The 55,714-nt window shown below is 63.8% G+C and carries 54 protein-coding genes and 3 pseudogenes (2 of these 57 cut by a window edge); 17 read left to right on the top strand and 40 right to left on the bottom strand.

Annotated elements, in window-relative coordinates; translation table 11 throughout:
• Window positions 1–706: the 5' portion of an MBL fold metallo-hydrolase gene (locus tag CD04_RS0106610; RefSeq protein WP_051848994.1), read on the bottom strand. The gene continues 200 nt to the left of window position 1, outside the view; the window shows 706 of its 906 coding nt (coding positions 1–706); it begins with the start codon at window positions 704–706; its stop codon lies off the left edge, out of view.
• Window positions 707–848: 142 nt separating this feature from the next.
• On the opposite strand from CD04_RS0106610, the gene CD04_RS0106615 reads away from it, so the two are divergent.
• Together CD04_RS0106615 and CD04_RS0106620 are read left to right on the top strand one after the other, a co-directional pair.
• Window positions 849–1,289, top strand: coding sequence for a YeeE/YedE family protein (locus tag CD04_RS0106615; protein WP_031405238.1), 441 nt, complete (start codon window positions 849–851; stop codon window positions 1,287–1,289).
• A 19-nt stretch (window positions 1,290–1,308) separates the two neighbouring features.
• The gene (locus CD04_RS0106620; protein WP_031405240.1) at window positions 1,309–1,752 is read left to right on the top strand and encodes a DUF6691 family protein; all 444 of its coding nucleotides are present in this window, start codon (window positions 1,309–1,311) and stop codon (window positions 1,750–1,752) included.
• A gap of 63 nt (window positions 1,753–1,815) precedes the next feature.
• Here CD04_RS0106620 and CD04_RS0106625 read toward each other — a convergent pair whose 3' ends face one another.
• Window positions 1,816–3,450: a 3-(methylthio)propionyl-CoA ligase gene (locus CD04_RS0106625; RefSeq protein ID WP_031405242.1), complete on the bottom strand. Its 1,635-nt coding sequence runs from the start codon at window positions 3,448–3,450 to the stop codon at window positions 1,816–1,818.
• 223 nt (window positions 3,451–3,673) lie between these two features.
• Between CD04_RS0106625 and fdxA the strand changes: the two genes are divergently transcribed.
• Window positions 3,674–3,997 carry a ferredoxin FdxA gene (gene fdxA / locus CD04_RS0106630; RefSeq protein ID WP_031405244.1) on the top strand — a complete coding sequence of 108 codons (324 nt, stop codon included), beginning with the start codon at window positions 3,674–3,676 and terminating at the stop codon, window positions 3,995–3,997.
• Window positions 3,998–4,025: 28 nt separating this feature from the next.
• Window positions 4,026–5,126: an NAD(P)/FAD-dependent oxidoreductase gene (locus CD04_RS0106635; RefSeq protein ID WP_031405246.1), complete on the top strand. Its 1,101-nt coding sequence runs from the start codon at window positions 4,026–4,028 to the stop codon at window positions 5,124–5,126.
• A gap of 207 nt (window positions 5,127–5,333) precedes the next feature.
• Here the strand turns inward: CD04_RS0106635 and CD04_RS0106640 are convergent, their stop codons facing one another.
• The 3 genes from CD04_RS0106640 to CD04_RS0106650 all read right to left on the bottom strand — a co-directional run bounded on the left by CD04_RS0106640 (window position 5,334) and on the right by CD04_RS0106650 (window position 8,963).
• Window positions 5,334–6,557 (bottom strand): RNA-guided endonuclease TnpB family protein, encoded by a 1,224-nt coding sequence (locus CD04_RS0106640; protein WP_031405247.1) that lies wholly within the window; start codon window positions 6,555–6,557, stop codon window positions 5,334–5,336.
• A gap of 429 nt (window positions 6,558–6,986) precedes the next feature.
• Complete coding sequence (locus CD04_RS0106645) at window positions 6,987–7,646, bottom strand: class I SAM-dependent methyltransferase (RefSeq protein WP_031405249.1); 660 nt, start codon at window positions 7,644–7,646, stop codon at window positions 6,987–6,989.
• Window positions 7,647–7,664: 18 nt separating this feature from the next.
• Window positions 7,665–8,963, bottom strand: a complete 1,299-nt coding sequence (locus CD04_RS0106650) for an RNA-guided endonuclease TnpB family protein (protein ID WP_031405250.1) — start codon at window positions 8,961–8,963, stop codon at window positions 7,665–7,667.
• 632 nt (window positions 8,964–9,595) lie between these two features.
• On the opposite strand from CD04_RS0106650, the gene CD04_RS0106655 reads away from it, so the two are divergent.
• Entirely contained in the window at window positions 9,596–10,051 is a 456-nt protein-coding gene (locus CD04_RS0106655; RefSeq protein WP_031405252.1) for a DMT family transporter, read from the top strand.
• A gap of 86 nt (window positions 10,052–10,137) precedes the next feature.
• Here the strand turns inward: CD04_RS0106655 and CD04_RS0106660 are convergent, their stop codons facing one another.
• Both CD04_RS0106660 and CD04_RS0106665 read right to left on the bottom strand, forming a co-directional pair.
• Window positions 10,138–10,353 (bottom strand): hypothetical protein, encoded by a 216-nt coding sequence (locus tag CD04_RS0106660; RefSeq protein ID WP_031405255.1) that lies wholly within the window; start codon window positions 10,351–10,353, stop codon window positions 10,138–10,140.
• A 9-nt stretch (window positions 10,354–10,362) separates the two neighbouring features.
• Window positions 10,363–12,228, bottom strand: a complete 1,866-nt coding sequence (locus CD04_RS0106665; RefSeq protein WP_031405256.1) for a phosphoenolpyruvate carboxykinase (GTP) — start codon at window positions 12,226–12,228, stop codon at window positions 10,363–10,365.
• A 389-nt stretch (window positions 12,229–12,617) separates the two neighbouring features.
• Here CD04_RS0106665 and CD04_RS0106670 point away from each other — a divergent pair, with 389 nt between their 5' ends.
• Together CD04_RS0106670 and CD04_RS0106675 are read left to right on the top strand one after the other, a co-directional pair.
• Window positions 12,618–12,941 (top strand): YbjQ family protein, encoded by a 324-nt coding sequence (locus tag CD04_RS0106670; protein WP_031405258.1) that lies wholly within the window; start codon window positions 12,618–12,620, stop codon window positions 12,939–12,941.
• Window positions 12,942–12,944: 3 nt separating this feature from the next.
• Window positions 12,945–13,226, top strand: coding sequence for a hypothetical protein (locus CD04_RS0106675; RefSeq protein ID WP_156030140.1), 282 nt, complete (start codon window positions 12,945–12,947; stop codon window positions 13,224–13,226).
• A gap of 86 nt (window positions 13,227–13,312) precedes the next feature.
• Here the strand turns inward: CD04_RS0106675 and CD04_RS0106680 are convergent, their stop codons facing one another.
• Window positions 13,313–13,678 (bottom strand): STAS/SEC14 domain-containing protein, encoded by a 366-nt coding sequence (locus CD04_RS0106680; RefSeq protein WP_031405262.1) that lies wholly within the window; start codon window positions 13,676–13,678, stop codon window positions 13,313–13,315.
• A 244-nt stretch (window positions 13,679–13,922) separates the two neighbouring features.
• Here CD04_RS0106680 and CD04_RS24120 point away from each other — a divergent pair, with 244 nt between their 5' ends.
• Both CD04_RS24120 and CD04_RS0106690 read left to right on the top strand, forming a co-directional pair.
• The gene (locus tag CD04_RS24120) at window positions 13,923–14,468 is read left to right on the top strand and encodes a UPF0149 family protein (protein ID WP_031405264.1); all 546 of its coding nucleotides are present in this window, start codon (window positions 13,923–13,925) and stop codon (window positions 14,466–14,468) included.
• Between the two features lie 388 nt (window positions 14,469–14,856).
• On the top strand, window positions 14,857–15,180 hold the full coding sequence (locus CD04_RS0106690; protein ID WP_038168083.1) for a cupredoxin family copper-binding protein: 324 nt from the start codon (window positions 14,857–14,859) through the stop codon (window positions 15,178–15,180).
• A gap of 113 nt (window positions 15,181–15,293) precedes the next feature.
• Here CD04_RS0106690 and CD04_RS0106695 read toward each other — a convergent pair.
• The 3 genes and pseudogenes from CD04_RS0106695 to CD04_RS25200 all read right to left on the bottom strand — a co-directional run.
• A pseudogene (locus tag CD04_RS0106695) lies at window positions 15,294–15,506 on the bottom strand (TraR/DksA C4-type zinc finger protein); the annotation flags it as partial.
• Window positions 15,507–15,528: 22 nt separating this feature from the next.
• Window positions 15,529–16,815, bottom strand: coding sequence for an RNA-guided endonuclease TnpB family protein (locus tag CD04_RS0106700; RefSeq protein ID WP_031405269.1), 1,287 nt, complete (start codon window positions 16,813–16,815; stop codon window positions 15,529–15,531).
• On the bottom strand, window positions 16,754–17,164 hold the full coding sequence (locus tag CD04_RS25200) for a hypothetical protein (protein ID WP_369792779.1): 411 nt from the start codon (window positions 17,162–17,164) through the stop codon (window positions 16,754–16,756). Before CD04_RS25200 ends, CD04_RS0106700 begins: the two co-directional genes overlap by 62 nt.
• Before the next feature lie 246 nt (window positions 17,165–17,410).
• Between CD04_RS25200 and CD04_RS0106705 the strand changes: the two genes are divergently transcribed.
• Window positions 17,411–17,980: a UPF0149 family protein gene (locus CD04_RS0106705; protein WP_031405271.1), complete on the top strand. Its 570-nt coding sequence runs from the start codon at window positions 17,411–17,413 to the stop codon at window positions 17,978–17,980.
• Between the two features lie 220 nt (window positions 17,981–18,200).
• Window positions 18,201–18,608, top strand: a complete 408-nt coding sequence (locus CD04_RS0106715; protein WP_031405274.1) for a hypothetical protein — start codon at window positions 18,201–18,203, stop codon at window positions 18,606–18,608.
• Window positions 18,609–18,747: 139 nt separating this feature from the next.
• Here the strand turns inward: CD04_RS0106715 and CD04_RS25000 are convergent, their stop codons facing one another.
• The 5 genes and pseudogenes from CD04_RS25000 to CD04_RS21515 all read right to left on the bottom strand — a co-directional run bounded on the left by CD04_RS25000 (window position 18,748) and on the right by CD04_RS21515 (window position 22,782).
• Window positions 18,748–18,903 (bottom strand): transposase, encoded by a 156-nt coding sequence (locus CD04_RS25000; RefSeq protein WP_081857839.1) that lies wholly within the window; start codon window positions 18,901–18,903, stop codon window positions 18,748–18,750.
• A gap of 6 nt (window positions 18,904–18,909) precedes the next feature.
• Entirely contained in the window at window positions 18,910–19,821 is a 912-nt protein-coding gene (locus CD04_RS0106720; RefSeq protein WP_031405276.1) for a bestrophin family protein, read from the bottom strand.
• 193 nt (window positions 19,822–20,014) lie between these two features.
• Window positions 20,015–20,791: a tetratricopeptide repeat protein gene (locus CD04_RS0106725; RefSeq protein WP_031405278.1), complete on the bottom strand. Its 777-nt coding sequence runs from the start codon at window positions 20,789–20,791 to the stop codon at window positions 20,015–20,017.
• Between the two features lie 214 nt (window positions 20,792–21,005).
• Window positions 21,006–21,374, bottom strand: coding sequence for a hypothetical protein (locus tag CD04_RS0106730; RefSeq protein ID WP_156030142.1), 369 nt, complete (start codon window positions 21,372–21,374; stop codon window positions 21,006–21,008).
• A gap of 773 nt (window positions 21,375–22,147) precedes the next feature.
• Window positions 22,148–22,782, bottom strand: a pseudogene (locus tag CD04_RS21515) (FABP family protein).
• Between the two features lie 292 nt (window positions 22,783–23,074).
• On the opposite strand from CD04_RS21515, the gene CD04_RS0106740 reads away from it, so the two are divergent.
• The gene (locus tag CD04_RS0106740) at window positions 23,075–23,326 is read left to right on the top strand and encodes a hypothetical protein (RefSeq protein ID WP_156030144.1); all 252 of its coding nucleotides are present in this window, start codon (window positions 23,075–23,077) and stop codon (window positions 23,324–23,326) included.
• A 289-nt stretch (window positions 23,327–23,615) separates the two neighbouring features.
• On the opposite strand, the gene CD04_RS23650 is transcribed toward CD04_RS0106740, so the two are convergent.
• The gene (locus tag CD04_RS23650) at window positions 23,616–23,879 is read right to left on the bottom strand and encodes a hypothetical protein (RefSeq protein WP_156030146.1); all 264 of its coding nucleotides are present in this window, start codon (window positions 23,877–23,879) and stop codon (window positions 23,616–23,618) included.
• A 586-nt stretch (window positions 23,880–24,465) separates the two neighbouring features.
• Here CD04_RS23650 and CD04_RS21520 point away from each other — a divergent pair.
• Window positions 24,466–24,672, top strand: a complete 207-nt coding sequence (locus tag CD04_RS21520) for a DUF3563 family protein (protein ID WP_038167551.1) — start codon at window positions 24,466–24,468, stop codon at window positions 24,670–24,672.
• A 425-nt stretch (window positions 24,673–25,097) separates the two neighbouring features.
• On the opposite strand, the gene CD04_RS0106765 is transcribed toward CD04_RS21520, so the two are convergent.
• Window positions 25,098–26,681, bottom strand: a complete 1,584-nt coding sequence (locus CD04_RS0106765) for a S9 family peptidase (RefSeq protein WP_038167552.1) — start codon at window positions 26,679–26,681, stop codon at window positions 25,098–25,100.
• 431 nt (window positions 26,682–27,112) lie between these two features.
• Between CD04_RS0106765 and CD04_RS0106780 the strand changes: the two genes are divergently transcribed.
• A complete protein-coding gene (locus tag CD04_RS0106780; RefSeq protein ID WP_031405293.1) occupies window positions 27,113–28,726 on the top strand; it encodes an AMP-binding protein in 1,614 nt (537 codons plus the stop codon).
• A gap of 99 nt (window positions 28,727–28,825) precedes the next feature.
• Here CD04_RS0106780 and CD04_RS0106785 read toward each other — a convergent pair whose 3' ends face one another.
• The gene (locus CD04_RS0106785) at window positions 28,826–29,470 is read right to left on the bottom strand and encodes a zinc ribbon domain-containing protein (protein ID WP_031405295.1); all 645 of its coding nucleotides are present in this window, start codon (window positions 29,468–29,470) and stop codon (window positions 28,826–28,828) included.
• Between the two features lie 491 nt (window positions 29,471–29,961).
• On the opposite strand from CD04_RS0106785, the gene CD04_RS0106795 reads away from it, so the two are divergent.
• Entirely contained in the window at window positions 29,962–30,894 is a 933-nt protein-coding gene (locus tag CD04_RS0106795; protein WP_031405299.1) for a ketopantoate reductase family protein, read from the top strand.
• Window positions 30,895–31,239: 345 nt separating this feature from the next.
• Here CD04_RS0106795 and CD04_RS0106800 read toward each other — a convergent pair whose 3' ends face one another.
• The 3 genes from CD04_RS0106800 to CD04_RS0106810 all read right to left on the bottom strand — a co-directional run bounded on the left by CD04_RS0106800 (window position 31,240) and on the right by CD04_RS0106810 (window position 34,969).
• The gene (locus CD04_RS0106800; RefSeq protein ID WP_031405302.1) at window positions 31,240–32,379 is read right to left on the bottom strand and encodes an RNA-guided endonuclease TnpB family protein; all 1,140 of its coding nucleotides are present in this window, start codon (window positions 32,377–32,379) and stop codon (window positions 31,240–31,242) included.
• Window positions 32,380–32,389: 10 nt separating this feature from the next.
• Window positions 32,390–33,685: an MFS transporter gene (locus tag CD04_RS0106805; RefSeq protein WP_081857840.1), complete on the bottom strand. Its 1,296-nt coding sequence runs from the start codon at window positions 33,683–33,685 to the stop codon at window positions 32,390–32,392.
• Window positions 33,686–33,772: 87 nt separating this feature from the next.
• Entirely contained in the window at window positions 33,773–34,969 is a 1,197-nt protein-coding gene (locus CD04_RS0106810; RefSeq protein ID WP_031405306.1) for a M20 aminoacylase family protein, read from the bottom strand.
• A gap of 113 nt (window positions 34,970–35,082) precedes the next feature.
• On the opposite strand from CD04_RS0106810, the gene CD04_RS0106815 reads away from it, so the two are divergent.
• Both CD04_RS0106815 and CD04_RS0106820 read left to right on the top strand, forming a co-directional pair.
• Complete coding sequence (locus CD04_RS0106815) at window positions 35,083–35,964, top strand: LysR family transcriptional regulator (protein WP_031405309.1); 882 nt, start codon at window positions 35,083–35,085, stop codon at window positions 35,962–35,964.
• Window positions 35,965–36,015: 51 nt separating this feature from the next.
• Window positions 36,016–36,633 (top strand): trimeric intracellular cation channel family protein, encoded by a 618-nt coding sequence (locus CD04_RS0106820; RefSeq protein ID WP_031405311.1) that lies wholly within the window; start codon window positions 36,016–36,018, stop codon window positions 36,631–36,633.
• 433 nt (window positions 36,634–37,066) lie between these two features.
• Here the strand turns inward: CD04_RS0106820 and CD04_RS0106830 are convergent, their stop codons facing one another.
• The 18 genes and pseudogenes from CD04_RS0106830 to CD04_RS0106920 all read right to left on the bottom strand — a co-directional run.
• Entirely contained in the window at window positions 37,067–38,104 is a 1,038-nt protein-coding gene (locus CD04_RS0106830) for a cupin domain-containing protein (RefSeq protein WP_031405313.1), read from the bottom strand.
• 45 nt (window positions 38,105–38,149) lie between these two features.
• Entirely contained in the window at window positions 38,150–39,349 is a 1,200-nt protein-coding gene (locus tag CD04_RS0106835) for a 3-hydroxybenzoate 6-monooxygenase (RefSeq protein WP_031405315.1), read from the bottom strand.
• A 398-nt stretch (window positions 39,350–39,747) separates the two neighbouring features.
• A complete protein-coding gene (locus tag CD04_RS0106840; RefSeq protein ID WP_031405317.1) occupies window positions 39,748–40,317 on the bottom strand; it encodes a hemerythrin domain-containing protein in 570 nt (189 codons plus the stop codon).
• A 45-nt stretch (window positions 40,318–40,362) separates the two neighbouring features.
• A complete protein-coding gene (locus CD04_RS0106845; RefSeq protein ID WP_031405319.1) occupies window positions 40,363–41,070 on the bottom strand; it encodes an ABC transporter ATP-binding protein in 708 nt (235 codons plus the stop codon).
• Window positions 41,063–41,827, bottom strand: a complete 765-nt coding sequence (locus tag CD04_RS0106850; RefSeq protein ID WP_031405322.1) for an ABC transporter ATP-binding protein — start codon at window positions 41,825–41,827, stop codon at window positions 41,063–41,065. Before CD04_RS0106850 ends, CD04_RS0106845 begins: the two co-directional genes overlap by 8 nt.
• Window positions 41,824–42,819, bottom strand: coding sequence for a branched-chain amino acid ABC transporter permease (locus tag CD04_RS0106855; RefSeq protein WP_031405324.1), 996 nt, complete (start codon window positions 42,817–42,819; stop codon window positions 41,824–41,826). Before CD04_RS0106855 ends, CD04_RS0106850 begins: the two co-directional genes overlap by 4 nt.
• A gap of 8 nt (window positions 42,820–42,827) precedes the next feature.
• Window positions 42,828–43,651, bottom strand: a pseudogene (locus CD04_RS21525) (branched-chain amino acid ABC transporter permease).
• Window positions 43,652–43,757: 106 nt separating this feature from the next.
• Window positions 43,758–44,924 carry an ABC transporter substrate-binding protein gene (locus CD04_RS0106865; RefSeq protein WP_031405326.1) on the bottom strand — a complete coding sequence of 389 codons (1,167 nt, stop codon included), beginning with the start codon at window positions 44,922–44,924 and terminating at the stop codon, window positions 43,758–43,760.
• Window positions 44,925–45,040: 116 nt separating this feature from the next.
• The gene (locus CD04_RS0106870) at window positions 45,041–45,520 is read right to left on the bottom strand and encodes a MarR family winged helix-turn-helix transcriptional regulator (RefSeq protein ID WP_031405329.1); all 480 of its coding nucleotides are present in this window, start codon (window positions 45,518–45,520) and stop codon (window positions 45,041–45,043) included.
• Between the two features lie 459 nt (window positions 45,521–45,979).
• Complete coding sequence (locus CD04_RS0106880) at window positions 45,980–46,705, bottom strand: ABC transporter ATP-binding protein (RefSeq protein WP_031405331.1); 726 nt, start codon at window positions 46,703–46,705, stop codon at window positions 45,980–45,982.
• Window positions 46,702–48,507 carry an ATP-binding cassette domain-containing protein gene (locus tag CD04_RS0106885; protein WP_051848997.1) on the bottom strand — a complete coding sequence of 602 codons (1,806 nt, stop codon included), beginning with the start codon at window positions 48,505–48,507 and terminating at the stop codon, window positions 46,702–46,704. Before CD04_RS0106885 ends, CD04_RS0106880 begins: the two co-directional genes overlap by 4 nt.
• Complete coding sequence (locus tag CD04_RS0106890; protein ID WP_031405335.1) at window positions 48,507–49,547, bottom strand: branched-chain amino acid ABC transporter permease; 1,041 nt, start codon at window positions 49,545–49,547, stop codon at window positions 48,507–48,509. Before CD04_RS0106890 ends, CD04_RS0106885 begins: the two co-directional genes overlap by 1 nt.
• A gap of 78 nt (window positions 49,548–49,625) precedes the next feature.
• On the bottom strand, window positions 49,626–50,765 hold the full coding sequence (locus CD04_RS0106895; protein ID WP_031405338.1) for an ABC transporter substrate-binding protein: 1,140 nt from the start codon (window positions 50,763–50,765) through the stop codon (window positions 49,626–49,628).
• A 38-nt stretch (window positions 50,766–50,803) separates the two neighbouring features.
• On the bottom strand, window positions 50,804–52,570 hold the full coding sequence (locus CD04_RS0106900; RefSeq protein WP_031405340.1) for an acyl-CoA dehydrogenase family protein: 1,767 nt from the start codon (window positions 52,568–52,570) through the stop codon (window positions 50,804–50,806).
• 2 nt (window positions 52,571–52,572) lie between these two features.
• Complete coding sequence (locus CD04_RS0106905) at window positions 52,573–53,337, bottom strand: SDR family NAD(P)-dependent oxidoreductase (RefSeq protein WP_031405341.1); 765 nt, start codon at window positions 53,335–53,337, stop codon at window positions 52,573–52,575.
• Between the two features lie 19 nt (window positions 53,338–53,356).
• Window positions 53,357–53,791: a thioesterase family protein gene (locus CD04_RS0106910; protein WP_031405343.1), complete on the bottom strand. Its 435-nt coding sequence runs from the start codon at window positions 53,789–53,791 to the stop codon at window positions 53,357–53,359.
• Window positions 53,788–55,032 carry a thiolase family protein gene (locus tag CD04_RS0106915; protein WP_031405345.1) on the bottom strand — a complete coding sequence of 415 codons (1,245 nt, stop codon included), beginning with the start codon at window positions 55,030–55,032 and terminating at the stop codon, window positions 53,788–53,790. Before CD04_RS0106915 ends, CD04_RS0106910 begins: the two co-directional genes overlap by 4 nt.
• Window positions 55,029–55,714, bottom strand: the 3' portion of a protein-coding gene (locus CD04_RS0106920; protein WP_051849237.1) for a crotonase/enoyl-CoA hydratase family protein. Its footprint extends 127 nt past the window's final position; 686 of the gene's 813 nt are visible here — the last part of the coding sequence; the start codon falls outside the window, past its right edge; it ends in the stop codon at window positions 55,029–55,031. The genes CD04_RS0106915 and CD04_RS0106920 overlap by 4 nt, the downstream gene beginning before the upstream one ends.

A 55,714-nucleotide genomic window follows, 5' to 3' on the forward strand; every position in this document is an offset into this window, starting at 1 on the left:
GCTGCTCCTGCACCGTGCAAACCCAGCGCGGCTCGCGCCCCCCTGGCATGTAATCGTGACACATGTAGAGCTTGGTCTGAGGTGACAGCGCGAAGATCTTGTGCACCGAGCGGTACAGGATGTGCGCGTCGCCACCCGGAAAGTCGCAGCGTGCCGTGCCATAGTCGGGCATGAACAGCGTGTCACCCACGAAGGCACTGTCACCCACCACGTACACGATGCAAGCCGGCGTATGTCCTGGCGTGTGCATTGCGTAGGCCTGCAACCGACCGATGGCGAAGGTTTCTTCATCGGCGAAGAGCTTGTCAAACGGGCTGCCATCGCGCGGGATACTGGGGTCGTGGAACAGTTCGCCGAACACCTTTTGCACGTCCTTGATGTGCTCGCCGATGCCGATCTTCCCACCGGTCTGCCTTTTGATGTAAGGGGCCGCGGAAATGTGGTCCGCATGGGCATGGGTTTCCAAAAGCCAGTCCAGCGTCAGCCCCTCGGCCTTGATGTACGCGACGATGGCATCGGCGAATTCCGTATGCGTGCACGCCGCTGCGTAATCGAAGTCCAGCACGCTGTCGACCACCGCACAGTGCTTGGTGGCAGGGTCGATGATGCAGTGGCAGGCCGTATTGGACGGCTCATGAAACCAGGTGTGAACCTTGGGTCGAACCGAGCTTTCGGCCTCGCCACGGTCACTTTGCAATGTACTCATACGGGTATCTCCTCATATCTAGTACATAGTATCAATCAAGTAAACCTGATACTGTACGGGGCATATACCTAGATGTGGCTTGACCCCAGTCAACAGCCACGCATTTAAATCCTGCTTGAGATCTAGACAGAGGAGACAATTTATGCTTTTCCAAATCGACTGGCTGCAGTTCACGCCCGGTACTGCCATCGCTGGCGGCGCGCTCATCGGGCTCGCATCGGGCGCATTGGCGCTGGGCGCGGGCAAGATTGCCGGCATCAGCGGGATTCTGGGCAGCACCTTGAATGACCTGGCGCAGCGCGCCCGCCCCGCGGGGTGGCGCGTCGCATTCCTGGGAGGCATCGTCGCAGCATCGTTCATCTGGGTCCTGTTTGCGCCGGTTCCCGGGGCGCACTACGGCGAATCCTGGCCCATCATCACGATTGCGGGACTGCTCGTGGGATTCGGCACCCGCATGGGTTCCGGTTGCGCCAGCGGCCACGGCGTATGCGGCCTGTCGCGCCTTTCGGCGCGCTCGGCTGCGGCGGTGGGCACCTTCATGGCCGCGGGCATCGTGACCGCCGTGCTGAGCCGACTGTTCTGACACTGCACCGGAGTATGTCATGAGAATTTTCGCCTTCCTCTGCGGATTGGCCTTCGGGTTCGGCCTGCTGATCTCCGGCATGACCGATCCGGTCAAGGTGCTGGGTTTCCTCGACATCGCCGGCCCCTGGGATCCGAGCCTCATCCTGGTCATGGCCAGCGCCGTGCTGGTCGCATTCCCGCTGGTGCAACTCGCCTCGCGCCGGCAGACCGCGATTTTGGGCGACCCCATTGCCTTTCCCCCGCGTTTCGGGATTACAGGCAAGCTGATCGTCGGCAGCGCCATTTTCGGTGTGGGCTGGGGGTTGGACGGGTTGTGTCCGGGCCCATCCCTGGCCATGCTTGGCGCCTTTACATGGCAGGAAGGGCTGTTCTTCGTGATGATGGCCACCGGCATGCTCGGGCATGAAGTCTGGCAGCGCAGGCGTGGCCTGCCAAGCGCCAGAGCGCCAGCGGCTCAGTGAACGATTGCAAACCGCCATCTCGCTGCATGCCCATGCGGCGCGATGGCGGAAGGTTCGGATCCCCTAGGCTCCGGCCGATGCGGGCTCAATCAATTGCGCACGCAACTTGTTCTTGAGAATCTTGCCCGTGGCGCCCAGGGGAATTGCGTCGACGAAGCGCACATCATCCGGAATCCACCACTTGGCCACCTTGCCCTCGTAGAACGCGAGCAACTCGTTCGACGTGACCTGCGCGCCGGGCCTTTTGACCACGACAAGCAGCGGGCGCTCGTCCCATTTGGCATGCGGCATCGCCACACAGGCGGCCATTGCGACTGCAGGATGGGCCATGGCAATATTCTCCAGTTCGATGGAGCTGATCCACTCCCCGCCCGATTTGATGACGTCCTTGCTGCGGTCCATGATGTGCACGTAGCCATCGGGATCAATGGTGACCACGTCGCCCGTCGGAAACCAACCGTCGCGCAACGGGCTGGGCTGCCCCGACTCGTAATAGTCCGACATGATCCACGGGCCCTTGACCAGAAGCTCGCCCATGGAGGATCCATCCCAGGGCAGGTCGACGCCCTGGCCGTCCACGACTCGCACGTCGACACCGAAGATCGGGCGCCCCTGCGTCACCTGCACGGCCATGCGCTGCTCCGGGGGCAGTTCGAGATGTTTGTTCTTGAGGGCGCACGCCGTGCCAAGGGGGCTCATTTCCGTCATGCCCCACGCGTGGCGGACCTTCACGCCCCATCGATCCTGAAATGTGGCGATCATCGAGGCGGGCGCCGCCGAGCCGCCAATGACGACACGGTTCAGCGCTCGCGGCTTGCGACCCTCCTCCTGCATCTGGTTGAGAAGCCCCAGCCAGATGGTGGGCACGCCCGCGGCGAAGGTCACGCCCTCGTCATCCATCAACCGAAACAGCGACGCGCCGTCGAGCGCGGGTCCGGGCATCACCAGCTTACAGCCGACGAGGGCCGAGGAGTAGGGAATGCCCCAGGCGTTGACGTGGAACATCGGTACCACTGGAAGCACGGCATCGCGCGACGACACGTCCATCACATCCGGCAAGGCCGACGCGTACGCATGCAACACCGTCGAACGGTGGCTGTACAGCACGCCCTTGGGATTGCCCGTCGTGCCACTGGTGTAACACATGGACGACGCCAGGTTCTCGTCGAGCCTTGGCCACGCGTATTCATCGCTCTGCGCGGCCAGCATCTCCTCGTAGCTGTGCACACCGGGAACCGCCTGCCGCAGTTCGGCGGGAATCTGCTGGGCATCGCACAGCGCGACCCAATGTTCGACTTTGGGACAGCGTGCGGCGATGGCCTGGATGATGGGCGTAAAGGTCATGTCGAACGCCAGCACGCGGTCGCCTGCATGGTTGATGATCCAGGCGATCTGATCGGGATGCAGGCGCGGGTTGAGCGTGTGCAGCACCCGACCGCTGCCCGAGACGCCGTAGTACAGCTCGTAATGACGGTAGCCATTCCACGCCAAGGTGCCGACGCGATCGCCACGCTCCAGACCAAAGCCGTCCAGCGCACGCGCCAGCTGCTTGGCGCGGCTGCGCACTTGGGCGTACGTCGTGCGGTGGATATCCCCCTCCACCCGGCGCGAGACGATTTCCGTGTCGCCGTGGTAGCGCGCAGCGAACTCGATGAGGCTGGAAATCAGTAAGTCGTGCTGCTGCATCAAACCATTCATGTCTGTCTCCTGATATGTACTTTTGTCGTCCCATGCGGCGATTTTCCGCAAGGCATCCATGCGATCCAGGCTCGAATTTACATGGGCGGCTTGCACTTCGATAGATGCAGGAATTGCGACGCGGCCACATCGCGCGCACCGCCGCTTGATATGCAGCAACGAATAAGGGTAAGCCCTGCCGATAAAATAGCGCTTCATTTGACACATAGCGACAGGCTGAGCGATGACATTTGTCGTGACTGAAAACTGCATCCGGTGCAAGTTCACGGATTGCGTAGACGTATGCCCGGTGGATTGCTTCCGCGAGGGACCCAATTTCCTGGCCATCGATCCGGATGAATGCATCGACTGCGCCGTGTGCGTACCCGAGTGCCCGGCCAACGCCATCTTCGCCGAAGAGGATGTACCCGGTGACCAGCAGGCCTTTATCGCGCTGAATGCCGAACTGGCCCGCAAGTGGCCCAGCATCACAAAGCGCAAGCCCGCCCCCGCTGATGCTGAAGAGTGGAACGGCAAATCGGACAAGCTCCCCTTTCTCGAGCGCTGATCGTGGCGCTTTTTTGATCCTCGACCCCATGGAAATGCACCTCAACGCGGCGATCACGGATGCCGCCCAGTGGCAAGGCGAGCCGATTGAATGCGACGCCGTCATCATCGGGGCGGGCCCGGTGGGCCTGTTCCAGGTCTTCGAGCTTGGGCTGCTGGACATCAAGGCCCACGTCATCGACACGCTGCCGCATCTGGGTGGGCAGTGCGTGGAGCTGTACCCGGACAAGCCCATTTATGACATTCCGGCCGTGCCGGTGTGCACGGGGCAGGAGCTGACGGACAACCTGCTCAAGCAGATCGAGCCGTTCAAGCCGACGTTCCACCTGGGGCAGGATGTCACGGAGCTGCAGCAGCAGGACGACGGGCGGCTGTTCGTGCGCACCTCCAAGGACCGCACATTCCTGGCCAAGACGGTGTTCATCGCCGCCGGCGTGGGGGCCTTTCAGCCGCGCACGCTGAAGGTGGACGGCTTGGAGGCATTCGAGGGCACGCAGCTGTTTTACCGGGTGAAGAACCCGGCGGTGTTTGCCGGCAAGAACCTGGTGGTGGTGGGCGGTGGCGACTCGGCCCTGGACTGGGCCCTGCACTTTGCCCAGAGCGCCGAGCACGGTGCCGAGAGCGTGGTTCTGCTGCACCGGCGCGACGGGTTTCGCGCCGCGCCGGCGTCGGTGGCGAAGATGCACGCGCTGTGCGAGCAGCACGCCATGCAGCTCGTCATCGGCCAGATCACGGGCTTTGAGCAGCGCGACGACCGCCTGGTCGAGGTGAAGGTCACGGGCAATGACGGCATCACCCGGCGGCTGCCGCTGGACATGCTGCTGGTGTTCTTCGGCCTGAGCCCCAAGCTGGGGCCGATCGCCCACTGGGGGCTGGAGCTGGAGCGCAAACAGATCAAGGTGGACACGGAGAAGTTCGAGACCAGCGTGCCCCGCATCTTCGCCGTGGGCGACATCAACACCTATCCTGGCAAGAAAAAGCTCATCCTGTCGGGTTTTCACGAGGCTGCGCTGGCTGCGTTTGGCGCGGCGCCCTACATCTTCCCGGACAAGAAGATCCACCTGCAGTACACCACCACCAGCCCCAAGCTGCACAAGGTGCTGGGCGTGGATACCCCGGTCTTCGATTGATGGGCGTGCGCGGGGCACGGCACTGAACGACCCAGCGCCGCCGAGCACCGACAAGCAGCATCCGGGGCTGCAAGCACATGGCAACCTGTGGGATCGCGTGGCGATCCCATTCGACAGGCGTGGCTTTGGACCACGCCGCCCTTGACATCCTCCCCGCCCTTGGCTTTCGCCACCGCTTGCGCGGGAAGGACGGGGATTCCTGCGGCGCTACGCATGCGTGACCTCGTGCGCAGTCGCTTCGGTGGGTTCCTGCTTCATCGAGGGGCCCGAATGCGCCACCTCTCCACAGGCTGCAACGCGGTGTCCCCGCGCCAGAATATTCATCGCGCCGACCACGTCGGCGTGATGCGCGTAGCCACACGCCACGCACTTGAACTGCGACTGCGTGCGGCGATTCTCAGCCGCCACATGGCCGCAGTCCGGGCAGGTCTGACTGGTGTGGTGCGGCGGCACCGCCACGAGCCATCCGCCGCTCCACTGGAGTTTGTAGTCCAGTTGCCGGCGAAACTCGGCCCAGCCCTGGTCCAGGATCGACCGGTTCAGGCCGCTCTTGGCCCGGACATTCGTCCCCGGTGCCTCGGCACTACCCCTGCTCGACCTGGACATGTTCCGTACCTGCAAGTCCTCGATACACACCATCGCGTGGTTTTGGCTGATGGATGTCGTGGCCTTGTGCAGGGCGTCGCGCCGGGCATTGCCAATTCTCTGGTGGAGTTTTGTGACTTTGGCCTTCGCCTTCCTCCAGTTCTTGCTGAACTTCACCTTGCGGCTCATCGCCCGCTGGTACCGCGCAAGCCGCACCGCGTGCGCCCTGAAACTGTTGAGTGGTGCCAGGAACGTGCCATCGCTGAACGTGGCAAATCGGGCAATGCCCACGTCGATCCCGATGGCGCGGGTGGCGCTCGGAATGGGCGGTTCAACCTCACGCTCGGTCTGGATCGAGATGAACCACGTGCCGCCGCTGCTGGACACCGTGACGTTGCGCACCGCGCCGAGCACATCGCGGCTGTTGCGGTAGCGCAGCCACCCCAGCTTGGGCAAGAAGATGCGGCTGTTGGCCGCATCGAGCTTGATCTGTTTCGGATCCGGGTAGCGCAAGCTCGCGCCCTGGCCTTTCCTCTTGAAGTTCGGGAAATCGGCGCGTTTGGCGAAGAAGTTGGTGTAGGCGCGCTCCAGATCCTTGAGTGCGTGTTGCAACGGGTGGATCGGCGCATCCTTGAGCCACGGCGTCTCTGCGCCGTTGCGCCAGGCCGTCAGATGCCTGGCCATGTCGACGTAGCGGATGAATCGTCCGCCCGCCTCGTGGTTCGTCTTCTGCAACGCCAGCGCCTTGTTGAACACGAACCGGCACGAACCCGCGAAGCGTCGCATCTGGCCCTGCTGCTGGCCGTTTGGCCGAAGCTCGAACTTGAACGCCTGGAGTCGCTTCATGACTGGGTGAATGTACAGCGCATCGGGCGCCACTTCAAGACCAACAAGGATGCCTGTGGCATCCACGCTGTCCTTCCTCCCCGTGCACGGGGAGGTTTGCCGCGCATCTGATCAGGGTCACCCTGCGGCGCATGCCTGCGCTTGCGCCGTTGACCGGCCCTCACTGAGACACTTTGGCTGCAGCGAGGCTCCCCCGCTTCATCGGCCCGCGCTCGACAGCATTGCTGCCGCCCAGGCTGACCGTGGTCTTCGTGGGCGGCACTTCCGACGGGCGCGGGGCCCGACGTTTCCGGCGCATACGCATCGCGCTTGCCGTCTTTGGCTCGGCACGAAGCCGCGAGGATCACGCCAACGCCGCACCAAGCGATGATCGGGCTGGCGTGTGGCCGGCGTTGTCCCGTCTGCCAGCGCCGACCGACGAAGCCGTGCTCAGCGCTTGCGGGCCAGCGTCAAGCCATCACCAATCGTCAATAGTGCGAGGTCGATCCGCTCGTCCTGATGGAGTTGCGCATTCAGTGTCTGCAGTGCTGCGGTGTCCGCATCCTTGGCCGGGCGCGCAACGGCTCCGCCCCAAAGCGTGTTGTCGAAGGCAATGATGCCCCCGCCGCGCACAAGACGCAGACAGCGTTCGTAGTAATGCACGTAATTCGCCTTGTCCGCGTCGATGAATGCAAAGTCGTAGCGATCCGCCTCCCCTGCCGATAGGCGCGCGTCGAGCGTTTGCAGCGCCGGGGCCAGGACGAGTTCAATCTTGTGGTGCACCCCCGCCTGTTGCCAAAACGGCTGAGCGATTCGCGTGTACTCGTCACTGACGTCACAGGCCAGCACGTGGCCATCGGCGGGCAGCGCCAGGGCCACAGTCAGCGCGCTGTACCCGGTGAACGTTCCGATCTCAAGGGTCCGGCGAGCACCCAGGATTTTGATCAGGAGCGCCATGAATTGCCCCTGGTCCGGCGCGATCTGCATACCCGCGTGTGGATGGTTGCGCGTGGCCTCGCGCAACGCGGTTTGCGCTGGGTGTTCGCGCAGCGACTGGTCAAGGACGTATTGAAAAAGTTGGTCGTCGATTTGCAGCGTTCGCAAGCTCATGAATGAACTCTCCGGCCTCTAAACGGCTGTCGCGGTTGTCGTGGGGGTTTCGCAGGTCACGGACCTGGACTTACCCCGTTTCCGGGGCAGAGGTTTGGGTCTCGCCGCCACGCCCGTCCCAGGCGTGTCCTGCGTGTTGAATGCGTCGACGAACACCACCAACGCGCTGTTGCTGTTGCGGTCGCGCGGCATGACGTGCCCGCAGTGCGGGCACACATGCATGCGGTCTGCGAGCGTCTTGGGCACAAACTCCCAGCACGCCGAGCAGCGCTGCGACGGTTTGAGCTGGCGCGGATTGCTCAGGTGCATCCGCGTACCATCTTCTTCCGCTTTGTACGCGAGCATCCGATGCGCCATGCCGAACCCTGCCGAGAGGATCTCCCGGTTGAGTCCGGCCTTCTGCCGTACGCGCCGGCCCGGTGCATCCACCGTGCCGCGTGCGCTGCGGCTCATGGTCTTCGGGGCCAATTGCTCGGTCGCCAGGATGGCGCATTGCCGCACCATCCTGGTTGTTTCCTTGTGCACGAAGTCCCGGCGCCGATTGCCGATACGCTCGTGCAGCCGGGCGATGCGACGCCCGAGCCGTTTGAAGCGCAACGATCCCTTCTTCTTCTTCCTGGCGCGCTGCCGCTGCAGCGCGGCAAGGCGCGGCAGTTCCTCGCGCACCCAGCGCGGGTTATCGATGGTCCGTCCATCATCGAACGTCGCCCAGTCGGTGATCCCGAAATCCACGCCACGCCGCATGCCGGCGGTGCGCTGCCGCGCACAGGCCGACTCGGGCACGCGCAGCGTCACCGACACGAACCACCCACCACCTTTGCGCGTGAGGGTGATGTCGTTGGGTTTTGCCTGATCGCCGAAGCGGTGCAGCCCGCGCGCCCGAATGGACATCGCCGCATCGCCGCTTCCCAAGCGCAGCGTGGCACCACGGCCGCCATGCTGCATGAGCTTCCAGCCAGCCGGATCGGGATAGGTAAAACCCGAGAACCGCTTGGCGGCCTTGAACCGCGGGAATCCAGGCGTCTGTCCCGCTTTGACGCGACGGAAGAATGCGGCAAAGGCCAGATCGAGATGGCGCAGCGTCTGCTGCAAGGCGTGGCTGCCGAGTGCGTTGAGCTCGGGTCGATCGGCCTTGATCTGCGGCAATGCGTTCTGCTGCGCGTAATAGCGGATGGATTTGCCCGCCTTGCGCCAGGCGTCGATGCGCTCTTCCAGTGCCGCGTTGTACAACTCGCAGTGCAGCCGCGTCCACGCCTCCAGCCGCGCCATCTGCGCGGCATTGGGATACAGCTTGAGCGTGACTTTGCGCCGTTGCATGCTGGTATTTTATCCAGCCAAAGACCGAACAACAAGCGAAAACCGCCCGCTTGACCCCCTCCTGCCCGGTCGGCTTCGCCTGAGCGACGCTGTGCGTCGGGCCGGGCGAGGAAGGGGAATGCGTAGGCACATGTTCAACCTCGGAAATCACCGTTAGCCCATCTGCATGGATCGCCCGCCCGAAAACGCGCCGCGCGCCTGTCGCCCTGCCAGCCCAATTTTTAGAGCTTACGCCGCCCTCATCCGCGATGCATCGGAGCCCCGATGCATGTTCGGCACAGCGGGCGGTATTGCTGGGTCCAAGGCGCGTGCCAGAGCGGCGGGCGCGCTGGAGGCAAGTCGTCGATGAAGATCCGCTGCCACTGGATTGGGGCCTGACGATCCCCTTTCGACCCGCCCCCGCCACGCCATTGCATGGGGGAGAGCAAGGCATTTGCCGGTGCGTTTCGCCGTCGCTATGCTCCGTCCCATCGCCAGCGCAGCGGTGAATGCAAAGCGGCTCGTAGGCAAGCCTCGGCGGCGTGATTGTCCTCGCTTAACACGGCTTGGGCTTAGGGCAAAAGCCGGCGTCCCAAACCCAACCCATCCACCTTCCAAAAAAGATTCTGCACAGCCAGGGAATTTGACCATCCATGCAGCAACTTTTCTTCCTTCTCGGTGGATCCCTTCTCGCAGTCATGGCCGGGCTCAGCTTTGTCATGCAACAAGCCGTCAACGTCAATCTGCGCGCCAGTCTGGGGTCCGCCGCGTGGGCCGGATTCGTCAGCTATGTCGGGGGCAGCGTCTGCATGCTGGTCATCGCCTTGGCCTTGCGGGACCCGACACCGCATCTCGGCGTCATCGTCAAAAGCAACTGGTGGGCCTGGACTGGGGGTCTGTTCGGTGCGATCTACATCGGCATCGCCATCGTGCTCGTACCCAGGCTCGGCACCGCAGCCTTTGTGACGCTCTTGGTGGCGGGCCAAATGCTGGCGTCCCTCGCCTTTGACCACTACGGCCTTTTTGGCCTTGCTCGGCACCCGGTGGATCTTTACCGACTCCTGGGAGCTGCTCTCCTGGTTGCGGGAGTCGTACTCGTGCGGCTTTAGGCCTCGCTCCGGGTTTGCGCAGCCTGCCCGACGCTCCGCGCCGGATGGATTGCAAGGCCAAGGCTGCGTGTTTATTGTCTGCCCAACTAAGCGCGTCGAACCATTCGAAACCGATGTGCGCGGTCGATCGCGAAATAATCTGACGGTTCGCCGCCGAGCAGTATGGGCTGTGCTCCAGCGGAGTCATACACGTCCTCCTTGAGCAGCGCGTTGGAGATGTGGACCCCGACGACCTCGCCAAGAGTCAACCATGTCTCGACTTTCACCCCACCAGCCGTCTGAAGCTGAATTATCGGGGTCATGCCCCCGCGTCAACCCATCAGCGTGGCCTCGATGGCTTGGCGGGTTGCCTTCAGCACCGACGGCAGTCGAGGCGCGAGCAGATCAAAGAGGGCGTCATGGAGTTTCAGCTCGGCCTTCCATGACGTCGCGTCGGCGTCAATGATGCAGGCAAACTGCTCCCGACTGAAATCAAGGCCATTCCAGTCCAGGTCCTCGTAGCGCGGGCTGATGCCGAAGAAATGCCCCTCCCCTTCGGCCGTTCCCTCCAGGCGTTCAATCATCCATTTCAGAACCCGCGCGTTATCGCCGTAACCCGGCCAAATGAATTTGCCATCAGGACCCTTTCGAAACCAGTTGACGCAGAAGATCTTTGGAAGCGACGAGGCGTGCTCCTGTAGCCGGTGCTCCATGTCCAGCCAGTGCTGAAAGTAGTCGCCCATGTTGTAGCCACAGAAAGGCAACATGGCGAACGGGTCACGGCGCACAACGCCCTGCTGACCAAAGGCGGCAGCAGTCGTTTCTGAGCCCAGCGTGGCCCCCATGTAGATGCCTTCCATCCAGTTGCGCGCCTCGGTCACCAGCGGTACCGTTGTCGAACGCCGGCCGCCGAAAATAAAGGCGTCGATTGGCACACCCGCCGCGTCATCCCAGGCCGGGTCAAGCGCCGGGTTGTTCGTCGCGGACACGGTGAATCGGGCATTGGGATGCGCCGCTTTCGCGCCAGACTCCTTTGCAAGGGCTGGCGTCCAGTCCTTACCCTGCCAATCGATGGCGTGCTGCGGCGCCGGCCCCATGCCCTCCCACCAGACGTCGCCGTCGTCGGTCAGAGCAACATTGGTAAAGATCACGTCGCGCTCCAGACTGCGCATGCAGTTCGGATTGGTTTCAAAGTTGGTTCCCGGCGCCACACCGAAATAGCCGGCCTCCGGATTGATCGCGTACAGACGCCCGTCGGGGCCGGGTTTGATCCACGCGATGTCATCGCCAATCGTCGTAACCTGCCAGTCACCCAGCGAAGCTGGTGGAATGAGCATGGCGAAATTCGTTTTGCCGCATGCGCTCGGGAAAGCCGCGGCAACGTGGTACTTGCGTCCAGCCGGCGTGGTCACCCCCAGAATCAGCATGTGCTCCGCCAGCCACCCCTGGTCCCGGCCCATCGTGGAGGCGATGCGCAGCGCAAGGCATTTTTTGCCCAGCAAGGCGTTGCCCCCATAGCCTGAGCCATACGACCAGATTTCCTGCGTCTCAGGATAGTGCACGATGTACTTCACGGCGGCGTTACAAGGCCAGGCCACATCCCGCTGCCCCTCTTCCAGAGGCGCTCCCACCGTATGCATGCAAGGAACAAAATCTCCATCGGTGCCCAGGTGATCCACCACAGCCCTGCCCATGCGGGTCATGCGCTTCATGTTGACAACCACGTAGGGTGAATCCGACAACTCAACCCCGATATGCGAGATTGGCGAACCCAGTGGCCCCATGCTGAAGGGAATGACGTAAAGCGTGCGACCCTTCATGGCGCCTTTGAACAGCGCGTTCTCACCGGTCTGGAGCAGCACACGCATTTCTGCCGGATCCATCCAGTTGTTGGTCGGTCCCGCATCCTGCTTGTCCTGGCTGCAGATGAAGGTCCGGTCTTCGACTCGCGCCACATCGGAAGGGTCCGAGCAGGCCAGGAAGCTATTCGGACGTTTGACCGGGTTTAGCCGCTTGAAGGTTCCGGCATCAACCAACTGCTGGCACAGGCGGTCATATTCATCATCGCTGCCATCGCACCAGTGAATGGCCTTGGCACCTGTCAAGGCGGCCATTCGGCTCACCCAGTCGATCAGCCGGGCGTTCTTGACGTACGCGGGAGCATGGGCTCGAATTTCGGCCATGAGGGATTGAGTCATCAGAGTCTCCAATGGATCGGAATGCGGCGGTGGCCCGGCATCCGCATCCCTTTTTATGTGGTGTTCTCACAAGCTGCCCGGGCCATTCATCCTAGTGGATGCCACATTCGAGTGGTGTGGTCGCAACCCCCTGCCCCGGCAGCGCGCTCGGGGCGACGATGCGGTGCCAGGGCGTTGAGCGTGCATTGACAAGCGGGGGGCGTCGAGCCGAAATTCCGTTCGACTGGCGCGAGTCCGGATGAACGTACATAAGGGCCGGCGACAGAACACCGCTGTGCTCTCGAGAAGGCAGGACTCGCCGTCGAATTTGACAAAATGCGCGGCGGCTGCTGAACTACAGGTTCGGCCATGGGCATCGCATGGCCACAGCGACTTGGGTGCAGCGAATCATGCTCGTCACAACAACAGAAAATATTCCAGGCTACCGGGTGACGGACGTCAAGGGCCAAGTCTTCGGCGTCGTTGTTCGAAGCCGCGGCCTTGGTGGCAACATCATGGCTGGCCTGCGATCGCTCGGCGGCGGGGAGATCACCGAATACACGGAAATGCTCGAGGAGGCGAGACGACACGCCGTGGATCGGCTCGTCAAGAATGCGCTCCTCATGAACGCCAACGCCATCGTGATGATGCGTTTTGACTCCTCGGAGATTGGCCAGACCATGAGCGAAATCGTCGCCTACGGTACCGCGGTCGTCGTCGAGCCCGGGGCGTGAGCGATGTTGAGAGTCGGCACCATTGCTGTGGCACTCGTGCTTGTTGCACTGGGTGCGTCCGGCCATCTTCTGCGCCGACCAGCGTTGCAGCCGCTGCTGTGGATCGGCATCGTCGTGGCGCTCGCCGTCATCCTGGAGCGTTGGCGCTACACCCGTGCTGAGCAACCCCGGGACAATGCATGGGAGCCCACGAATGAGCGATTTGTGGACCCCGGAAGCGGCAAGGTCATGATCGTCTTGTACAACCCGAAGACCGGCGATCGAAGGTACGTTGCGGAGCCCTGATACGCGGAGTTCGCACCTTGCTTTTGCGCTGTGTGTGCACTCGGGCCCCGGCAGAAGCACGCGGAGCATGGGTAAGAGCCATGCGCTCAGTCGGCGAGGATCCAGGCGCGCGCCTCGTCCACCTGGTCGGTCGCGAACACTCGCAAGGGAGCGGGCATCACGAGCCGCCATGCGTTGACTGCAATCGTGATCAGCGGGATATCGGTTACCACGGCAACACGCTCCCAGCGTGACCAATATTTCGTGCCAACGATAAAGTCCTCCCAGGCAGCCCCGACATCCACGCCAGAAAAATCCGCGCCGAGTTCATAGTAGAAGCGGACTTTCTCGTGTCGGCCCATGGCGGCCTCAACGCCGGGAATGAGCACGTTGTCATAATCGGCTTTGGTAATGCGTCCCCTGGCGACGGCACCAACGACGTTGTCAGGGAGATCTTTCAATAACTCGATCATGGATTGGCCCTCCGTGCACGTTCGATCCCCTGCTCATTCCATCAAGCGCATGCGAATGCACTTGATGTGCAATTGCAAAAGATACACTTTTGTTTCTTACCGCAAACCGGAGCCACCTTGTTGCCGTCATCCCCGCCCTTGGGCAGCGCCTCTGGCCGACGAGCGCAGCGCCCTAGGGTCCAGCGTGCCTGACCCAGGCACGGTGTTACGCTTTTCTTACCTTCCTGCCAGCCCCAAGACTTCCATGGATCACGACGATTTGCAAGGTGCCCTCACCACCGAGGAGATGCTTGACCTGGATCAGCGGCTGGAACTCATCGACGCCATGTCGCTTGGCATGGTTGAGGGGTTTGTCACGGCCGTCTTCATCAATCCGCGGCAAGTGCCCGCTGAAGAATTCTTCCCTTGGATCTGGGATCCGGAAATCGGCGAGGCAGAGCCGTCGCTGGAAGACCAGGCGGAACTCGAAGGGACTTTTTTTCTGCTCAGCCGCTTTGTTGCCAACGTGGCACTGGACCTCAGCCAGAGCCTTCACAGTTTCGAGCCCCTGTTCCTGCGTGATCCAGGGTTGGCGAGTTCAGTGGACTGGTGCAATGGGTTCATGACAGGCACACGCTTTCATATGGAACTGTGGGAGCGTGTGGCGAAGGAAGCGCCCGAGCTCTTCGAGGCCATTGGGCGGTTGGGCGACGCTGACGACGATGCCGACCGTGAAGAACTCGAACGGCTGGTCGCGCCCAGCGTGCTGGGCATTGCCATTGAGTTGGACGCGCAGCGGGAAGGTGACTGAAGGCGGCGTAACTCGTACGCGGCACATGGTTGATGCCGCACCGAGCGGCCGAGGCTCAGCGCCGAAGGCCCTCTGGCGCCGGACCAACCCGCGCGGCAATCCACCGCAAGCGCGGCGCAGTTGAGGTCGCTGTTTTGGGCTTGGGCGACCCGCGCCGGGCGCCATGACCGGGCTGCAGGCCGATCGCCTGTGCCATGCATGCGACTTCGGACCGCTCCGGCCTTGGCGGCATCGCGCACAGGCCTATCGTATGGTTGCGCTCGTTGATTGGGTGCTGGCCGAAAAAAGTGGCGCAGCACGCCTCGAACCACCTGCCAGGGCCTCCTGTTCAACCTACACTTGGCATGGATTGCTGCAAGGCGCAGCGATTCCAGGATTGGAGGCCACCATGCAATTTGCGAGATCCCTTCGGCGCTTTACCCTATTGCTGCTTTTGGCTTGCCTGCCCGCCTTGGCTTGTGCGGCAAAGGTCCTTGTTGCCATCAAGGGCATGGACTTTCATCCCTCGACGGTCACGGTCGCCCCCGGCACCACGGTCGTCTGGACGAACGATGACAGCTTTGCGCACTCGACCACGAGCGACACGAAGGTCTGGGATTCCGGCCTGCTCGATCCAGGCAAGAGCTACAGCCATACCTTCGACAAGACCGGTACGTATCCCTATCACTGCGCCATTCACAGCTTCATGACCGGATCGGTGGTGGTGAAGTGATGCTTGCGGCTTACGCCACGCCGCCGTCCCCGCCGATTTTGGCATCGATCTGAAGCGGGCGCCCCCGCTTGCCGTGCCCCAGGGCCAACGCAGCGGCTCACCGCATCGCAGCGCTAGCGGCGCCGCATCTTTTGTGTCGACTCGCGCCGTTCCTGGGCTTCGAGCGTGAGGCTTGCCGTCGGGCGTGTCAGCAGCCGAGGAATGCCGATTGGCTCTCCGCTTTCTTCGCACCAGCCGTAGCTGCCATCGCGGATGCGCTGCAGGGCGCTATCAATGGCATGCAGATGCTTGCGCTCACGGTCTCGCACCCTGAACTCGATCAGATGATCCTCATGAACTCTCCCGCCGCTAAACGCATGGCGTTGTAGCGGGGGTTTCGCGGGTCACAGGCTTGGACTTGCCACGTTGCCGTGGCAGAGGTTTCGGTCTCGCCGCCACGCCCGTCCCAGGCGTGTCCTGCGTGTTGTGCGCGTCGATGAGAACCACCATTGCGCTGTTGCGGTCGCGCGGGGCCGTGTGCCCGCACTGCGGGCACACATGCATGCGTTGGCTCAGCGTCTTGGGAACAAGTTCCCAGCACGCCGCGCAGCGTTGCGACGGTTTGAGCTGGCGCGTATTGCTCAGATGCAGCCGCGTACCAGCTTCTTCCGCTTTGTACGCCAGCATCGGATGCACCATGCCGAACGCGGCCGAGAGAATTTCCCGGTTGAGTCCGGCCTTTTGCCGCACGCGACGGCCCGGTGCATCCACCGTGCCCTTCGCGCTGCGGCTCATGGTCTTCGGGGCCAGTTGCTCAGTCGCCAGGACGGCGCATTGCCGCACCAGCTTGGTTGTTTCCTTGTGCACGAAGTCCCGGCGCCGATTGCCGATACGCTCGTGCAGCCGGGCGATGCGACGCCCGAGCCGTTTGAAGCGCAACGATCCGTTCTTCTTCCTGGCGCGCTGCCGCTGCAGCGCGGCAAGGCGCGGCAGTTCCTCGCGCAGCCAGCGCGGGTTGTCGATGGTCCGTCCATCATCGAACGTCGCCCAGTCGGTGATCCCCAAATCCACGCCGCGTCGAAAATCAGCGGTGCGCTCGCGCGCACAGGCCGCATCGGGCACGCGCAGCGTCACCGACACGAACCACCCACCACCTTTGCGCGTGAGGGTGATGTCGTTGGGTTTTGCCTGATCGCCGAAGCGGTGACGGCCGCGCGCCCGAATGGACATCGCAGCCTCGCCGCTTCCCAAGCGCAGCGTGGCACCACGGCCGCCGTGCTGCATGAGCTTCCAGCCAGCCGGGTCGGGATAGGCAAAGCCCGCGAACCGCTTGGCGGCCTTGAACCGCGGGAATCCGGGCGTTTGACCAGCTTTGACCCGGCGAAAGAACGACTGGAAGGCGAGATCCAGACGCCGCAGCGTTTGCTGCAAGGCGTGGCTGCCGAGTTCGTTGAGCTCAGGCCGATCAGCCTTGATCTGTGGCAGCGCGTTTTGCTGGTCGTAGTAGCTGATCGACTTGCCGGCCTTGTGCCAGGCGTCGATGCGCTCTTCGAGCGCCGCGTTGTACAACTCGCAGTGCAGCCGCGTCCAAGCCTCAAGCAGCGCAGCTTGCGCGGCATTGGGATACAGCTTGAGCGTGACGTTGCGCCGTTGCATACTGGTATTTTATCCAGCATGGAGAGGAACAACAAGCGAAAACCGCCCGCTTGATCCCCTCCTGCCCGGACGGCTTCGCCTGAGCGACGCTGTGCGTCGGGCCGGGCGAGGAAGGGGAATGCGCGGGCATGTGTTCAAGCGAGGCGCGATCCGAAGGATCCGGGGTCGGCTCAAGGACCTGCAAATGATCTGTGGTTTCTTGCGCTGCGCGAAGCAGCGCATCGCGCTCGGCGCAAAGGAGAGCCCGGAAAAATGCAAGCTGTTCCGGCGACATGTACGCAGTTGCTGGCGCCGACATGAGCTCAGCCAGCGCTGCAGGCGTCACTGCGGAGGTTGGGACATCGGTCATGGTCTACCTCGTCGTCGAATGGGCAAGTTGGCGTGTGCAGCCTGAACCCGATGCTCACATCATGCCAGTTTCGTGCGAACACCCAGGAATGGCGGCGAGGACGCCGCAACGAGCCGATCCTGGGCCGAAGCCATCGCCTCGATCGCCGGCGTGCCGTCCCGCCTTACGCGTCGCACAATTCACGCGGCATCATTTGCAGGTTGCGTACGATGGTCGATGCTTTCGTCCACTTTCCGGAGAACAGACGTGCCCCAAACCACGACTGACCACAACGCGAAGCTCGAGCGGCTCGACGCGCTTTTGTTGCAAGACTGGGTACCCAACGCAGCCATGGACCTCTCCATGCTCGACGGGTTCTTTACCGCCGCGATTTCCAGCCCGAAAGACATTGCATTCGACCAAGCCCTGCCGAGGGTCTGGGATGTGGAGCAAGGCGTTGTCGAGCCGGTGTTCCCATCCAGGGAGGCTGCCGAAGAAATGCTCGGTCTTCTTCGCGAGCATTGGGACTATCTCGCCGCGATGCTTGGGCAAACGCCAGACCAGTTCGATCCCGTCTTTTCGGAAGGCCCGGAGGGGGTTGTCATCGAGGACTGGTGCCTGGGCTACATCGCCGGCATGCAACTGGATCCCAAGTCCTGGGACGGGCTTTCGGACGAAATGCGCGATGTGCTCGAGCCGGTCTTTTTGTACGGAACGGACGAAGGCGAAGACCTGCTGAAAGAGCTGGCGCTAACACCCGAGCAGCGCGATGACATCGCACGCGCACTTCCCGACATGGCCCTGGCTCTATACGACGAGTTCCACCCACGGCCATGACAGGCGCGGCTGGGATGCCGATGCGAAGCCATGGACCTACCCGATGCAGGGCCTTTCCCATGCCGGATAACACGAGGGCGGCGCCGTGGATATGCTCCACACCGCCAGCTTTGGACCCATTTGCGGACAGCCAGTCAACGCATCGCGGCGCAGGCCGTTGTTGGTGTGCAGTCCAAACTCCTGGCTGTGCCATCCCGACCACAACCCGAAGGAAAAATCCATGAAAAAGCTTGCTCTGTCATTTGTGCTGGCCAGTTTTGCCATCGCCCCCGCGTTTGCTGCCATGAAGGAAAAGCCCCTCAAGGTCGAGCTGGCTGCGCAAAATGACTCTGGCGAAACCGGCTACGCCATGCTGTACCCGCACGGAGCCAAAACCAAAGTCATCGTGCACCTGAAGGGCACGCCCAAGGGCGTGGCACAGCCTGATCATATCCACAAGGGAACCTGCGCCAATCTCGACCCGAAGCCGGCCTATGTGCTCAAGCCCGTGGTCGACGGCAAGTCTGTCACCACCGTGCACGTTTCGGTCGCCGATCTGCTCAAGGAGCCGATGGCCATCAACGTGCATGAAAGTGCCCAGGACATCAAGAAGTACGTGGCTTGCGGCGACATCACGGCGCCAAAATAAGGCGTCCCGGCCGACCAACCGGAAAGCCGGCCCTGTGGCTAGCCGGTGGTTTATCGTGGATATAAAACCCACCGGAAAACCCAATTCCCCCGCAACCAAGTTTTAGCCTGGTTGCGGGGGAATTGGGGCATTTGGGTGATCAGGTCGGTGCATCTTGTTGCTGGATGTAGGCCTCGAGCACTTCCAATGGAGCGCCGCCGACGGAGATTACGCAGTAACTTCGGCTCCAGAGAACAGGGCTTCGGTAGAAGGGATGACGCGTTACGCGCTGTCGTTGCGATACGCGCGACGGCATGTGTCATCACGTCAACACATAGTCCTGCGGCAACGCTTGAGCCGGGAGATCGGTTTCGCCCAGCATGTCACGCAACGCGATTTCAATGCCTGTGGACAAAAAATCAAGCGGTAGATCATTGGGCAACAGGCCAAACGGCTCCTCCAATTCCTCGTTCAGCGCGTCCAATGCCAGAAACGTGTATGCCACGAACGTGACGATCAACGGCGTGAGAACGCCGATGCTGCTGACGAGACCAAAGGGCAGCAAGAAGCAATAGACGTAAACGGTGCGGTGCACGATGACCGAATAGGCATAGGGAATCGGCGTCGTGACAATGCGTTCGCAGCCGCCAACGACCGACGTCATTTCACTGAGCGACTGGTCCATCGCAGCCGCCAGCTGCGGATCAAGCCGGCGCGCAGACATTGCGCCACCGAGCGTTGTGCCGAGATGCAAGAGCAATTGTGCCGGCTTTGAACGAGCCGACGCAATCTGCTCGCCCAGACGTTCATGAAGCAGTGGCCTTAGCTGCTCCATCGGGTCGCTCCCCCTGAGCTGATGCCTCAACGCGTGAGCCGTGGCAATGATGGCATAGACGAACGGCCTTGCATCCTGGGGCTGTTGCACCCAAGAGAGGTATTGCCGGGTCAAGGAGCGGCTCGCATTCAGCAGCGCACCCCAAAGCTTCCTGGCTTCCCAATAGCGCTCGTAGCTGGCGCTGTTGCGAAAACCCAGAAAGATGGCCAGTGCAATGCCGATGAGGGTGAACGGGATGAACGTCAGGCCGACCTTCCAGCCCAGGATGTCACCCTTGCTGGCCGTGATCGCTTCCGCCATCGCGGCAACGATCAGAAGCTGCACCCAGATCTTGGGCAGCACCGAGCCATGCCATACAAAGAGCATGCGAAACCAGTGCAAGCGTGGTCGGCTGATCATGCAAAAGCAAAAGACCGGAACGATGCCTCACACTGTACGGGATCTGCGACACACCTGGGTCTGAGCATCAACGGGCGCAGGGCCGTTTCCCTGGGGGATCACCGCTGGCCACATGGCGCTCCCTTGCAGCGCGTTGCGCCAACCCCGTCACCCGTCACCCTTCAGCATTGATGCTTGGCGGTGTCGCCGCCCGTCAGTTCCAGCCGCCGGAGTCATCCATGCCGCCACTGCCGGAGTCATCCGACCAACCGCCGGCATCGTTCACACCGAAGTCTTGATCTTCCGGCAGAGCTTGCGAAGCGTCGGCATTCGGCATGAAGCCCCCGCCTTGCGCCACACCCGTGTTGTTGTGATCGAACAGTTTGTCGACCAGCATCTCGCCGGCTGCAAAGCCGGCGCCCATCCCGATCCCGGTTCCAACCGCGCCCAGGAAGCCGCCAGAGCCCCCAGGCTGAGGGTAGGCGCCGGGCTGCGCGCCGAAACTGGTGGGAGCGCTCGGATTCGGCCACCCTGCCGGCATGACCTGAACAGGCTGTGGGCGCCGTGATCTGCGATAGACCGCAATCAACATCAGCACCGCCATCAACCCCAATGCGCCACCGATGAGTGTACCCATGGGGAATGGCGATCCTGCATTGGCCACATGGCCGGTGTGGGCTGCGATCTGCCGCTGAAACGCGTTCAGGTTCGCCTGCCGTTCAAAGGGCAACCCGGGATCAAGGCGTTTAGCCAGCTCCAGCTGATTTGATGCCTGGGCCCACTGTCCTTGAAGCGCGAGCACCCGTGCGTCCACATAGTGTGCCTTGCCAGAATTCGGGTAGGCCGCGAGAACTTGGTTGATCTCGCTCTGCGCCTGCTGCAGATGACCTGTTGTCGCGGCGGTGTAGACGTCGTGAATCGACGGAACGCTTGGTGCCGCCCATGCAGGAGCTGCCAGGAAGGCAAGGATTGCGATAAATATGTACTTCATGATCTGTGGGAACCCATGTCTTAACGATCCGATGTCATCATGTCGAGCGCTCCGCAATGCGGCAACAGCAGTCGACGACCGCCCATGACGCTGCCACACCCTAGCATGGAAGCGTGAACGGCCGCACCGTCCTCTCGATGTCGCAACACCCAGAAATGCACCATTGCTGACGCCGTGCGCTTCACGCCGCGCCTTCGCGCGCAACGACCAAGGCCTATTTCTTGCTGGCCTTTTGGGCGGCAATGCGCCGGCGCAACCAGGACTGCGCCTGCGCCTTGCTCACCTCGGCCAGCCCGCCCACGTCCAGCAGCAGCCTCGAACTTGACAGACAGCGGCCCGTTTGGGCGTCGTACAACACACCCGTGATGCCGTCGGCCAGCACTTGGTGACCGCCGTGGAACGACAGCTCCACGACCAGACGCTGGCCCAGAAACAAGCGCCCGGGATTCAAGCTGCTCCCGGCGTGGGGCAAGGTTTTACCGTCGATCCAGTGGCCCAGCGCCGCCACGGCCCCGGCAGACAGATGGGTCGCGCCGGAGGTCGAGCCTCCAAAGGGCGCTTCAGGCCCAATCGAAGGATGCATGGCTGGGGTCATCTTAGGTGTAAGCATCCCACACCATAGCGCGTTTGCTGCAACCGCGCACACCAAGGGTGTCATCGCCCGCAGCCTAGGCACAATCATCGCTCCTGTGCCCGGCCCGCCGCGGTGGCGCTTGCGCGACGGCTTGCATCACGCGAGCGCCACCGCGGCCAACCCACCACCAAACCCGAACGGCTGCAATCAAGCGACGCTTGGTTGCGGGGGACATCGGGAAATTTCAGCGATCAAGCCGGCGCATCGTGCTGCTGGATGTAGGTCTTGAGCATGTCCAGCACAGCGATCCCGACAGAGATCACGCAGTCCTTCCGGCTCCAGAGAACTGGGTTGCGGTCGAAGCGGTTAAGCCGTCAATTTTGCCTTTGCACCACATCCCCGTGAATTGACGCATTGAGGGTCTTGCACATTGCTGGAGCGCGGCGTAGATTTGAATCGAGCACAACAAAAACAAGGAGGTCGTATTGCCTATCAACTGGGAAATATTCTGACCGACCAACACGCTGCGGCGTGAAACGGCTCCCGCCCATGGGAGCCATGCGTCAGGCACTGCACAGACCATGCGTCAGTCAGTGCCTGAACTTTTTTTGGGCCCTGCTGCTGGCGGCGGGACGAAGTGCGTATCCGGAGAAGAACGGCGCGCACCACAACGACCCCCGCCCCATTGGCTTTCCGCAGGATCGGCATTGCACGGATGCGTTCGGAAAGCGAGCTTGCGCGCAGCCCGCCCTCACTCGACTTTGCCAGATGCGAACCCGCCCTTAACCGCGGGCGAGCGGATTCGGCGTTGGCTCAGACACCTTGACCAGCGTACTGCGATCGGTATGGTGAAAGGGCTCGTCCCGGCCAAGGATCTGCAAAACCGTGTCCTCATCGTAGCTCCAGGTGCCGTCGCCATTGATCGCAATTCGAATGCGAAATTCCGTCGTTCGGAACGCCCGTTGCAGGAATGGCGCCGAGCAGATGCCGTAGGTTTCGAGCCCCTGCGTCGCCACGAGCTCGAAGGTGGTTGCGTCGGCACTGGCGTGACCCGCGGCCATCGCGACTTGCCCGCGTGGAATCGTCAGCGTTTGAATGATGGTCCCGGTTGCCGGCTCCCACAACCAGTAGCCGACCTGGTCATGATAGGTCTTGACTTGGTTCGGCTTGACCACATGCTGGTGGTAGCGCAGACCGTAGAGGAGCTGAGGGCCATTGGTTTGAGGATCGATGGGCTGAAGCTCGATGCGCTCGACGTAGGCCTGCTTCTTCGGGCCTCAGCCTTCGGCTTCACGTCCAGACCCCGTGCGCCCTCCCACACACCAGCCATGGCCCGCAAGGGGCCGAGGTTGGCCAGCGTGTTGACGTCAACACCCTGCGGTTCGGTGTAGATGTCTGTCGGAAACTCGTCGCTCATGCGATTCCTTAAAAGGGGCCCGGAACATGGCCATTGTCTTACATCCAACCCCAAATGCCTTGTGGCGAGATCGCCGAGGCCTGCCAGCGTTGCGTCGCGCCGCGCGCGCGCCGCGCCTGTTCTTGCGTGACCCTCGCAGGAATCAACCCAGAGGTATGTTGTCCGCCCGTGTTGGGGCACAATGCGCGACAACAGCCAACGAGGCGCCGGCAATCCGCACTGCGCCGATCGCGGGGGCGTCAAACGCGAGGCTCACCGTGCCTCGCGCATACGGCCATACTGGAGAGTGTCCGTGAAAACCCATTACGTCATTACATCCGTCTTTCTCTTTGCCGTGGCCACGTCCGCCAGCGCCATGACATTCACTGAATATGCCCACAATCTCAAGACGGATGCCATTCATGCCGGCAAGAAAATCGTGCAGGTGGGTGCTGACACGGGACACGCGGTCGTCCATGCCGGGAAGGTGGTCGGCGGCGATGTGGCCAACGGCGTCAAGCAGAGCTACCACGCGACGACACATGAAGTGAAAAAACTAAGCTAGCCCGGCGCACGCCGCGCTGAGGTGAGAGCCCCGAGTGGTGATCGGATGAACGCGCGCTGGCCGCGCCCAATTTGCGCTGGCGCCGATCCTGCATCGCCGATACCCGAGCGCTTCATGCGGACAATTCTGGCCGCATACGCCACAACTCCCGCTGGCGCTTACTCGACCACCTGCGCAGTCTTTGTGCCTGGCACGGCGTGAGTGGCAATCTCAACCGCCGGTCAGTGCCCGAGCTTGCATGGTCCCAAGCCACGGATCTGCGCTTGATCCGTGGCGGGCTCTCATTGCACTAACTGGCTCGATGCTCGCGCATTGGGTCACTCTTCCATGGCTCGACTGCTTTGGACTGAAGTTCATCCGGCGGTCTAATGCCAAGTTCCTCCGCAACCTTATCCGGTCGCGGCTGCAAGCGATTGCGACGCCGATAGGCCGCGCCACGCACCTCGTTCGCACCGACATGGCCGACCAACCAGTCCAACAACTGCACATCGCGGGAGCTCTCAATGCGAACACCGAGCCTCCACAGTAGCGGCTCACTTCCCAAATCGCTCACGGGACTCTCCTTTCATAACGCACATCACTGATGTTGATGGCTCAAGGCTGTTGCGTCTTACGTCACAACTTGTTTCAAGTTTAGCGCGCACGATGCGGGATGACTCTGCGGTTTCTCAATATTTTGCGCCCAGACAAAGTCAACCCGCTGACGTAGCGCAGTCCGCAGCCGGCATCGTGCATGAGGCCGCTGAGGATACCGAAAAACCAGCACAAGGCGCCACGCTCGCTTTTTTTGCACGCGTTGGCTCGAGCGTGATCATCGCGCGCCGACAACCAGCTTCTTGACGGCGGCCGCGCAGGAAGGGCTGCAGATGGGGCACACCAATGGCGCCACACGTCACGCGAACGGCGTCCGGCGGCAACGGCCATCAATCCACGACGTGGCGCTGCCGCGCATGCGCCGCGCGTGCAAGGCGGTATTTCCCCCAGCAATGCCCCGCCCGAGCGGATTCGGATGTCAGGGCAAAACCGTTGATGCTGCACAGCAACATTTACGTGGATGGCTCTTGAAATTCCATCGGTAGCTGTTAGATTAGGGTTAACCCTTATTTCAATGGAAGACTCCCCTCGACGGGAGAAACATCATGAGCACGTTCACAAAATTCCTCCAAAAAATCTTCTCAGGGCTTGAGTCCCAAGAGCAGCTGGATGAAGAGTACTTGTCCCGCTCGGTCGACGTCTGTGATCTTGAGCGGCGCATCCATGAACTCGAGTATCGCGGCAACGAGCACGAAAGTCTGCCCTTGCATGCGGCATTCCCGGGTCTGAATAGCCGCAAGGCTCTCTGGTAGCCATTTGTTGTGCAGTCTGCGGCCCGCGCAGTGTGCGCGTTGACTGGGCGGGAATTAGCGTCCAGCCGGGGGTGAAATGTGCGACCGCGCTCAACGGTGGTTTTGCGCGCCTAAGAACCACGCGTGCTGCCGCAATCTGCACGCCAAAATCACCGCACAGGACAACCTGCGCGCTTCGCGAAACACGGCTTGAGCCTGAACCCCAGACGGTCGGGGCAGCGTCGCACAACGGCCCGCTCCTGTGCTGGGATTGGATCGTGGGCGAAGCAACCGACTGCTGGCACCAAGCTCCGATGCGCGCGCCGCCCGACGCAAATCGCACGCTCCCGCGACCAAGCGCCAGGCGCTGCAGCACGGGATGCGCGGCGATTTTGCTCCATCGCTGCTGGCATCAGGCCAAGCCAAGGCCCTATGGGGCCTTGCGGTCAGAATTGCGCAAAGAAGGTTCGGGCCGCAGCGGTGCAGAACACGCGCTCGTTCGTGTGATAAAGCTCCAGACCGATGTTGGCGCCCAGTTTGGTTGTCACGCCTGCCTGATAGTTTGTGAAGGCTTGCTGCGCTTGCGTCGCAACTGCTTGCATCGTGGCGGTTTGGGCAGTGGACAAACCGTGGCTTGTGAACGTGCCCGTCGTGCCACTCGAGATATCGAGGTCGAGGGTGGCGTAGCGCAAATTTGGATCGCTCGGCGCTTTCGAGTTCAACACTGCCGTCATCGCTGCAGCCCCCTGCTCCCAATAGACCTCCGGGTCATTGAGGCCGCCGCACATCATCAGTGGCATGCTGGGGGTGTAGTTGCGCAGATCGTTTGCTTTGAGATCCTGGCGCAGCAGCAATTGCGGACTGGCTGGTAGCGTGGCAGCCGTGGTGGAGAAATCCGGAGCCGATCCGTTCGACGGAGCCGCACCGTCCGCATTGGCATCGACATCGTTGACATAGGCCTCGCGAAACGCCGTGCTGATCAGGTAATTCGACGGATCAAAACCGCTCAAGCCCAAAGGCGCCCCCGGGGAAAGCGTGTTGAGATTGGAATAGCCTGTCGGGGCGGATTGGAACAGGGCCGTTTGGGGGATAAGCCCCTGCTGCATCGCGGCTTGCGCGCTGACAGCGCCGGGAAAGAGGGACACCGCATTGGCATACTGCGTGGAGAAGACTTGGCTGGGATTGATCGAGCCCTGCTTCAGATGCGCGTACGAGTTCACCACCATGGGCAAGAAAACCGTGCCCCCGAAGTCGGGATGACCCAAAAAGATCTCATCCCCGGTGGCGAGCAAGGCGTAGGGACCGGACATTGGAGCCCCCGCCGTTGCAGGATGACCCTGCGAGTCCAGCGCGGCAAGGGTTGCCATGGACACATAGCCGCCTTGCGAGTAGCCCGTGACGTAGAGTTTGCCGTCGTCACTGACCGATGCATTGAGCAAGCCGAGCATCTGGCGCCCCGCGGTCAGCCCATCGATCACGTCCTGGGACTGCTGCGAGCCATTCAGATACGGGGCATACGGCAACGAGGAGATGTCGTAGCCGGCATAGTTTGGAGCAATCACGACGTAGCCTTGCGCCGCAAAGACCAGCGCAATGCGGGTGGACGTCCCGTAGGCCGGGTTTGCTGTGTTCGTGATCGCCGAGAGATCTTCGGCGCGCTGATCCGCGGTCCCATGGGCATAAAGGACGATCGGCCGCGGTCCGGTGCACTGTGGCGCGGTTCCGGTTGGGACCATCAGGGCGCCGGACGCGTTGGTGGCCTCGCCTTCACCACCGACGGTGGCATACGTGAATTTCACGACCTGCACGCCGCAGACCGGGGTTCCCACGAGCGCTTGCGCCTGCGGGTCCGGGTACCGCGTGGCGAGAAGACTATCCAATTGAGCCGTTGAAAGCGCGCCTGTCGTGTCGACGGTCGTCGCAAGCAGCGTGTTACTCGTCCCGCTGGTGGCAACCGAACTGCTACCGCCCCCGCACGACGCTAGCGCGAGTGATCCGGCCATGATCGCCAGGCCCCATTTGATCTGCATGGCTGTCTCCTGTTGGCGGTCAAGGCGCTCAGTCGGCCTTGAGACCGATTTGGCCGCGACAAAATCGCACGGCCGTTCGTTTTCGCCGATGCTAAGAGCGGGTGGTGCTGACATGTGTCACGAAAGGTAAGCCCCGCAGGCGCCAGCTGCTGCCGCTCATCAGCATCCATGCGGCACATGTGCACGTCGCTCGTCGCGAGCTGATCGGGAGCCTTGCGAGCGCACCAAACACGGTGGCGATCCGGCTTGGCTGGAACAGGCGCAGGGTGGTCAATGCCTGATTTTTGGGGCGTGGCGAAAATCGAATTGCACGCCCATGGATATCCGATCATGCACAATCCCCCGGACCGCACGGATGCGGGCTTCTCGTAGGGCCCAGAGCCCATCGCATGGGGCGTCTTGCGGAATCGAACAAGCCAAGGGAGGCTTTCATGCAGACCTCATATTTGTCCGCCCTGAGCGCCTTCAGCCTCGGCGATTTGGCAGCCAGGCTCGATGGCGATCTCGTGCACGGCATCAACGCGTGCGTCGAGTGCTGCGACCGCCACGCTCATGGTGATCAGGTTGCGCTGCACTGGCATGATCACCAAGGCAGGCAGGCGACCTATACCTTTGCCCAGCTTCAAAGCGCTTCAGCCCGATTCGCGCATTGGCTCACCGCACAGGGCGTCCAGCCTGGCGACCGTGTGGCCGGATTGCTGCCGCGCGTGCCTGAGCTCCTGATCACGATTCTGGGCACATGGCGAGCTGGCGCCGTGTACCAGCCGCTTTTCACGGCTTTCGGGCCTGAAGCGATTGAGTACCGTCTGGCCAGCAGTGAGGCCAAGGTCGTGGTGACTGATGCGGCCAACCAAAGCAAGCTGGCGGACTTGAAAATCGCACCGCGAACCCTGATCGTCGGCAGCGTGCACGGAGATGCCTTCCAGCAAGCGTTGAACGCGCACGCGGACGCGTTCACGCCCGTGATGCGAAGCGGCGAGGATGCCTTCATCATGCTGTTCACCTCGGGAACGACGGGCAAGGCCAAAGGGGTCCCGGTCCCCATCAAGGCGCTCATGGCATTCGAACAATATATGCGCCTGGCGGTCGACTTGCGTGCGGAGGACAAGTTCTGGAACATTGCCGATCCCGGATGGGCCTATGGCCTTTACTACAGCGTCACGGGCCCCTTGCTGATGGGGCACGCGACCACCTTCTATGACGGGCCGTTTGCGCCCGAGGCAGCGCTTGCGTTCATCAAGGATGAGGGAATCACGAACCTGGCTGGAGCGCCCACCGCCTTTCGTTTGCTGATGACGGCGAAGACGCACAGCGTGGAGGCAATCAAGGGGCAGCTTCGCGCTGTCAGCAGCGCGGGGGAGCCCCTGAACCCCGAGGTCATCAAATGGTTTGCAGAAAGACTTGGAGCGCCGATCTTTGATCACTACGGACAGACGGAGATCGGCATGGTGGTGTGCAATCACCACGGCTTGCAACAACCGGTCAAGCCCGGCACCGCTGGCTATGCGATGCCGGGGTACCGCATGGCCGTGGTTGAAGAGTCAAACGACGCTGTGCGTGTTCTCGGACCCGACCAGCCAGGCATCCTGGCCGTCGATCGTGCGGCGTCCCCGTTGTATTTCTTTCCGGGCTACTGGCAGCAGGCAACGCCAGCCTTTCGCGGTGGCTACTACCTCACAGGTGATACGGTCGAAATGGCCGAGGACGGGTGTGTGACCTTTGTGGGTCGCAGCGACGACATCATTACTTCGTCCGGGTACAGGATTGGCCCCTTCGAGGTCGAGAGCTGCTTGATCGAGCACCCTGCCGTCATGGAAGCCGCCGTTGTGGGTCGACCGGATGCGCAGCGCACAGAAATCGTCAAGGCATTCGTGGTCTTGCGCGCAGGCTTCAAGCCCGACGCGGATACCGTGGACGCATTGCAGATCCATGTCAAGACGAGGCTCGCTGCACATGCTTATCCTCGCGAGATCGCCTTCGTGGACGCCCTGCCGAAAACACCGAGCGGCAAAATCCAGCGCTTCTTGCTCAGGCAACAAACCTGAGTAACGCGCAGATTCTTGCAGCCTCGCGTTGGCAACGATCGAGGTGCCTCATTCCCTGGCGTTGCCAGGCAAGCCCTTGGGGCATCCTCTAACGGGCCTTCATGCCTTTGGCCAGAACGCATGGGGCAGGCCCGCAGAGCGCGGCATTCCTGCATTTGGCGCTGCGTCAAGCTCCGTCCTTACATCCCGCAACCCTTTCGCGTATCTCGATGAACTCTCCCGCCGCTCAACGCATGGCGTTGTAGCGGGGGTTTCGCGGGTCACAGACTTGGACTTGCCACGTTGCCGTGGCCGAGGTTTGGGTCTCGCCGCCACGCCCGTCCCAGGCGTGTCCTGCGTGTTGTGCGCGTCGGTGAGAACCACCATTGCGCTGTTCTGGTCGCGCGGGGCCGTGTGCCCGCAGTGCGGCCACACATGCACACGCTGCGCCAACGTCTTGGGAACAAGTTCCCAGCACGCCGCGCAGCATTGCGACGGTTTGATCTGGCGCGTATTGCTCAGGTGCAGGCGCGCACCAGCTTCTTCCGCTTTGTACGCGAGCATCGGATGCGCCATGCCGAACCCTGCCGAGAGAATCTCCCGGTTGAGTCCGGCCTTCTGCCGCACGCGACGGCCCGGCGCATCCACCGTGCCCTTCGCGCTGCGGCTCATGGTCTTCGGAGCCACTCGCTCCGTGTTCAGAAGGGCGAACTGGCCAACGTTCCTGTCCTTTTTGAAACGCTCAGGTGTCTGATGGCGTTGCACGCCTCCAGGATGGGCCTCAATGCGTCGCTGAACCCGCACGCAACCACACACAACCGCATGTCGTGATGATTGAGATCCCCGCGATCATCCCCTGGACCGCATATCGCGCCCGGCATCAGCGAATGTCTTCTCCACGACCGGCCGCCGCTCCTCAAAGTCCTTCCGCACGGGCCCCGCACCGATCGCCTGCTGCCGCAACAAACCGGCTTTGAGCATGCACGCCGCTGCGCGCACGTTCGCGTTTCCGCCTTCGGGGGCTCCGACCGCATGGTCAGGCAGCAATTGGCCATGCGAAATGTGCGGTGCATGGCGATGGCGGTGGTAATAAGTGACGCCACATGCAATGATCGGCGATCCTGCCTAGTCGCGGTTCGCGGCACGCGCCCCTTGCCAGGCAAATAGGATGCGTTACTGCGATATCCGTGCACCATGCCCCGTGGACCGTTGCACCCGCAAGGCGTGGCGCTCTGACATTTTTAGGAGTTGGAGACATGAAAATCCTGATTCTTGGTGCAGGTGGCATCGGAGGCTATTTCGGTACGCAACTCGTACGCGCTGGTGCCGACGTCACCTTCCTGGTACGTCCGAAGCGAAAACATCTCATCGACCGCGACGGCTTGCGCATCGAGACGCCACGGGGCGATTTCACGGTGCATCCGCGCACGGTGACCGCTGCCGAGGTGGCGCCGATCTATGACCTCGTGATTCTGGCGCCCAAGGCCTACGACCTTGAAGATGCGCTTGCATCCGTGTCCAGGGCGCAGGGCCATGCCGTCTTCTTGCCCTTGCTGAACGGGATCAGCCATCTGGCTACGCTGGACCAAAGGTTCGGCAGGCAACGGGTCATGGGCGGAGTGGCCCATATCGCCGCCATGATCACCGCATCCGGCGCAATCAAGCAGCTCACCGATCTACAGAGCCTGACAGTCGGGCCCCGCGATGCAGCGCATGAAGTCTTGGCGCGCGCCTTTGCCGAATCGTGCAAAGGCGCAGCCTTCGACTGCCGATACACGGACGACATCGAGCAGGCCTTGTGGGATAAATGGGTCTTTTTGGCGACGCTTGCCGGCATGACAACCGTCTGCCAGGGTTCTGTTGGCGAGATCATGGCCACCCCGTACGGCGAAGCTCTGACGCGCCAAATGTTCGCTGAATGTTGTGCCGTAGCGCGCGAAAGCGGCCATCCCATTGGGCGAGCCGCCGCCGACAAATCGGTACGCATGCTCACGCAACAAGGATCGACCTTCACGGCATCGATGCTTCGGGATCTTCAAGCAGGGCAACAAACCGAGCACGAACACATCCTGGGCGCCATGGCTCAACGCGGGATGGAGCGGGGATTACCGATGGATCTGATCCGGTTGGCCCACACCCACATGGCGGTGCGGGCCGGGCAATTGTCTCGGCAATCCCATTCCGTTTAAGGCCTTCAGCGTTTTGGTCTTTTGGCTGCTGACAACGCGCGGCGGCCGATACGCGCAAGCGATGAGAACTGCGGCGCACGGCTCTGGTTTTCCCCCGTTGTGCAGTCAGTTTGCACCAACGACAGGTCCTTTAGGAGGCGACTACCTCCACTTGTCCGCGCGCACGGGGCGCGCTCAGGTTGGTTCGTTACGGGTCTCGGGCATGGCCAACATGGCGATGGCCGTGATGATGCTTGCGATCGTCACATACCACGCCGGCGCAACCGCGTTGCCGGTCGCATGGTTGACTGCTCCCCTCCCTAAAGGGAGGAGATTCCCACTTCACAGAGTCCAGCCCATGCCGCTTTACAGCGAGACGGGACTTACAGCCTCTCCATGGGCTGACACCGCAAGTCCTGCGGCCAAGACGTTGCGCGCGGCGTTGATGTCGCGGTCGTGGGTCGTGCCACACTCTGGGCAAGCCCAGGTGCGCACGCACAGCGGCATCGTCGTCTTGGTGTGGCCGCACACGGAGCATCGCTTGCTGGATGGATACCAGCGATCGATGCCGATCAATGTGCGCCCGTACCACTGCGCTTTGTACTCGAGCTGCCTGACAAACTCCGCCCAGCTGGCGTCGCTGATGGATTTCGCCAGGCTGCGGTTGCGCTGCATGTTCGACACGGACAGCGTCTCGACGGCGATCACTTGGTTTTCGCTGATCAGTCGGGTCGAGAGCTTGTGCAGGAAGTCCCTGCGCGCGTCCGTGATGTGCGCATGCAGCGCAGCAACTTTCAACTTCAACTTCGCCCGGTTCTTCGATCCGAGCTTGGCTCGCGCCATGCGGCGCTGCCATTTCGCAAGTCCAGATTCGTTCTTGCGAAAGGTTTTCGGGGATGCGATCTTCTCGCCATTCGAGAGGACCGCGAAATGGGTGAGCCCCAGGTCGATGCCGACCCGCGACTCGACGGCTGGCTTGCTCGCCACGGCGTCGTCGCACAGCATCGAGGCGAAGTACCGACCGGCCGCATCCCTGGAGATGGTCACGGTCGTGAGCTTGGCCGCCTGTGGCAAGGTGCGCGACCAGCGGATGTCCAGCGGCGTGTCCATCTTCGCCAGACGCAACTCGCGCCGGCCCGCGTCCCACCGGAATGCGCTGGTGGTGTACTCGGCCGCCTGCGGCCCGTCCTTGCGCTTGAAGGACGGGTACCGGGCTCGCTTGGCGAAGAAGTTCGAGAACGCGGTGTTCAGGTGCCGCAGCGCCTGCTGCACGGGCACGCTGCTGACTTCGTTCAGCCACGCATGCTCGGGCGTCTTTTTCAGCGCAGTCAGCGCGGCGGAGGTTTCGTGGTAGCCCACGCGCTCCTGGCGCTGCATCCAGGCGTCGCTGCGCAGTCGCAGCATGTGGTTGTAAGCGAAGCGTGCGCACCCGAAGGTTCGAGCCAGTGCGTCAACTTGCTCGGGCGTCGGGTAGAAGCGAAAGCGATAGGCGCGCTTGACCTGCATGCCTCACATGCTATGCGTTTTCCGTGTAACTTGTCAACACAGCACCGATCTTCGATCGGCGCTCCTTTCCTCCCCACCCTAAACGGCGGGGTTTCTCGGAACGGATGAGCCAGGTGATGATGAACTGTGTCGTTCCACCAAAAATCGAAACGCCCACTGCATAGGCCACGCCGAGGCCGAGCGCACGATGTCGGCGAGCAAATGCCTCGGGAATTGCGACAAGGGATGCCGCACCGCTGATTGCGGTAAGTGCGGCCAGGAACGCGCTGACCAGCACCAGTGTGAGAGCCGTCGGTACCGCATTCAGCAGCAGGAAAGCCGGCACCGTCGCGACCGCAGCCACCACGCGCGGCCAAACCATGATGGGCTTGCGCCCATATCGATCACACAGCCAGCCGCCGACGATCGAAAATACCAATGTGAACAGGCCAACCGCCACGGTCGCCCCCATCGCGACGGCCGCTGGCATCTTGAGCGTCGTGATCGCATAGGTGGTCATGTAGTTGCCGACGTAGGTCGAGACGGTGCCACCAAGAATCACTCCAACGGCAATGATGACCAGCTTGCCTGGCGCCTTGCTCGCACGGCGGCTTGGTGCCGTGTGCGCGCTTGGGCGGGCATGGAGCGTCTCCGGCATCGCGCGCCGCATGTACACGGCAAGGGGTACGATCAGCAGACCGATCAGGAACGGCACACGCCATCCCCATGCGAGCATGGCCGCGTGGCTCAGCACCCGGCTGAACAGGACGCCCATGAGGCCAGCGACCAGGATTCCCGCTCCCTGGCTGCCAAGCTGCCAGCTCGCGTACAAGCCGCGTTTCCCCGCTGGCGCCGATTCCACGAGGAATGCGCTTGAGGGGCCGATCTCGCCGCCCAGCGCAAGGCCCTGCAGCAGTCGCGCGATGACCACGATCACCGGAGCGGCGATGCCGATGCTCGAGAACGACGGCGTCAACGCCACACCCAGGGTGCCAGCTGTCATCAGCACGATGGTCACAATCAGGCTCGCGCGCCGGCCGACGCGATCGCCCATGAGGCCGAACACAACGCCGCCGAGCGGACGAGCAAGAAATCCGATACCGAACACGCCGACCGACATGAGCAGGCTTACGTAGGCGGTGTGCTCAGGGAAAAGGCTTTTGCCGATGTACACGGCGGAAAACGCATAGATAACGAAGTCGTAAAACTCAAGGGCATTGCCTGCGACGGCCGCGGCAACCACGGACCGCGTCGCAACAACCGCATTGCCAATTTCGCCTACGCCATCGCGGTAGACATATGCCATTTCGGGCGTTGTTGCACTCATCTTGCTGTCTCCTCTTGTCTTGTGTTGTCAAGTTTTCGGGCCTGCAGGACGCAAAGCGCCAGCTTGGCTCACCGCAGGTTCATTTCATTACGGGCTGTGCTGGACAAGAAAGCGTTCTGCCAGATGGGTCCAGAACGCAGCGCCGACAGGCAAAATGTCGTCGTTGAAGTCGTAACCTCGGTTGTGCACCATGCACACGGGTGCAGCGCCACTTTCATCACCGTTGCCGATTAGGACATAGCTCCCTGGAATCTTTTCCAACATGAATGCAAAGTCCTCGCTACCGGTTAGTGCCGGGCCTTGCAGGGTCACGTTGGCCGAGCCAAGCAATTCGATCGCGATCTGGCGCGCAAAGTCCGTCTGTGCCACGTCGTTGACCAAGACCGAGTAGCCTTCGCGCCAATCGATGTGAGCCTCGACGCCAAAGCTCTGCGCCTGCGCCTGAACGAGTTCATGCAGACGACGCCGGAGCAGCTCACGCACTTGATGGTCGAGACTGCGCACGCTGATCTCCATCACGGAGTCCTGCGCAATCACGTTGTTCGCCCTTCCCGCGTGCAGCGCACCGACCGTGATGACCGCCATGGCCAGTGGGTCGACGTTGCGCGCAACGATCGTTTGAAGCGCCATGACGATGCTCGATGCGGCAACCACGGGATCGCGTGCGTGGTGCGGCATCGCCCCATGCCCGCCGATTCCCGTCAAGGTCACCGTGGCGTAGTCGCTCGATGCCATACTCGCGCCATCGCGCAGAACCAGGTGCCCGCGGCTGATACCCGGCATGTTGTGCATCGCGAAAATTGCGTCACACGGGTAGCGATCGAAAAGGCCATCCGCGATCATCCGACGCGCACCGGCACCCCCTTCCTCAGCCGGCTGGAAGATCAGGTGCAGCGTGCCATCGATCAAGCCACGCTGCGCGACATGGTGAGCCGCGGCCAAGAGCATGGCCGTATGCCCGTCGTGCCCACATGCATGCATGACACCTTTGTGGCAACTTGCGTAGCTCTTTCCGGTGCCCTCCTGGATCGGCAGCGCATCCATATCGGCGCGAATGCCAAGGCGCCGCACGCCCTTGCCCAACTGCAAGCGTGCGACGACGCCTGTCTTGCCCACTCCAGTCTCGACTTCGTAGCCCCATTGGCGCAGGCGCTCGGCGACCAGCGCGGAAGTGCGGTGCTCGGCGAACGCCAACTCCGGATGGCGGTGGATGTCCCGGCGAAGCTCGACAAATTCGGCGAAGTTTCCCGGCCTCTCCAGGAGTGCATTTAGGACATCGGACATTCGTCACGCTCTCGCGGTAAGGGGAACATGGCACTCAATTTAGGCTTGAAAAATACATGCGTCCAATGCATTATTTGCACATCTTCGATACCTTTTAGGAATGGACTGGACCGATGCAGCTCGCACAATTGCGCCATTTTGTGGGTCTTGCCGAGTTCAACTCCTTCAGCAAGGCGGCGAAGGCTTTGTTCATCACGCAGCCCGCACTGAGCCGAAGCATCCGCGCACTGGAGACCGAACTGGGCTTCGCGCTGTTCGACCGCGTTGGCCACCGCATCGAACTCACATCCTTTGGCGGCGATGTGCTTGAGCGCGCGCGGCAGCTTCTGGACGATGCGCGGGAAATTGGCGAGATGGGTGCCAAGCTGCGCGGCGGCTCTTCCGGACGACTGCGCGTCGGCCTCGGCTCCGGGCCCGGCGCCTTCCTGACCAGGCCGTTGCTGGTGGAGTTCGCGGCGCGACATCGTTCAATGCGCCTCGAGATCGCGCGAGGCATGACCGAACTCCTGCTGCAACGCCTGCGGGCACGCACACTGGATGCGCTCGTCGTGGATCTGCTTTCAGTGCCGCCTGCCAGCGATCTTCACATTGACAGGCTGATTGGCATGCGCGGCGCCTTCCTGTGTCGCCCCAAGCATCCGTTGTCTCGGCACCGGCGCGTGTCGTTCGAACAGATTGTGGGCTATCCAATTGCATCCACGCCCCTGAGCGACGATATCGCTCGCCTGTTAATGCAGCGCTACGGGCCGCGCGCGCATCCCGATGACCTGGTCACGCTGCGCGGCGACGAACTGCCCAGCCTGGTTGAAGTGTCCCTCCTCAGCGATGCCATCTTGCTGGCAGTGCGCGCGGTGGCGCCCGGGCTGCACGAGTTGCCCATGGATCCCCCACTTGGCGGCAGCGCGCGCTTCGGCCTTGTCACGCTCGCCGGCAGGACCCCGGCACCGACAATACAGCTTCTGCATCAGGTCATGCAGGACCATCTTCACGACTGAATGCTGACCCCGACGCCGGCGTCGGATGATTTTTTATCTGGAGATTGCACCGTGTCCCATGGCTGGTTTGTGCTGCTCGATCTGCTCGGAACCTTCGCCTTCGCGGTGAGCGGTGCCACGGCATCGATCGAACGCCGCCTCGATCTGTTCGGCGTGGCAGTCGTGGCCTACGTCACAGCCTGTGGGGGCGGCATCGTGCGTGACCTCTGTCTGGGCTTCGTGCCACCGGCGGGAATTTCACAGTGGCGCTACGCAGCCCTGGCGATCCTTGCTGCCGCCATGTCAATATGGTCGCAGACGCTGATCCAGCGTCTGCGGCACCCGGTGATCTTCTTCGACGCCCTCGGACTTGGGTTTTTCGCCGTTGCGGGCGCCCACAAGGCCATGGTGATGACCCACAATGTGGAAGTCTCCATCGTGCTTGGCGTCGTCACGGCAGTCGGCGGCGGCGTCATGCGTGACGTGCTGCTCAATCGCGTTCCAGTCATCCTGCAGCGGGAAATCTACGCACTGGCGGCACTCATTGGCGCTTGCGTGCAGGTGCTCGGGCAGGTGCGCGGATGGAACGTGATGCTCACCCCCTGGTTGGGCGCGGGCAGTTGCGCGCTGATCCGCTTTCTGTCGCTGCGGCGCCGCTGGAGTCTGCCTGTTTACGGCAAATCGCCATGACCCGATGCGCGACAAGCCCCGCCGTTCAGGATGGGGAAGGGTAGCGCGGATGCCACGGGCATCCTTGTCAGACTTGCAGGGTGTTCTCTTGTGCTGTCTATGTATCCTGCAATGAAGGGCGGGACACGCCCGGATCGCCTGCCAAGTGCGTGGTGCAGTTATGCTGCCAGCAACAGGAACCCACCGAAGCGACTCTTCCCGGCTCGATGCAGGGGTGAGCGCCGTAGGAATCTCTGCCCTTTCCGCGCAAGCGGTGGCGACAGCCAAGGGCGGTGAGGATGCCAAATGCGACCCTGCCCAGCCTGGCAGTAACGATCGCGCTGCTCCTGACGTGCACCGTGTCCTTGCATGCCACCGGTGTGGCGCGGGTGGCGCCGTCAGACGACAATGCGCTGCAGCACCCCTGAGCGAGGGCCGCGGCAGCGCGCGCCAGTCAGTCGCGCCGCTCGTAGACGCCAAGCTTTTGGTGCAGCGGCGACTCATCGGCGAGGAACAAAAAGGCGGGTGCGTCCGCGCTGCGGTTGCTGAGGGTCACCGGCGTGTAGCCCGGTGCGCAGCAGGTATCGGCTTCCTCCAGCGCGAAATGCTGCTCCAGCACATCCACGTCAACAGCGCCCTCGATCAGGTGATAGATCGCGGCGGGTGAGCGTGCCGGCAACGTGACGGTCTGGCCCGGGCGCAGCATCAGCGCATAAAAGCCCAGGATGTTCAGCGCGTGCGCACCGGTATGCGGATTGACGTAGGTGATCTGCACCACCTCCTCATGCGGCTCGGTGGCTGCCATCGTTTCCAGGGCCGCCCGGGCCTGCGCCCAGGGATAGCGCAACATCGGATAGGCCGAGTTGCCGCGCTCGAACACCGGCGTGGGCAGCATGCCGCCTTGCGCCAAGCGGCGCTCGGATTCGCTCGACACAACCGGCTGGCGCGGGCCATCGACGTGGTAGGCGGCTTCCATGTAGTACACCAGCGGCAGGTCGAGAACGTCCAGCCAGACGACGGGCTCGGTGCCGTCGTGGCCATGCTCGTGCCACAGCCCCGTGGGAGTCAGGATGAGGTCGCCGCGCACCATCGCGCATTTCTCGCCTTCCACGGTCGTGTAGGCGCCCTCGCCTTCGACGATCATGCGCACGGCGTTTGGGGTGTGGCGATGCGACGGCGCCCATTCGCCGGGCAGCAACAGTTGCATGCCGAGATAGATGGCCGAGCTGGCCTGCATCTTCTCCAGCCCGTGGCCCGGGTTGGCCAGCACCAGGACGCGGCGCTCGGCCTTCTCGATCGGGGTGAGCTCACCCGCTCGCATCAGCAGCGGGCGCAAGGTCTTGTACTGCCACGACACGGGTTGTGTGCGCGGCCGCGGCTGATGCGGCGGCATGACTGCGCGCAGGCTGGGCCAAAGCGGCACCAGGTTGAGTTGCTGCAGGGATTCACGATAGTCCAGGGGTAGATCCTCGAGTCGTCCGAGTTCTTTCATGGGATTTCCTTGTTCTGTTGCAGAAAGCGCAGTTGGTGGATCCGGTCAGTCCGCCAGGCAGTTGTCCACCCGCCAGCTGTACAGCCATTCCATCGCGTCGTAGAAGCGCTCGGGCGTGCGGCCCTTCCACAGGTCGTTGCGCACCAGGCGCTCGACGCCCTTGGCGTGATAGATGCGCCCCATCTCGCGACTGGACAGCACAATGCGCGCAGTGCGTGCGACCCGCGAGCGCTGGTACAGGTCGAATGCCGGTTCAAAGGCGTTGTCGTGCACGCGCAGCGCCTCACCCAGCGTGACGGCGTCTTCCATGGCCATACAGGCGCCTTGGGCCATGTACTGCGTGGTCGGATGCGCCGCATCTCCCAGCAGGGTCGCACGGCCGAAGGTCCACTGGCCGATCGGCTCGCGGTCGGCGGTGGCCCAGCGCTTCCAGCTCTTGGGCATCTCGATCAGCTGGCGGGCCTTCGGGCAGACCTCCTGAAAATAGCTCTGCACCTCCTCGCGACTGCCCTCCTTGACGCCCCATTGCTCCTGTCCGCGGCTGTGGAAGGTCACAACCACGTTGTACTGCTCGCCACCACGCAGCGGATAGTGCACCAGATGGCAGTTCGGGCCGACCCAGATGCTCGCGGCATTCCACTGGAGATCAACCGGGAAGTCCGCTTTGTCGACCACCGCTCGGTACACCACGTGACCGGTCACCCGCGCCGCATCGCCCACGTACTGCTCGCGCACCACGGACTTCACCCCGTCTGCGCCGATCAGCGCCACACCGCGGTGGGCGGTGCCATGCTGGTCGAACACGGTCACGCCAGTGTCGTCCTGCTCGATGCGCTCGACCCGGGTGGACGTGAGAAACTCCGTCGCCTCGGCCTCCATCACGCCTTCGAGCAGCGAGGTGTGGATGTCCACGCGATGGATCACGGCGTAGGGGTTGCCGAAACGCTGGCGGAAGGCCTCGTCGGTGGGAATGCGCCCCACGAGGGATGCATCGATGGCATCGTGCATCACCATGCAGTCGGTGTAGACCGCGCGCCCGCGTGCCCGCTCACCCACACCCAGGGCATCGAGAGCGTTGAATGCGTTGGGGCCGAGCTGGATGCCTGCGCCGATCTCGCCGATCCGTGGCGACTGCTCCAGAACCTTTACCGAAAACCCGCGCCGCACCAAGGCGAGCGCTGCGGCAAGACCGCCAATGCCGCCGCCAGCTACCAGCACCGTGCCTGCACTTCCATGACTGTCCATTCTGCCTCCTGCAGCGTGACCATTTAATCAGTATACTGATTATGAGTGTAATCTCGACAGACGGGTTTCCCTATCGGGATTACCCGAAGATCAACGGATGTCTGCGGCCGCGAGCAGCGGCGCCCATGGAACACCCACGCCTCGCTGAAGCATCTCGACTCCCCAGCCTCGCGCCGGAATCTGAGGCGGCGCTTGGCGATGGTGACAAGCCGGCCTCGCAATCCCGCACCTGCTCGAGATTCCAGTCATCTTGACCCGCAAGGCGATACCGCCTGCACGGACCATTTCGGCAGCTGCACCAGCGAGGTGCATGGTCCCGGGGAGTACCGAAGGCGGCGCTGCGACCCGAGCCGACGGCAGGGCCGCGCCCGCTGCATTGAGCCGGCGCGCAGAGCCGATCAGCGCCTCGAACCGACGCCCCAGGGCTCTGGCACCAGCGCGACGAGACGGCGATAGAAGTCGCGGAACCAGGCGTTGCCATTCACCGCGGCGCTGCGCAGCGGATCGGGCTCCGCGTTGAACTGCGCGGCGATGGCCGTCCAGTCCGCATCGTCGAGCACCTCGCGCGCCTTGGGCAGCACCTCACGCTCCTCCAGCCCCATGTGGCGAAGGTGGAAGTCGGCATATTCGCGGGCCTTCGCCGCGAAGGCCTCGCGCGCACCCGGAATGTCCGCCTCCATGCGGCCCAGCAGGTTGCGCAGCACGTCGAGATGTGGACGGCTGCCCGCATGCTGGCGGCCGAGCTCGTCGAGCGTGGCGTCAATGGCGTGCGTGCGGGCCCGGATGCGCGGAAACAACACCCGCTCCTCGTTGGGGTGGTGGTGCGATTCCGGATATTGATCCACGTAGTAAAGAATGGACCACAGCATCTTGTAGTCCGGCTCGAGGTCGTGGCTGGCGATCTCGTCGGCGACGTGGCGCAGGGCTTCGATCACGGCCGACATGGCGCGGTGCTCGCCCTGAATCACGCCGATGGCCTGTTGCTGGGGGTCATGGCGATGGTCTCCTGGATGTCAGTGCGCAGCCACGCCGAGCCAACGGTCGAGCACCGACGGATCGGCCGCCAGCGCCTCGCTCGCGCCCCGATGCACGATGCGCCCGCGTTCGAGCACGATGGCCTGCTGCGTGATCGGCAGGATCTGGTGGGCATGCTGCTCCACCAGGATGAGTGCCATATTTCCCCTCGCCACCATTTGCGCGATCGAGACCAGCAGCTCCTCGCAGATAAGCGGCGCCAGTCCTTCAAGCGGCTCGTCCAGCAGCAGGATCTTCGGGTTGAGCATCAACGCACGGCCCATGGCGAGCATCTGCTGCTCCCCGCCCGAAAGCTCGTTGCCCATGTTGGCACGACGCTCCTGCAACCGCGGGAACATGGCGTAGACCTGCTCCAGCGCCCAAGGCCCGGGCCGCGCCACCACGGCGAGATTCTCCTCCACCGTGAGCGAGGGAAAGATGTCACGTTCCTGCGGCACCCAGCCCAGGCCCGCCCGGGCACGGCGGTAGCTGGGCACGGCGGTGATGTCTGTTCCGTCCAGTCCGATTCGGCCGCGGGACTGGCGGGTCGCCCCCATGAGCGTGGCAAGCAGCGTGGTCTTGCCCATGCCGTTGCGGCCCAGCAAGGCCAAGCTCGCACCGGCGTCAAGATCGAAGCTGATGTCTTCGAGCACCGTGCTGTTGCCATAGCCGGCCCACACGCCGTCGACCTCCAGCAGCCTAGACATGAACGGCACTCCCCAGGTAGACCTCCCGCACCCGTGGATCATCCGCGATGGCCGACGGCACGTCCTCGGTCAGTACGGCGCCGTTGACCAGTACTGAAATGCGCTCGGCAAAGCGGAACACCAGATCCATGTCATGTTCGATCAACACGATGGTGACCTCGCGCGGCAGTTGCGCAATGGTCTCGAAAAGTTCGCGGCTCTCGCCCGCCGGCACCCCGGCGGCCGGCTCGTCCAGCAACAGCACCCGCGGCCGCATGGCCAGCGCGAGCGCGATCTCGATCAGGCGCTGGCGGCCATACGCCAGCGTGCGTGTGGGCTCGAAGGCGATGTCGAGCAACCGCAGACGCTCGAGCAGCGCGGCGGCTTCGTCCACGGCCTCGCCATGCGCCGCCAGCGGCTTCCAGAACCGCGCACCGATCCCACGGCGCTGGCACACGGCCAGCAGCACCGACTCCAGCACCGTCAGGTCGGCGAACAGACGGTTGATCTGGAATGTCCGCGCCAAGCCGCGGCCCACGCGCTGGTGCTGGGGCAAATGCGTCACCTCGTGACCTTCGAGCAGCACATGTCCGGCTGTCGGCGTCAGAAAGCCGGTGAGCAGATTGATCAGTGTGGTCTTGCCCGCGCCGTTCGGCCCGATGAGGGCATGGCGGGCACCGGCGGCAACCCGCAGCGACACCTTGTTGGTCGCAACAAAGCCGCCGAAGCGCTTGACCAGGTCGCGCGTCTCCAGGGCGATGGGCGCTGCGTCGCTCATGCGGGTCTCCTGCGAAATCGGCGGGCCACGGCCAGCAGGCCTCCGACGATGCCGCCGCGGGCAAACAGGACCACCAGAATAAGCGCCGCACCCATCCAGAACTGCCAGTACTGGGGGTTCACGTCCGACAGCAGATGGTGCACCGTCATGAAGACCACCGCACCAATCATCGCCCCGTACAGCGTGCCGGTACCGCCCAGCACCAGGATGAGCAGCAATTCGGCCGAGCGCGCGAAGCTCAAGACATCGATGGAGACGAACTGGGTGGTCTGCGTGAGCAGTGCGCCCGCCACACCAGCCACTGCCGCCCCGATGGTGTACACCGCCACCAGGCGCGCATGCACCGGCACGCCCAGCGCAGGCATGCGCAGCACGTTCTGCCGGATACCAACCAGGGACAGGCCGAACGGCGCATGGACGATGCGGCGAACCATCCAGAACATCACGAACAGCACAGCCACGCTGTAGACATAGGCGACCTTGCCATAGAGGTCGAACTCGAAATGCCCCAGCAGCGGGTTGACGGTGATGCCCTGCAGGCCGTCGAGTCCTCCGGTAACGCCGGGGAGCTGGTTGGCAGCCACGTAGAGGATGAGGGCCATGCCCAGCGTCACCATCAGGCGTGTCAGGTCGGCACCGCGCAGCACCAGGAAGCTGGCACCAAAGCCGGCCAGCGCGCTCACCGCCGCCGCCGCCCCCAGGCCGAACAGCGGATTGGGCCAGCCATGCATCGCAAACAGACCGGCGGTATAGGCGCCAATCCCGAAGAAGGCCGCATGGCCCAGGGAAATGATGCCCCCATAGCCAAGGATCAGGTCAAGCGACAGCGCGAACAACGCGGTGATCGCCATCTGCGACAGCAGCGCCAAATCGTCCGGGAAGATGAAGTAGGCCACGATGGGCGCCACCCAGAACACATATTCGGCCGGATGCCACCGGGCGGCTCGGCGCAGCGGGCCAGCGTCAAAGCCAGAACGGGAGTTGATTGCCATCGCCAGAATCACTTGGCCGCACTGCGGCCGAACAGTCCCTGCGGACGGAAGATGAGGGTCAGAACCATCACGACATAGATGACGAAAGCGCCGAACTGCGGCAGGTAGTACTTCCCGGCCACGTCGGCCACGCCCAGCAGCAGGGACGCCAAGAGGGACCCCGAGATGCTGCCGGTGCCACCGACGGCGACCACAATGAGGAAGTACACGATGTACTGGATCGGGTACTCCGGGTTCAGGCCGAGCATCTGGATGCCCAGCGCACCCCCAAGCCCCGCCAGTGCCGAACCCAGGGCGAAGGTGGCAACGAACACGCGTTCCACGTCGATGCCCAAGCCCCGCGCGGCGCGCGGGTTGTCCACCGCCGCGCGCAGGCTGGCGCCAAAGCGTGTGCGCGTCACCATCCAGTGCAGCACCACCGCAAGGACGGCGCCGACCACGATGAGCAGCAGACTGTAGGCGTCGAAATCCAGCCCGGGCCAATGCCAGGCCTGGCGCAGAAAGGGAGGCAGCACCAGCGGCTGCTGCTGGTCGCCGAACACATAGGTTGCGCTGGCGATGGACATGAAGACCAGCCCGATGGAAAACAGCACCTGGTCGAGATGCGAGGCGCGGTAAAGCCGGCGATAGAGCAACCGCTCCAGCACGACTCCGGCCAGCGCTGCGGCCAGCGCAGCCAGAGGCAGCGCCACGAGGAACGGAATGCCCAGGCGGTTGAGGAGCACCACACAGACATACCCCCCAGCATGGCGAAGGCGCCGTGCGCGAGGTTGACGAAATTCATCAGCCCGAGCGTCACCGACAAGCCAACGCTGAGCAGGAACAGCAGCATGCCCTCGGCGATGCCGTTGTACAGGATGGTCACAGGAGTGTCTCCGCAGACGGCGGCAGCGCCCAGTCCTGGTCGCCGCCGCGGTTGTCCGGGCGTGGATGCGCGATTACTTGCCCGGATCCTTCACGTCTGGCACCGTCTCGAACTCAACGTTCTGCAAATGCGTGCCGACCATCTCCACCTTGCGGATGTACTCGTTTTGCACGATATCGCGCGTGGCCGGATCGATGGTCACCGGCCCGCGCGGGCTGATCCAATGCAGGCCCTTGACCGCCGCCATGAAGGCGGGGCCCTTCGCGTCGCCGTGGGTTTTCTTCAGCGCCAGGTCGATCAGTTCCATGCCGTCATAGCCGCCAACGGCCATGAAGTTGGGACGATCCTTCGGGTAGGCCTTGTCATACGCCGCCACGAAGGCCCTGTTCTGCGGCGAATCGTGCACCGCGGAATAGTGGAAGGCGGTAATGATGCCCAAAGCCGGCTTGCCCAGGGTGTCGAGGATGTCCTCGTCGGTCAGGTCGCCCGTTCCAATGAGCTTGATGCCGCTGGCCGCCAGCCCCTGGTCGACGAACCCCTTCATGAAGGCGATGGTGCCGGCGCCCGGCGGCAGGAACAGGAACACCGCATCGGGCTTGGCGTCCTTGATGCGCTGCAAGTACGGCGCGTAGTCCGGATTGCTTAGCGGCGCCTTGATGTCGCCGACGATCGCGCCCCCGTCCCCGGTGAAGGATTTCGTGAACTGGGTGGCGGCGTCAAAGCCGGGGCCGTAATCGGCCACTAGCACGAACACCTTCTTGATCCCGTTCTTCGCGGCCCAGTCGGCGATGACCTTGGACCCCTGCGGCAGGGTCATGGAAACGCGCACGATGTCGGGCGACTTGGTCGTGATCGACGAGGTCGCCGCGTTCATCACCACCATCGGCATCTTCGCCTGGGTGGCCAGCGGCGCCACGGCAAAGGCCGAGGGCGTGAGCGCGAAGCCGGCCAGGATGTCCACCTTGTCCTTGATCACCAGTTCCTGCGCCAGGCGCTTGTCCACATCGCCGGCGGTGCCGGGCGCGTCGTTCTTGAGCACCACGTCGACCTTGCGACCGGCAATGCTGCCGCCGTGCTCATTGAGCCACAACTGCACGCCGTGGTTGATCTGCTTTCCGTAGGCAGCGAAAGGGCCCGACATGGGCAGGATGAGGCCGATTTTCAGCGGCTCGGCAGCCGCGGCGGCGCTGAGCGCACCTGCCGCGAGGCAAAGGCCAATAAACGCTTGCTTCCAGTTCATGAGACGTCTCCAAGGGTCATGGCCAGAGGCCGATCATTTGTATACAGATCATCAGTATCGTGATAACTTTTTCAAATTGCCATGCGGGTCTACCCTGAGTTCGGCCCGGAGAGCGCTCAGTTGCCGCTGGGCGCGCGGCTGAGATCGTTGTTCGCAAGCACCAGTTGACCCAGCATGCGCATGAATTCGGCCCGTTCCTTTACCGGTAGGGGTTCGAGGATGCGCTCCTGGGCGTGCAGGACTGCAGGCAAGGCAGCGTCCAACAGCGTGATGCCCGCCTGCGTCACCTCGAGCAGCCGCACCCGCCGATCCGAGGACGAGGCGTTGCGGCGCATCAGCCCCCGCGCCTCCAGGCGGTCGATCACTCCCGCGGTCGTCGATGTGTCCAAGCCGATGGTGCGCGCCAGGGTGCGCTGATCGAGGCCCGGCGTGTTGCGCACCCCCTGCAGTGCGGCGTACTGCACCGGCGTCAAGCCATACGCCTGGTTCTCTTGCAGGAAGATCGCCACCGCGATCTGATGCAGACGCCGGATATGGTGCCCGACCAGAGATTCGAGATCGACATTCGGTGAGGGAAAAGAAGATTTGGCCAGCATACGCGTTCCGGTCGTAATGGCGGGACACGGCGATTTCGGCGTGCCCCTGATATCGGGATTGTGACTGCTCTCATGATCAGCATGCAACCGAATTGTCCGCGATGCTCGGCATGCGCCCGGGCAAGGCCGGTCCGCGCGTGGCGTTCGACCCTGTGGAGGCCGCATCGCGCAGCCCCGGGTGGACACGCCTCGGTGTCCACCCGCCGCTTGGATGGTGGCGCTGCCGTCCGGGGATGCGCGAACCCGCCTGAAGTCGAAGAGGGTGACGGGCCTGCGCCCGCGCCAGCGGCTCTCAACAGGTCGTGCTGTCGAACTCAGGTTGCCCACGCCTGTGTCCACGCACGAAACAGGCTCGACGCGGTGCGCCACGGGCGATCCCGCCGAAGGATGGGCGCGTCCAGCCTTGTCCAGCCGGCCACAGCCCCGATGAAGGTCCCGGGCGCTTGCCGGCCCGGGGCATCAGGCGCTCAACATGCCCAGATAGGTCGCCTCGACCTTGGGGTCGTGCAGCACGCGCTCGGCAGGGCCGTCGAGCACCACCTGTCCCAGTTCAAGCACGTAGGCATGGTCGGCGACCTGCAATGCAGCTCGGGCGTTTTGTTCGATGAGCAGAATGCTCATGCCGCGATCGCGAAGTGCAGCGATGCGATGCAGGATGTCGCGCACGATGCGCGGGGCCAGCCCCAGACTGGGTTCGTCGAGCATCAGAAGGCGCGGCGCGCCCATGAGCGCGCGCCCCAGCGCCAGCATTTGCCGCTCGCCACCCGAGAGGGTCTGGGCCGCCTGCGCGCGCCGCTCGGCCAAGCGCGGAAACATGTCGAACACGTCGTCGAGCGCGTGGCGGCGTGCCGCCGCCCCCTGGCGCCGGTGGCGGAAGGCGCCGAGCCCCAGGTTGTCCTCCACGCTCATGCTGCCGAACAGGTCGCGCTTCTCGGTCACCAGAGCAAGGCCCAGTTCCACCAGATCCTGGGTGTCGGCGCGGGCGAGGTGTCGTCCGTCGAAACACACCGAACCCTGTGCCGGCAGCAGGCCCATGACGGCGTTGAGCAGCGTCGTCTTTCCCGCGCCATTGGCGCCGATGACCGTGACGATGGTCCCGGCCTGCACCTGCAGGCTCACGCCGTGCAGCGCCTGCACCTTGCCATAGGCCACCCGCAGGTCGCTGACTTCCAGCAGGGCCTTCATGCCTTCGCTCCTTCGGCTTGCGCGTCGTCTGCATCGTCGACGCCGCCAAGATAGGCCTCGATCACTGCGGGGTTGCGGCGAACCTCGGCGGGTGTGCCCTCGGCGATTTTCTCGCCGAAATCCATCACGACCACACGGTCGGCGAGGCCCATGATGAAGTCCAGATCGTGTTCGACCAAGAGGATGGCCAGCCCCTCATCGCGCAGGCGCTCGAGCAGCGTGGCCAGTTCACGCTTTTCCAGGTAGCGCAGGCCAGCTGCGGGCTCATCGAGCAGCAGAAGGCAGGGGTCGGCCGCCAGCGCCCGGGCGATCTCCACCACCCGTTGCGACCCCAGCGGCAGGCTGCCTGCGAGCACCTGCGCCTGCGCGCGCAAGCCGCAGCGCTCCAGGGCATCGTGGGCGGTTGCCCGAATGTGCAGTTCCTGTGCCCGATCCAGCCGCCAGGCGGAGGCGACGAAGCTGTGCTTACCCCGGAGGTGCGCGCCCAGCGCCACGTTGTCGGCCACGCTCATGCGCGGCAGCAGCCGCACATGCTGAAAGGTGCGGCTCATACCCATCTGCGCCACGCGGCGCGAATCACAATGCTCCACGGGCCTGCCGAGGAAGCGGATGCTGCCTGCGCTGGGCGGGCTCACTGCCGAGATGCAGTTGAACAGCGTGCTCTTGCCAGCCCCGTTGGGGCCGATCAGCGCCAGCACCTCGCCTGCATGCACCTCGAACGAGATGGCGTTGTTGGCCACCAGACCGCCAAAGCGCTTGGTCACGGCGTCAAGCTGAAGGATGGCATCGCCCTTGTTCGGCTTGGGCCGCGCCTCCAGCGCCGTCACTCCAACGCTCGCGCTGGTGCCGGGCGCCAACTCGCGGCGCTGCCATACGCGGCACAGGTGCGGCCACAGCCCTTCAGGCGCGCGCTGCAGGATCACGATCATCAGCGCCCCGAACACGATGCCCTCGAAGCTGCCGCTGCGCCCCAGCAGTGCCGGCAGGTGGCTGTGCAGCCATTCGCGCGGCAAGGCGTAGAGGAAGCTGCCGGCCACTCCGCCCCATAGCTCGCCAATGCCGCCCACCACGCCCATGAACAGGTACTCGATGCCCTGCTGCAGCGAGAACGGCGTCGGGTTCACGAAGCGCTGCATGCAAGCGTAGATCCAGCCCGCCACGCAGGCGTACTGCGCAGCCAGTACAAACAAGATGGTCTTGAATCGCGTGGTGTTCACGCCCATGGATTCCGCCATGAGCGCCCCGCCCTTGAGGGCGCGCATGGCCCGCCCCTCGCGCGAGTCGAGCATGTTGTGCACCGTCCAGATGATGGCCAGCACCACGCCCCAGATCAGAATGTGAAACTGCCACGACGCCGTGAGCTTCCAGCCCAGCAGATTCAGCGGCGCGATGTCGGTGATGCCAGTCTGCCCTCCCAGGGTCTCGCTGTTGCCGAACAGCAGGTAGATGGCAATGCCCCAGGCCAGCGTGGTCAGAGGCAGGTAGTGCCCGCTCATGCGCAGAGTCACCCAGCCGAGAAGCAGCGCCACCACGGTGGTGAGCACCAGCCCGGCGAGCAGGCTGGCCCACGGGCTCCAGTGCATGGCCGTGGTCAGCCACGCCGCCGAATAGGCGCCCATGCCGACGAAGGCCGCCTGCCCGAAGCTGGTCAGCCCCCCCACCCCGGTGAGCAGAACCAGGCCGAGCACGACGATGACGCTCAGGCCCACGTAGTTGAGCATCAGCAGGGAATAGCCCTGCAAGACGAACGGCGCCGCGCACAGCGCTGCGATAAAGGCGATCAAGGGAAGCCGATGCAGCATCACGACTCCTCCTCCTCATGATGGGCGCTGGCCAACGAGCGCCACAGCAGCACCGGGATGATGAGCAGGAACACGATCACGTCCTTGTAGGCGCTGGCCCAGAAGGAGGCAAAGGACTCGGTGAGTCCCACGATCAACGCGCCGATGGCTGCCAGCGGGTAGCTCGACAAGCCGCCGATGATGGCGGCGACGAAACCCTTGAGGCCGATGACGAAGCCGGCGTCGTAGTCGATCACCGTGGTTGTGGCCACGAGGATGCCTGACCACGCGCCCATTGCAGCAGCCAGCAGGAAAGCGGCCCGGCCCGCGAAGGCCGGTGAGATGCCCATGAGCTGCGCCCCGGTACGGCTCACCGCAGTGGCGCGCAGGGCCTTGCCATACAGCGTGTAGCGGAAGAACACAAACAGGGCCAGCAGGAGCACAAGGCTGGTGCCAATGATCCACAGGCTCTGCAGGCCCACGGGCATGCCGCCGAGCTGGAAGTTGCCATCGGTGAAGGCCGGCAGCTGAGAGCCCTCCGGTCCGAACAGCAGCAGGCCCAAGCTGCTGAGGACCATGTGCAGCGCCACGGACAGCAGCAGCAGGGTGAGCACCGAGGCCCGCGCCGCCGGTGCGTACACCACGCGGTAGAGCAGCGGCCCGAAGGCAGCGCTCATCAGCAGGGTCAGGACGATCTGCAGCGGATAGGAAAGCGTCGCCAGCGGCAGGGTGTACACCGCCACCAGCACCATGCCCGCGGGAAGCAGATTCACCGCGGCCACCCGCACCAGGCGGTGCGCCTGCCCGGCACGCACTGCAGTGATGCCATCCAGCACAAAGGCAACGGCACCGAGGCCAACCAACAGCCAGGCCAGCAGCGGCGGCTGCCCGTTGCGGATGGCCACCAGGCTCAGTGCGGCGAAGGTCATGATCTCGCCTTGCGGAATGAAGATCACCCGTGTCACGGCGAACACCAGCACCAGGGCGAAAGCCAGCAGCGCGTAGATCGCTGCCAGCGTCACTCCGTTCTGGCCAAGGTACAGCGCAATGTCAAAAGTCATGGGAGCAGCCGGGGAGCAGCGATCGAGCGGCACCGCGGCGGCCGACTGCCGGCCGCCGCTGCGATGCCGTGGAGAAAATTACTTGACGAGCTTCCAGGCCCCATTCTCAATGCGAACCATCACGACGGCGCGGGCATCCAGGCCGTTGTGGTCGGTTGCAGACATGGTGTAGATGCCGTCGGCCCCCGGAACGTCCTTCAGCCCTTCGAGCGCGTCACGCAACGCGGCACGGAAGGCGGTCTTGTCGGCCGGCTTGGCCACCTTCAGCGCCACCGGCAGCGCGTGCTCCAACAGCACCCCGCTGTCCCAGGCGTTGACGGTGAACTGCGAGACGGTGTTGCCGTAGGCCTTCTCGAAGATCTGGTCCATCCGCACCGCAGCCGCCTTGAAAGGCGTGGACTGCGGCAGCTGCGAAGCCACGAGGCCCGGCGCCACCGGCAGCAGCGTGCCGTTGCAGTCCGCACCACAGACACGCAGGAAGTCGGGATTGGCCACGCCGTGCGTCTGATAGATTTGCCCCTTGAAGCCGACCTGCTTGAGCGCGCGAGCCGGCAGCGCCGCTGGCGTACCGGACGCGGCGACAAGAACTGCCTGCGGTTTGGCTGCAAGGATGTGCAGGGCCTGCCCGGTCACCGACGTTGCGGTGCGGGCATAACTCTCCTTGTCGACAACATCGATGCCATTGGACTTGGCATCGGCCGAGAAGGCCTTCCACCACCCTTCTCCGTAGGCGTCGCTGAAGCCGATGAAGGCCACCTTCTTGTAGCCCTGCTTGAGCATGTTTTCCACCACGGCATGGGCCATCAAGGCATTGCTCTGCGGCGCACTGAACACCCACCGAGTCTTGTCGGTGACCGGGTTGGAGATGCTGGGCACGATGGCAATGTCGGGCACTCGCTTCTCCGCCACCACGTCGATGATCGCCAGCGCGTTGGGCGTGATGCTCGGCCCAAGGATCACATCGACATGATCCTGCTCGATGAGCTGGCGCGCATCCTTGACGGCAGTCGTCGGATCGGAGCCGTCATCGAGAATGGTGTAGGTGATGGCCTGGCCATCGATCGTCTTGGGGAACAGCTCGACGGTCTTTTTCTCGGGAATACCCAGCGAGGCTGCCGGGCCGGTCAGCGAAAGAATCACGCCGACGTGGACCTGGGCCATCGCCGGAACGGCGGTGAGCAGCGCAGCGGCGAGTACGCCGGTCTTTAAAGCCTTCATGCAGTTGTCTCCTTGTCTTCGAACGCAAACGCGGCGCCTCAGCGCGCCGACTCCAATTCGGGCAGGGCAAGCGCCCTGCCCGCGATCCGATCCCAATGGAGGGCGGCCTGCGGCAGCAGCCACTCCACCCCGTAACGCATGCGCGCCAGCTTAGCGTCGGCCCACGCGGCGTCGTGAGAGCGCACCCGCAGGGCGGCCCGCGCGCTCGCCGTGAAGGCCCAGGCGTTGAGCAGCCACCACAGCCCGTCCATCGCATCCTGCGCCAGGCTCAGCACAGCTTCGGCATCCTGCCGTTGCAGCAGCGCCGCCACGCCTTTGGCGGCCGCGTCACAGTGCGCAGCGAGCGCCGACGCGAAGGCTTGCAGGCCCGGCGTTGCGCCGCAGCTCTGCACCTCGGTGCGACATTCATCCAGCAAGGCCTCGAACGCCGCGCCCCCGTCGGCCAGCAGTTTGCGCTGCACCAGATCGATGGCCTGGATTTCGTTGGTGCCCTCGTAGATCATGGCGATGCGTGCATCGCGCAGGGTCTGCTCGATGCCGTATTCGTGCACATAGCCGTAGCCGCCGAACACCTGAAGCGCCGAACTCGCCCCTTCGAAGCCCAGTCGGGTGAGCTGCGCCTTGAGCAGTGGGGTCAGCAGGCCGGCCCGCGCATTGGCTGCATTGCGGGTGTCGGCGTCAGGATGGTGCGCGGCCAGATCCAGCGCCAGGGCCGCGCGCGCGGCGATCACGCGCCCTGCCTCGACCTGCGCCTGCAGGCGCAGCAAAACATGGCGCATGGCCGGATGCAGGGCGATGGGATCGGCCCCCGTCGTGGCGCCTTCGGGGCGCCGCGGCGCACGCAGTTGGTGCCGCTCCTGCGCATAACGCAGCGCGTTCTGCGCAGCCATCTCGGCGTGGCCCAGCCCCTGCAGGGCCACATGCAGGCGCGCCGAGTTCATCATCACGAACATTGCCGCCAGCCCCCTGCCCGGCTCGCCCACCAGCCACCCCGTGGCGCCGTCGTAGCGCATTGCGCAGGTCGCGCTGCCCTTGATGCCCATCTTCTTTTCGATGCCATCGCAATGCATGGCGTTGCGGCTGCCATCTGAAAGCACCTGCGGCACCAGCGCCAGCGACAGCCCGCGTGTGCCTGCTGCCGCATGGGGCAAGCGGCAAAGCACGAGATGAACAATGTTGGGCGTGAGGTCGTGCGCGCCGCCAGAGATGAAGATCTTGTTGCCGCTCACCCGCAGGCTGCCGTCAGCCTGCGGCTCGGCGCGGGTGCGCACCTGGCCGAGGTCGCTGCCGGCCTGCGGCTCCGTCAGTGCCATGGCGGCGAGCCACTCGCCGCTGACCAGCTTTGGCAGATAGCGCTGCTGCAGCTCGGCACTGCCGTGTGCAGCCAAGGTTTCGACCGCGCCGTGCAGCAAGTCGGGGTACATGGTCCAGGCATGGTTGCATGCGTCGAGCATCTCGCGTATGGCGCCGTCCACCAGCAGCGGCAACCCCTGACCGCCCCACTGCGGCTCGGCGGCCAGCGCGGGCCAGCCAGCGTTGACAAAGGCCTGGTATGCGGCGGCGAAACCAGGCGGCGTGGCCACGCGGCCATCGGCCTGCAGCTGGCAGCCGGACGAGTCGCCGGGGCCGTTCAGCGGCTGCAGCTGCTGGCTGGCGAAGCGCGCGGCCTGCTCCAGCACGGTGGAGACGGTCTCGATGTCCAGATCGGCATGCGCAGGGCAGCCGGCCCAGGACGCGGGCGCCTCGAGGACGTCGGCCATGACAAATCGCATGTCGCGCAGGGGCGCGTGGTAGGACCAACTCATGCTCACCTCGGCGCCATGCGCAGGCAGCCGTCGAGCCGCACGGTCTCGCCGTTGAGATAGCCGTTGCGCACGATGTGCAGAGCCAGCTCGGCAAATTCGCCAGGCTGCCCCAAGCGCTGCGGAAACGGTACGGAGGCGGCCAGCGCCTGTTGCACAGGCTCGGGCAGGGTCTGCATCAGGGGCGTGTCAAAGAGACCGGGAGCGATGGTCGCAACGCGGATGCCGTGAGTGGCCAAATCGCGCGCCAGCGGCAGGGTCATGGACACGACCCCGCCCTTCGATGCGGCGTAAGCCTCCTGGCCGATCTGCCCGTCGAAGGCGGCAACCGACGCCGTCATCACCAGCACGCCGCGCTCGCCGCTGTCCAGCGGCTGCAGCGCGGCCATGCGCGCCGCCGTCAGGCGCGCGACGTTGTAGCTGCCGATCAGGTTGACCCCCACGATGCGCTCGAAGGCTTCCAGCGGCGCGGGGCTGCCGTCCTTGCCGAGGATCCGCTGCGCCCCGCCAATACCGGCCACGTGCAACACGATGCGGGCGGTGCCGTGCGCCTGCTCGACGCCATCCAGGGCTGCGGTGAGCGCCGCGCTGTCGGTCACGTCCGCCGCCAGGCCGACGCCGCCGATGGCCGCGGCGACGCGCCGGGCCTTGTCGGCATCCCGATCCAAAACGGCGACGTGAGCGCCCTGTGCGGCCAGCGCGCGAGCCACAGCTTCGCCCAAGCCTGAGGCGCCGCCTGTCACCAGCGCCGATTGTCCTTTGATCTGCATGGTCTTGGTCTCCGTCGCTTCAGGAACACATCGCGCGGATGTCTTCGGGAATGGGAATGGCGCGGATGCGCTCGGGGTCGTGCGGATCGCGCATCACGAAGGCGCGGGTTTCGGTGCCTTCGCAAAGCGTCACGCCATCCCGACGGATCACGTGGCGGTGGCGGAAGGACTTGGCCGCCCAGTGCTCGATGACGGTTTCGATCTCCAGCGTCTCGCCGTAGGTGGCCGGCTTCATGAAACGCGTGTGGATCTCCAAAAGCGGCGTGCCGACGATGCCGCGGCTGCGCTCCAGCACCCGCCAGGGCGGCAACCCGCAGGCCTTGAAGTAGGCCAGCGAGGCCTGATCCATCCAGCGCAGGAAGTTGGGGAAAAACACGATTCCTGCGGGATCGCAGTCGCCGAACTGCACGTCCACCCGGTACAAGCGCGGAGTGCCGGTTGTGGGTTCGTTCATGCGCCGGCCTCCACGTTCTCCACGAGCAGCGCGATGCCCTGCCCGCCGCCAATGCAGGCTGAGGCGATGCCCCAGCGCGCACCGATGTGGCGCAGTTGCCGCGCGACGGTCAGGGTCAGCCGCACCCCCGTGGCCGCCAGCGGGTGGCCCAGTGCGATGGCGCCTCCGTGCACGTTCAGTCGTTCGATGTCCAGGCCCAGATCCTTCGCCACCGCCAGCGTCTGCGCGCCCTGCGCCTCGTTGATCTCAAAGCGGGAGATGGCGTCGAGCGCCAACCCCGTGCGCTGCAGCAACAGGCGAATGGCCGGAGCCGGACCGATGCCCATGATCTCCGGAGGCACCCCAGCCACCGCCGCAGCGGCGATGCGCGCCAGCGGTGGCCGGCCGTAGCGCTTGAGCGCTGCGGCATTGCCCACCAGGGCCGCCGCGGCCGCATCGGTCAGCGCCGAGCTGTTGCCCCCTGTCTGCACACCGCCCGGATAGACGCTGCGCAATCCCGCAAGCACCTCCGGGGAGGTCGCACGCGGATGGGTGTCGCGGTCAGCCGCCTTCACCTTGCCGCTCAGGCGGATGCCGCGCGGCTTGTAGCCGTCCAGTTCAAAGGTTTCGTTGTGCACCGGCACGATCTCGCCGTCAAACCAGCCGTCGGCCTGCGCCTGCACCGCACGGGCGAAGGAACGCGCGGCGAACGCATCCACCTCTTCGCGGGTGATGCCGTAGCGCTGGGCGAGGTTCTCAGCGGTCTGGATCATGGAGATGCCCGGCGCAACATCGGTGAGCGCCTCCCACATGTAGTCCTTGAAGCCGACAGGCGCCCCGAGGCGGAATCCCCCGCGGTGGTCAAAGGCGGCGATGGGGTTGCGGGTCATCGACTCGGCTCCGACCACCAGCACAAGATCGCGCCCGCCACCCAATTCCATGCCAGCCTGGCGGAACAGCTCGAACCCGGTGCCGCAAATGCGCTGCACCATCATCGCGGGGCGGTCGACGGGCACGCCCGCATACAGCCCGATGTGCCGCGGCACATAGAACTGGTCGAAGCCGCCCGGGGCCATGTTGCCCGCCAGGGTCGTGTCCACCGACTCCGGCGACACGCCCGTGCGGGCAAACAATGCGCGCGCAGCCTTGATGCCCAGGTCGATCGGGTTGGCATCGGCAAAGGCCCCCATGTAGTCCACCTGTGGCGTGCGCAGGCCGTCAAGCACATACGCGTCGTCGAATGCGTTGAACAGTCCACTCATTGTGCTTTCCCCACCTTGGCCGCGCGCTTGTCCAGGAAGGCGCGCACGCGCTCCTTCGCCCCTTCATCGCCCTGCGCAATGGACGAGATCAGCGACTCCATGAACAGTCCTTCGGTCGGTGGCAGCTCGGCGATGCGCGGCAACGCCTGCGTGACCGCATAGTTCGACAGCGGCGCATTGCCCGCGATGCGCTCGGCCAGTTCCACGGCCTTGGCCAGCCCCGCGCCTTCGTCCACCAGGTAGTTGGACAGGCCGCAGGACTGCCCTTCCTCTGCGTCGAACACCCGGCCGGTCAGCATCATGTCGGTCATGCGCGACACCCCGATCAGCCGCGGGATGCGCACCGATCCGCCGCCGCCGACGAAAATGCCGCGCTGGCCTTCGGGCAGCGCATAGAAGGCGCTACGCTCGGCGATGCGCAGGTGCGTGGCCGCGGCCAGTTCCAGCCCGCCGCCAACCACCGCGCCATGCAGGACCGACACCACCGGCACAGGACCGAACTGGATGGCGTCGAACGCTGCGTGCCAGGAGCGCGAATGCTGCATGCCCTCGACCACGTTGCGCTCGCTGACCTCCGACAGGTCAAGCCCTGCGCAGAAATGCCCGCCCTCGCCACTGATCACGGCCACGCGCACGTCCGATGGCACATTGACAAACACTGTGTGCAACTGCGCCAGCAAGG

It is taken from the genome of Thiomonas sp. FB-Cd (assembly GCF_000733775.1).
Classification (GTDB): Bacteria; Pseudomonadota; Gammaproteobacteria; order Burkholderiales; family Burkholderiaceae_C; genus Thiomonas_A.

Excerpts from the sequence above, each read along its gene's own strand:
- CD04_RS0106615 (WP_031405238.1), top strand. The coding sequence starts at position 849 with ATGCTTTTCCAAATCGACTGGCTGCAGTTCACGCCCGGTACTGCCATC.
- CD04_RS0106620 (WP_031405240.1), top strand. The coding sequence starts at position 1,309 with ATGAGAATTTTCGCCTTCCTCTGCGGATTGGCCTTCGGGTTCGGCCTG.
- CD04_RS0106625 (WP_031405242.1), bottom strand. The coding sequence starts at position 3,450 with ATGAATGGTTTGATGCAGCAGCACGACTTACTGATTTCCAGCCTCATC.
- fdxA (WP_031405244.1), top strand. The coding sequence starts at position 3,674 with ATGACATTTGTCGTGACTGAAAACTGCATCCGGTGCAAGTTCACGGAT.
- CD04_RS0106635 (WP_031405246.1), top strand. The coding sequence starts at position 4,026 with ATGGAAATGCACCTCAACGCGGCGATCACGGATGCCGCCCAGTGGCAA.
- CD04_RS0106640 (WP_031405247.1), bottom strand. The coding sequence starts at position 6,557 with ATGAAGCGACTCCAGGCGTTCAAGTTCGAGCTTCGGCCAAACGGCCAG.
- CD04_RS0106645 (WP_031405249.1), bottom strand. The coding sequence starts at position 7,646 with ATGAGCTTGCGAACGCTGCAAATCGACGACCAACTTTTTCAATACGTC.
- CD04_RS0106650 (WP_031405250.1), bottom strand. The coding sequence starts at position 8,963 with ATGCAACGGCGCAAAGTCACGCTCAAGCTGTATCCCAATGCCGCGCAG.
- CD04_RS0106655 (WP_031405252.1), top strand. The coding sequence starts at position 9,596 with ATGCAGCAACTTTTCTTCCTTCTCGGTGGATCCCTTCTCGCAGTCATG.
- CD04_RS0106660 (WP_031405255.1), bottom strand. The coding sequence starts at position 10,353 with ATGACCCCGATAATTCAGCTTCAGACGGCTGGTGGGGTGAAAGTCGAG.
- CD04_RS0106665 (WP_031405256.1), bottom strand. The coding sequence starts at position 12,228 with ATGACTCAATCCCTCATGGCCGAAATTCGAGCCCATGCTCCCGCGTAC.
- CD04_RS0106670 (WP_031405258.1), top strand. The coding sequence starts at position 12,618 with ATGCTCGTCACAACAACAGAAAATATTCCAGGCTACCGGGTGACGGAC.
- CD04_RS0106675 (WP_156030140.1), top strand. The coding sequence starts at position 12,945 with ATGTTGAGAGTCGGCACCATTGCTGTGGCACTCGTGCTTGTTGCACTG.
- CD04_RS0106680 (WP_031405262.1), bottom strand. The coding sequence starts at position 13,678 with ATGATCGAGTTATTGAAAGATCTCCCTGACAACGTCGTTGGTGCCGTC.
- CD04_RS24120 (WP_031405264.1), top strand. The coding sequence starts at position 13,923 with ATGGATCACGACGATTTGCAAGGTGCCCTCACCACCGAGGAGATGCTT.
- CD04_RS0106690 (WP_038168083.1), top strand. The coding sequence starts at position 14,857 with ATGCAATTTGCGAGATCCCTTCGGCGCTTTACCCTATTGCTGCTTTTG.
- CD04_RS0106700 (WP_031405269.1), bottom strand. The coding sequence starts at position 16,815 with ATGCAACGGCGCAACGTCACGCTCAAGCTGTATCCCAATGCCGCGCAA.
- CD04_RS25200 (WP_369792779.1), bottom strand. The coding sequence starts at position 17,164 with ATGACCGATGTCCCAACCTCCGCAGTGACGCCTGCAGCGCTGGCTGAG.
- CD04_RS0106715 (WP_031405274.1), top strand. The coding sequence starts at position 18,201 with ATGAAAAAGCTTGCTCTGTCATTTGTGCTGGCCAGTTTTGCCATCGCC.
- CD04_RS25000 (WP_081857839.1), bottom strand. The coding sequence starts at position 18,903 with ATGCCGTCGCGCGTATCGCAACGACAGCGCGTAACGCGTCATCCCTTC.
- CD04_RS0106720 (WP_031405276.1), bottom strand. The coding sequence starts at position 19,821 with ATGATCAGCCGACCACGCTTGCACTGGTTTCGCATGCTCTTTGTATGG.
- CD04_RS0106725 (WP_031405278.1), bottom strand. The coding sequence starts at position 20,791 with ATGAAGTACATATTTATCGCAATCCTTGCCTTCCTGGCAGCTCCTGCA.
- CD04_RS0106730 (WP_156030142.1), bottom strand. The coding sequence starts at position 21,374 with ATGCATCCTTCGATTGGGCCTGAAGCGCCCTTTGGAGGCTCGACCTCC.
- CD04_RS21520 (WP_038167551.1), top strand. The coding sequence starts at position 24,466 with ATGAGCACGTTCACAAAATTCCTCCAAAAAATCTTCTCAGGGCTTGAG.
- CD04_RS0106765 (WP_038167552.1), bottom strand. The coding sequence starts at position 26,681 with ATGCAGATCAAATGGGGCCTGGCGATCATGGCCGGATCACTCGCGCTA.
- CD04_RS0106780 (WP_031405293.1), top strand. The coding sequence starts at position 27,113 with ATGCAGACCTCATATTTGTCCGCCCTGAGCGCCTTCAGCCTCGGCGAT.
- CD04_RS0106795 (WP_031405299.1), top strand. The coding sequence starts at position 29,962 with ATGAAAATCCTGATTCTTGGTGCAGGTGGCATCGGAGGCTATTTCGGT.
- CD04_RS0106800 (WP_031405302.1), bottom strand. The coding sequence starts at position 32,379 with ATGCAGGTCAAGCGCGCCTATCGCTTTCGCTTCTACCCGACGCCCGAG.
- CD04_RS0106805 (WP_081857840.1), bottom strand. The coding sequence starts at position 33,685 with ATGAGTGCAACAACGCCCGAAATGGCATATGTCTACCGCGATGGCGTA.
- CD04_RS0106810 (WP_031405306.1), bottom strand. The coding sequence starts at position 34,969 with ATGTCCGATGTCCTAAATGCACTCCTGGAGAGGCCGGGAAACTTCGCC.
- CD04_RS0106815 (WP_031405309.1), top strand. The coding sequence starts at position 35,083 with ATGCAGCTCGCACAATTGCGCCATTTTGTGGGTCTTGCCGAGTTCAAC.
- CD04_RS0106830 (WP_031405313.1), bottom strand. The coding sequence starts at position 38,104 with ATGAAAGAACTCGGACGACTCGAGGATCTACCCCTGGACTATCGTGAA.
- CD04_RS0106835 (WP_031405315.1), bottom strand. The coding sequence starts at position 39,349 with ATGGACAGTCATGGAAGTGCAGGCACGGTGCTGGTAGCTGGCGGCGGC.
- CD04_RS0106845 (WP_031405319.1), bottom strand. The coding sequence starts at position 41,070 with ATGTCTAGGCTGCTGGAGGTCGACGGCGTGTGGGCCGGCTATGGCAAC.
- CD04_RS0106850 (WP_031405322.1), bottom strand. The coding sequence starts at position 41,827 with ATGAGCGACGCAGCGCCCATCGCCCTGGAGACGCGCGACCTGGTCAAG.
- CD04_RS0106855 (WP_031405324.1), bottom strand. The coding sequence starts at position 42,819 with ATGGCAATCAACTCCCGTTCTGGCTTTGACGCTGGCCCGCTGCGCCGA.
- CD04_RS0106865 (WP_031405326.1), bottom strand. The coding sequence starts at position 44,924 with ATGAACTGGAAGCAAGCGTTTATTGGCCTTTGCCTCGCGGCAGGTGCG.
- CD04_RS0106870 (WP_031405329.1), bottom strand. The coding sequence starts at position 45,520 with ATGCTGGCCAAATCTTCTTTTCCCTCACCGAATGTCGATCTCGAATCT.
- CD04_RS0106880 (WP_031405331.1), bottom strand. The coding sequence starts at position 46,705 with ATGAAGGCCCTGCTGGAAGTCAGCGACCTGCGGGTGGCCTATGGCAAG.
- CD04_RS0106885 (WP_051848997.1), bottom strand. The coding sequence starts at position 48,507 with ATGCTGCATCGGCTTCCCTTGATCGCCTTTATCGCAGCGCTGTGCGCG.
- CD04_RS0106890 (WP_031405335.1), bottom strand. The coding sequence starts at position 49,547 with ATGACTTTTGACATTGCGCTGTACCTTGGCCAGAACGGAGTGACGCTG.
- CD04_RS0106895 (WP_031405338.1), bottom strand. The coding sequence starts at position 50,765 with ATGAAGGCTTTAAAGACCGGCGTACTCGCCGCTGCGCTGCTCACCGCC.
- CD04_RS0106900 (WP_031405340.1), bottom strand. The coding sequence starts at position 52,570 with ATGAGTTGGTCCTACCACGCGCCCCTGCGCGACATGCGATTTGTCATG.
- CD04_RS0106905 (WP_031405341.1), bottom strand. The coding sequence starts at position 53,337 with ATGCAGATCAAAGGACAATCGGCGCTGGTGACAGGCGGCGCCTCAGGC.
- CD04_RS0106910 (WP_031405343.1), bottom strand. The coding sequence starts at position 53,791 with ATGAACGAACCCACAACCGGCACTCCGCGCTTGTACCGGGTGGACGTG.
- CD04_RS0106915 (WP_031405345.1), bottom strand. The coding sequence starts at position 55,032 with ATGAGTGGACTGTTCAACGCATTCGACGACGCGTATGTGCTTGACGGC.